General features: G+C 71.6%; 56 protein-coding genes (2 of these 56 cut by a window edge). 36 read left to right on the top strand and 20 right to left on the bottom strand.

The annotated features are described in order from the left end of the window. The 3 genes in view from EUA94_RS09845 to EUA94_RS09835 are tightly spaced (at most 38 nt apart) and all read left to right on the top strand, a layout consistent with a single transcriptional unit that may run on beyond the window. On the top strand, window positions 1–547 hold the final stretch of the coding sequence (locus EUA94_RS09845; protein ID WP_129426699.1) for an acyl-CoA carboxylase subunit beta. The gene continues 1,076 nt to the left of window position 1, outside the view; 547 of the gene's 1,623 nt are visible here — the last part of the coding sequence; the start codon falls outside the window, past its left edge; the stop codon is at window positions 545–547. Further along, window positions 544–771, top strand: coding sequence for an acyl-CoA carboxylase subunit epsilon (locus EUA94_RS09840; RefSeq protein WP_129426698.1), 228 nt, complete (start codon window positions 544–546; stop codon window positions 769–771). Before EUA94_RS09845 ends, EUA94_RS09840 begins: the two co-directional genes overlap by 4 nt. A 38-nt stretch (window positions 772–809) precedes the next feature. After that, window positions 810–2,501, top strand: a complete 1,692-nt coding sequence (locus tag EUA94_RS09835) for a DUF885 domain-containing protein (protein WP_242494774.1) — start codon at window positions 810–812, stop codon at window positions 2,499–2,501. Between the two features lie 6 nt (window positions 2,502–2,507). Here EUA94_RS09835 and EUA94_RS09830 read toward each other — a convergent pair whose 3' ends face one another. Both EUA94_RS09830 and EUA94_RS09825 read right to left on the bottom strand, forming a co-directional pair. Then, window positions 2,508–3,209, bottom strand: coding sequence for a response regulator (locus EUA94_RS09830; RefSeq protein WP_129426697.1), 702 nt, complete (start codon window positions 3,207–3,209; stop codon window positions 2,508–2,510). Further along, on the bottom strand, window positions 3,206–4,873 hold the full coding sequence (locus tag EUA94_RS09825; protein ID WP_129426696.1) for a sensor histidine kinase: 1,668 nt from the start codon (window positions 4,871–4,873) through the stop codon (window positions 3,206–3,208). The genes EUA94_RS09830 and EUA94_RS09825 overlap by 4 nt, the downstream gene beginning before the upstream one ends. 74 nt (window positions 4,874–4,947) lie before the next feature. Between EUA94_RS09825 and EUA94_RS09820 the strand changes: the two genes are divergently transcribed. The 7 genes from EUA94_RS09820 (at window position 4,948) to EUA94_RS09790 (ending at window position 10,255) form a co-directional block, all read left to right on the top strand. Further along, window positions 4,948–5,979, top strand: coding sequence for a Bug family tripartite tricarboxylate transporter substrate binding protein (locus EUA94_RS09820; protein WP_129426695.1), 1,032 nt, complete (start codon window positions 4,948–4,950; stop codon window positions 5,977–5,979). A gap of 78 nt (window positions 5,980–6,057) precedes the next feature. Continuing rightward, window positions 6,058–6,585: a tripartite tricarboxylate transporter TctB family protein gene (locus EUA94_RS09815; RefSeq protein WP_129426694.1), complete on the top strand. Its 528-nt coding sequence runs from the start codon at window positions 6,058–6,060 to the stop codon at window positions 6,583–6,585. A gap of 1 nt (window position 6,586) precedes the next feature. Beyond that, window positions 6,587–8,098 (top strand): tripartite tricarboxylate transporter permease, encoded by a 1,512-nt coding sequence (locus EUA94_RS09810; protein WP_129426693.1) that lies wholly within the window; start codon window positions 6,587–6,589, stop codon window positions 8,096–8,098. After that, window positions 8,095–8,484 (top strand): universal stress protein, encoded by a 390-nt coding sequence (locus tag EUA94_RS09805; protein ID WP_129426692.1) that lies wholly within the window; start codon window positions 8,095–8,097, stop codon window positions 8,482–8,484. The genes EUA94_RS09810 and EUA94_RS09805 overlap by 4 nt, the downstream gene beginning before the upstream one ends. A 56-nt stretch (window positions 8,485–8,540) precedes the next feature. Continuing rightward, entirely contained in the window at window positions 8,541–9,137 is a 597-nt protein-coding gene (locus EUA94_RS09800) for a Maf family protein (protein WP_129426691.1), read from the top strand. 18 nt (window positions 9,138–9,155) lie between these two features. Then, complete coding sequence (locus tag EUA94_RS09795; RefSeq protein WP_242494773.1) at window positions 9,156–9,797, top strand: CDP-alcohol phosphatidyltransferase family protein; 642 nt, start codon at window positions 9,156–9,158, stop codon at window positions 9,795–9,797. After that, window positions 9,797–10,255 carry a VTT domain-containing protein gene (locus EUA94_RS09790; protein WP_129426690.1) on the top strand — a complete coding sequence of 153 codons (459 nt, stop codon included), beginning with the start codon at window positions 9,797–9,799 and terminating at the stop codon, window positions 10,253–10,255. Before EUA94_RS09795 ends, EUA94_RS09790 begins: the two co-directional genes overlap by 1 nt. Window positions 10,256–10,261: 6 nt before the next feature. On the opposite strand, the gene EUA94_RS09785 is transcribed toward EUA94_RS09790, so the two are convergent. The 4 genes from EUA94_RS09785 to EUA94_RS09770 are packed head-to-tail and all read right to left on the bottom strand — an operon-like array spanning window position 10,262 to window position 14,403. Next, on the bottom strand, window positions 10,262–11,455 hold the full coding sequence (locus tag EUA94_RS09785) for an ABC transporter permease (protein WP_129426689.1): 1,194 nt from the start codon (window positions 11,453–11,455) through the stop codon (window positions 10,262–10,264). Then, entirely contained in the window at window positions 11,452–12,333 is an 882-nt protein-coding gene (locus EUA94_RS09780) for an ABC transporter ATP-binding protein (protein ID WP_129426688.1), read from the bottom strand. The genes EUA94_RS09785 and EUA94_RS09780 overlap by 4 nt, the downstream gene beginning before the upstream one ends. Before the next feature lie 52 nt (window positions 12,334–12,385). After that, window positions 12,386–13,072 (bottom strand): response regulator, encoded by a 687-nt coding sequence (locus EUA94_RS09775; protein ID WP_129426687.1) that lies wholly within the window; start codon window positions 13,070–13,072, stop codon window positions 12,386–12,388. Then, window positions 13,069–14,403 (bottom strand): sensor histidine kinase, encoded by a 1,335-nt coding sequence (locus tag EUA94_RS09770; protein WP_129426686.1) that lies wholly within the window; start codon window positions 14,401–14,403, stop codon window positions 13,069–13,071. The genes EUA94_RS09775 and EUA94_RS09770 overlap by 4 nt, the downstream gene beginning before the upstream one ends. A gap of 84 nt (window positions 14,404–14,487) precedes the next feature. Between EUA94_RS09770 and EUA94_RS09765 the strand changes: the two genes are divergently transcribed. Then, window positions 14,488–15,186 carry a hypothetical protein gene (locus tag EUA94_RS09765; RefSeq protein ID WP_129426685.1) on the top strand — a complete coding sequence of 233 codons (699 nt, stop codon included), beginning with the start codon at window positions 14,488–14,490 and terminating at the stop codon, window positions 15,184–15,186. Window positions 15,187–15,195: 9 nt separating this feature from the next. Here EUA94_RS09765 and EUA94_RS09760 read toward each other — a convergent pair whose 3' ends face one another. Further along, window positions 15,196–16,392 (bottom strand): acyl-CoA dehydrogenase family protein, encoded by a 1,197-nt coding sequence (locus EUA94_RS09760; protein WP_129426684.1) that lies wholly within the window; start codon window positions 16,390–16,392, stop codon window positions 15,196–15,198. 440 nt (window positions 16,393–16,832) lie between these two features. Between EUA94_RS09760 and EUA94_RS09750 the strand changes: the two genes are divergently transcribed. The 10 genes from EUA94_RS09750 (at window position 16,833) to EUA94_RS09705 (ending at window position 29,829) form a co-directional block, all read left to right on the top strand. Beyond that, window positions 16,833–17,801 carry an alkaline phosphatase gene (locus EUA94_RS09750; RefSeq protein ID WP_277986099.1) on the top strand — a complete coding sequence of 323 codons (969 nt, stop codon included), beginning with the start codon at window positions 16,833–16,835 and terminating at the stop codon, window positions 17,799–17,801. 87 nt (window positions 17,802–17,888) lie between these two features. Beyond that, window positions 17,889–18,914 carry an iron ABC transporter substrate-binding protein gene (locus EUA94_RS09745; RefSeq protein ID WP_129426681.1) on the top strand — a complete coding sequence of 342 codons (1,026 nt, stop codon included), beginning with the start codon at window positions 17,889–17,891 and terminating at the stop codon, window positions 18,912–18,914. 110 nt (window positions 18,915–19,024) lie between these two features. Further along, the gene (locus EUA94_RS09740; RefSeq protein WP_207210487.1) at window positions 19,025–20,464 is read left to right on the top strand and encodes an ABC transporter permease; all 1,440 of its coding nucleotides are present in this window, start codon (window positions 19,025–19,027) and stop codon (window positions 20,462–20,464) included. Then, entirely contained in the window at window positions 20,461–21,531 is a 1,071-nt protein-coding gene (locus tag EUA94_RS09735; protein ID WP_129426680.1) for an ABC transporter ATP-binding protein, read from the top strand. Before EUA94_RS09740 ends, EUA94_RS09735 begins: the two co-directional genes overlap by 4 nt. Next, window positions 21,528–24,077, top strand: a complete 2,550-nt coding sequence (locus tag EUA94_RS09730) for an AMP-binding protein (protein ID WP_129426679.1) — start codon at window positions 21,528–21,530, stop codon at window positions 24,075–24,077. The genes EUA94_RS09735 and EUA94_RS09730 overlap by 4 nt, the downstream gene beginning before the upstream one ends. A gap of 53 nt (window positions 24,078–24,130) precedes the next feature. Further along, window positions 24,131–25,918 carry an acetyl/propionyl/methylcrotonyl-CoA carboxylase subunit alpha gene (locus EUA94_RS09725; RefSeq protein ID WP_242494772.1) on the top strand — a complete coding sequence of 596 codons (1,788 nt, stop codon included), beginning with the start codon at window positions 24,131–24,133 and terminating at the stop codon, window positions 25,916–25,918. Between the two features lie 145 nt (window positions 25,919–26,063). Further along, window positions 26,064–26,693: a TetR/AcrR family transcriptional regulator gene (locus tag EUA94_RS09720; RefSeq protein WP_129426678.1), complete on the top strand. Its 630-nt coding sequence runs from the start codon at window positions 26,064–26,066 to the stop codon at window positions 26,691–26,693. After that, window positions 26,690–28,378, top strand: a complete 1,689-nt coding sequence (locus tag EUA94_RS09715; protein WP_129426677.1) for an FAD-binding dehydrogenase — start codon at window positions 26,690–26,692, stop codon at window positions 28,376–28,378. The genes EUA94_RS09720 and EUA94_RS09715 overlap by 4 nt, the downstream gene beginning before the upstream one ends. A gap of 75 nt (window positions 28,379–28,453) precedes the next feature. Next, complete coding sequence (locus EUA94_RS09710; protein ID WP_129426676.1) at window positions 28,454–29,455, top strand: RNA polymerase subunit sigma-70; 1,002 nt, start codon at window positions 28,454–28,456, stop codon at window positions 29,453–29,455. Beyond that, window positions 29,452–29,829 (top strand): DUF6069 family protein, encoded by a 378-nt coding sequence (locus tag EUA94_RS09705; protein WP_129426675.1) that lies wholly within the window; start codon window positions 29,452–29,454, stop codon window positions 29,827–29,829. Before EUA94_RS09710 ends, EUA94_RS09705 begins: the two co-directional genes overlap by 4 nt. A gap of 3 nt (window positions 29,830–29,832) precedes the next feature. On the opposite strand, the gene EUA94_RS09700 is transcribed toward EUA94_RS09705, so the two are convergent. Continuing rightward, window positions 29,833–30,531 carry a TetR/AcrR family transcriptional regulator gene (locus tag EUA94_RS09700; protein ID WP_129426674.1) on the bottom strand — a complete coding sequence of 233 codons (699 nt, stop codon included), beginning with the start codon at window positions 30,529–30,531 and terminating at the stop codon, window positions 29,833–29,835. Between the two features lie 134 nt (window positions 30,532–30,665). On the opposite strand from EUA94_RS09700, the gene EUA94_RS09695 reads away from it, so the two are divergent. Further along, complete coding sequence (locus tag EUA94_RS09695) at window positions 30,666–31,607, top strand: NAD-dependent epimerase/dehydratase family protein (RefSeq protein WP_129426673.1); 942 nt, start codon at window positions 30,666–30,668, stop codon at window positions 31,605–31,607. A gap of 54 nt (window positions 31,608–31,661) precedes the next feature. Further along, window positions 31,662–35,048: a pyruvate carboxylase gene (locus EUA94_RS09690; RefSeq protein WP_129426672.1), complete on the top strand. Its 3,387-nt coding sequence runs from the start codon at window positions 31,662–31,664 to the stop codon at window positions 35,046–35,048. Here the strand turns inward: EUA94_RS09690 and EUA94_RS22610 are convergent. From EUA94_RS22610 to EUA94_RS09665, 5 genes are all read right to left on the bottom strand, one after another. After that, window positions 35,045–35,224 carry an NUDIX hydrolase gene (locus EUA94_RS22610; protein WP_242494771.1) on the bottom strand — a complete coding sequence of 60 codons (180 nt, stop codon included), beginning with the start codon at window positions 35,222–35,224 and terminating at the stop codon, window positions 35,045–35,047. The genes EUA94_RS09690 and EUA94_RS22610 overlap by 4 nt on opposite strands. Window positions 35,225–35,366: 142 nt before the next feature. Beyond that, window positions 35,367–36,242: an alpha/beta fold hydrolase gene (locus EUA94_RS09680; RefSeq protein ID WP_165356851.1), complete on the bottom strand. Its 876-nt coding sequence runs from the start codon at window positions 36,240–36,242 to the stop codon at window positions 35,367–35,369. Window positions 36,243–36,267: 25 nt separating this feature from the next. Beyond that, a complete protein-coding gene (locus tag EUA94_RS09675) occupies window positions 36,268–36,711 on the bottom strand; it encodes a PA2169 family four-helix-bundle protein (protein WP_129426670.1) in 444 nt (147 codons plus the stop codon). A 92-nt stretch (window positions 36,712–36,803) separates the two neighbouring features. Then, window positions 36,804–37,739, bottom strand: a complete 936-nt coding sequence (locus EUA94_RS09670) for an SGNH/GDSL hydrolase family protein (protein ID WP_129426669.1) — start codon at window positions 37,737–37,739, stop codon at window positions 36,804–36,806. Then, the gene (locus tag EUA94_RS09665; protein WP_129426668.1) at window positions 37,736–38,974 is read right to left on the bottom strand and encodes a SpoIID/LytB domain-containing protein; all 1,239 of its coding nucleotides are present in this window, start codon (window positions 38,972–38,974) and stop codon (window positions 37,736–37,738) included. Before EUA94_RS09665 ends, EUA94_RS09670 begins: the two co-directional genes overlap by 4 nt. Window positions 38,975–39,078: 104 nt before the next feature. On the opposite strand from EUA94_RS09665, the gene EUA94_RS22125 reads away from it, so the two are divergent. Genes EUA94_RS22125 through EUA94_RS09650 form a run of 3 tightly spaced genes read left to right on the top strand, consistent with a single transcriptional unit; the run spans window position 39,079 to window position 41,500 of the window. After that, window positions 39,079–39,879 (top strand): hypothetical protein, encoded by an 801-nt coding sequence (locus EUA94_RS22125; RefSeq protein WP_165356850.1) that lies wholly within the window; start codon window positions 39,079–39,081, stop codon window positions 39,877–39,879. 40 nt (window positions 39,880–39,919) lie between these two features. Next, window positions 39,920–40,576 carry a hypothetical protein gene (locus tag EUA94_RS09655; RefSeq protein ID WP_129426667.1) on the top strand — a complete coding sequence of 219 codons (657 nt, stop codon included), beginning with the start codon at window positions 39,920–39,922 and terminating at the stop codon, window positions 40,574–40,576. Between the two features lie 33 nt (window positions 40,577–40,609). Next, complete coding sequence (locus tag EUA94_RS09650) at window positions 40,610–41,500, top strand: DNA-formamidopyrimidine glycosylase family protein (RefSeq protein ID WP_129426666.1); 891 nt, start codon at window positions 40,610–40,612, stop codon at window positions 41,498–41,500. Here the strand turns inward: EUA94_RS09650 and EUA94_RS09645 are convergent. Next, complete coding sequence (locus tag EUA94_RS09645; protein WP_129426665.1) at window positions 41,436–42,827, bottom strand: NAD(P)H-quinone dehydrogenase; 1,392 nt, start codon at window positions 42,825–42,827, stop codon at window positions 41,436–41,438. The genes EUA94_RS09650 and EUA94_RS09645 overlap by 65 nt on opposite strands. Next, the gene (gene lpdA / locus EUA94_RS09640) at window positions 42,827–44,242 is read right to left on the bottom strand and encodes a dihydrolipoyl dehydrogenase (protein ID WP_129426664.1); all 1,416 of its coding nucleotides are present in this window, start codon (window positions 44,240–44,242) and stop codon (window positions 42,827–42,829) included. Before lpdA ends, EUA94_RS09645 begins: the two co-directional genes overlap by 1 nt. A 66-nt stretch (window positions 44,243–44,308) precedes the next feature. Here lpdA and EUA94_RS09635 point away from each other — a divergent pair, with 66 nt between their 5' ends. Genes EUA94_RS09635 through EUA94_RS09615 form a run of 5 tightly spaced genes read left to right on the top strand, consistent with a single transcriptional unit; the run spans window position 44,309 to window position 47,875 of the window. Next, window positions 44,309–44,761, top strand: coding sequence for a gamma-glutamylcyclotransferase (locus tag EUA94_RS09635; RefSeq protein ID WP_129426663.1), 453 nt, complete (start codon window positions 44,309–44,311; stop codon window positions 44,759–44,761). A gap of 32 nt (window positions 44,762–44,793) precedes the next feature. Further along, complete coding sequence (locus EUA94_RS09630) at window positions 44,794–45,609, top strand: purine-nucleoside phosphorylase (RefSeq protein ID WP_129426662.1); 816 nt, start codon at window positions 44,794–44,796, stop codon at window positions 45,607–45,609. Beyond that, window positions 45,609–46,415 (top strand): NAD-dependent epimerase/dehydratase family protein, encoded by an 807-nt coding sequence (locus EUA94_RS09625; RefSeq protein ID WP_129426661.1) that lies wholly within the window; start codon window positions 45,609–45,611, stop codon window positions 46,413–46,415. The genes EUA94_RS09630 and EUA94_RS09625 overlap by 1 nt, the downstream gene beginning before the upstream one ends. A 43-nt stretch (window positions 46,416–46,458) precedes the next feature. Continuing rightward, complete coding sequence (locus EUA94_RS09620; RefSeq protein WP_129426660.1) at window positions 46,459–46,833, top strand: MerR family transcriptional regulator; 375 nt, start codon at window positions 46,459–46,461, stop codon at window positions 46,831–46,833. Window positions 46,834–46,867: 34 nt separating this feature from the next. Beyond that, complete coding sequence (locus tag EUA94_RS09615; RefSeq protein ID WP_129426659.1) at window positions 46,868–47,875, top strand: aldo/keto reductase; 1,008 nt, start codon at window positions 46,868–46,870, stop codon at window positions 47,873–47,875. Between the two features lie 32 nt (window positions 47,876–47,907). Here EUA94_RS09615 and EUA94_RS09610 read toward each other — a convergent pair whose 3' ends face one another. Then, window positions 47,908–49,218: a DUF2252 domain-containing protein gene (locus EUA94_RS09610; RefSeq protein WP_129426658.1), complete on the bottom strand. Its 1,311-nt coding sequence runs from the start codon at window positions 49,216–49,218 to the stop codon at window positions 47,908–47,910. Between the two features lie 44 nt (window positions 49,219–49,262). On the opposite strand from EUA94_RS09610, the gene tpx reads away from it, so the two are divergent. Then, complete coding sequence (gene tpx, locus EUA94_RS09605) at window positions 49,263–49,760, top strand: thiol peroxidase (protein WP_129426657.1); 498 nt, start codon at window positions 49,263–49,265, stop codon at window positions 49,758–49,760. 7 nt (window positions 49,761–49,767) lie between these two features. Here the strand turns inward: tpx and EUA94_RS09600 are convergent, their stop codons facing one another. Together EUA94_RS09600 and EUA94_RS09595 are read right to left on the bottom strand one after the other, a co-directional pair. After that, entirely contained in the window at window positions 49,768–50,412 is a 645-nt protein-coding gene (locus EUA94_RS09600) for an MOSC domain-containing protein (RefSeq protein WP_129426656.1), read from the bottom strand. 18 nt (window positions 50,413–50,430) lie between these two features. Next, complete coding sequence (locus EUA94_RS09595; protein WP_129426655.1) at window positions 50,431–50,802, bottom strand: VOC family protein; 372 nt, start codon at window positions 50,800–50,802, stop codon at window positions 50,431–50,433. Window positions 50,803–50,853: 51 nt separating this feature from the next. Here EUA94_RS09595 and EUA94_RS09590 point away from each other — a divergent pair, with 51 nt between their 5' ends. After that, entirely contained in the window at window positions 50,854–52,506 is a 1,653-nt protein-coding gene (locus EUA94_RS09590) for a phospho-sugar mutase (protein WP_129426654.1), read from the top strand. A 9-nt stretch (window positions 52,507–52,515) separates the two neighbouring features. Here EUA94_RS09590 and EUA94_RS09585 read toward each other — a convergent pair whose 3' ends face one another. Continuing rightward, complete coding sequence (locus tag EUA94_RS09585) at window positions 52,516–53,457, bottom strand: NAD(P)-dependent alcohol dehydrogenase (protein WP_129426653.1); 942 nt, start codon at window positions 53,455–53,457, stop codon at window positions 52,516–52,518. Between the two features lie 91 nt (window positions 53,458–53,548). On the opposite strand from EUA94_RS09585, the gene EUA94_RS09580 reads away from it, so the two are divergent. Continuing rightward, on the top strand, window positions 53,549–54,202 hold the full coding sequence (locus EUA94_RS09580; protein WP_242494770.1) for a TetR/AcrR family transcriptional regulator: 654 nt from the start codon (window positions 53,549–53,551) through the stop codon (window positions 54,200–54,202). A 4-nt stretch (window positions 54,203–54,206) separates the two neighbouring features. On the opposite strand, the gene EUA94_RS09575 is transcribed toward EUA94_RS09580, so the two are convergent. Then, complete coding sequence (locus tag EUA94_RS09575; RefSeq protein WP_129426652.1) at window positions 54,207–54,830, bottom strand: hypothetical protein; 624 nt, start codon at window positions 54,828–54,830, stop codon at window positions 54,207–54,209. A gap of 78 nt (window positions 54,831–54,908) precedes the next feature. Between EUA94_RS09575 and deoC the strand changes: the two genes are divergently transcribed. Beyond that, on the top strand, window positions 54,909–55,886 hold the full coding sequence (gene deoC, locus EUA94_RS09570; RefSeq protein ID WP_207210486.1) for a deoxyribose-phosphate aldolase: 978 nt from the start codon (window positions 54,909–54,911) through the stop codon (window positions 55,884–55,886). 7 nt (window positions 55,887–55,893) lie between these two features. Further along, on the top strand, window positions 55,894–56,527 hold the 5' end (the start) of the coding sequence (locus tag EUA94_RS09565) for an aldehyde dehydrogenase family protein (RefSeq protein ID WP_207210485.1). The gene runs 806 nt beyond the window's last position; the window shows 634 of its 1,440 coding nt (coding positions 1–634); the start codon lies at window positions 55,894–55,896; the stop codon falls past the right edge of the window.

Here is a 56,527-nt window from a genome sequence, read left to right as displayed (position 1 = left end):
CTCGGAGAAGGCCGCGCGGTTCGTACGGTTCTGCGACGCCTTCAACATCCCCGTCCTGACCTTCGTCGACGTGCCGGGCTTCCTGCCGGGCACCGACCAGGAGTGGCAGGGCATCATCCGCCGCGGCGCGAAGCTGATCTACGCGTACGCCGAAGCGACCGTCCCGCTCATCACCGTCATCACCCGTAAGGCGTACGGCGGCGCGTACGACGTGATGGGCTCCAAGCACCTCGGCGCCGACATCAACGTCGCCTGGCCCACCGCCCAGATCGCCGTCATGGGCGCGCAGGGCGCGGCCAACATCGTGCACCGCAAGACCCTCAAGGCCGTCGAGGACGAGGGCGGCGACGTCGAGGCCAGGCGGGCCGAGCTCATCGACGAGTACGAGACCACGCTCGCCAACCCCTACATCGCGGCCGAGCGGGGCTACGTCGACGCGGTCATCGCACCCCACGAGACGCGCATCGAGATCGTCCGCTCGCTCCGGCTGCTCCGCTCCAAGCGGGAGACCCTCCCGGCCAAGAAGCACGGGAACATCCCGCTGTGAGTGGGCCCGAGCAACCACTGCTCAAGGTCATCAACGCCGACGCCACCCCCGAGGAGGTCGCGGCCCTGGTCGCGGTCTTCTCCGCCCTCGGCTCGAGCAACGACGACGCCCCGGAGCGACCGCGCCCGGCGTGGAGCAACCCGGCCCGCAGCGTCCGCCACACCAGTGGTGCCGCGCACCGCCACGGCGACGGCGGCTGGCGCGCGAGCGGCCTCCCGCGCTGACCTACGACAGGTCACTTCTGAGAGTTAGGGTCGATCGCGTGACTCGGACCCGCACGATCGATGCCCTGTGCGACGCGTACGTCGATGACTACTGCGCCCTCGACCCGCTGACCGCGACCTCGATGGGGGTGGCCGGCCACGAGCGCGAGATGACCGACTACTCCCCCGCCGGCTTCGACGCGCGCGAGGCGCTGGCCCGGTCTGTCGTGGCGGCGGTCGAGGCAGCCACGTCGGTCGACGACCGCGAGGCTGCGGCCAAGGACGCCTTCCTCGAGCGCACGCGCCTCGAGATCGAGCTCGATGAGGCGGGCGTCAGCCGCTCGCGCATGTCGGTGCTGTGGAGCCCGCTCCACCAGATCCGCGGCGTGTTCGACCTGATGCCGACCGCGGGCGAGGAGGCCGTCGCCGCCGTCGCCGCCCGGCTGGAGGCCGTCCCCGGCGCCCTCGAGGGACTGCGCGTCACCCTCTCCGACGAGGCCCGCAAGGGGCACGTCGTCGCGGCCCGGCAGTACACCGAGGTGGCCGAGCAGGTACGCCGCTGGACGGGGCAGACCGGCGAGGCGGGCGACTTCTACCTCGGTCTCGTCGATCGGCTCGACGGCGGCGACCCGACCCACCTGCGCGCGCTCGCGGGTGCCGCGAGCGCCGCCACCGCGTCGTTCGGCCTGTTCCTCAGCGATGAGCTCGAGCCGCAGGGCACGGACAAGGAGGGCGTCGGTCGCGAGGTGTACGCGCTGGCGAGCCGCTACTTCCTCGGTGCCGAGGTCGACCTCGACGAGACGTACGCCTGGGGCTGGACCGAGCTGCAGCGGCTGTCCGACCTCATGGACGCCACCGCCGACCGGATCGTGCCCGGTGCGGACGTCGACGCTGCCGTCGCCCACCTCGACGCCGCCCCAGACCGGGTCGTGCACGGGCGCCAAGCGTTCCGCGACTGGATGCAGCAGCTGGCCGACCGCACCATCGAGGCGATGGCGGGCGTGCACTTCGACATCCCCGACCCGATCCGCCGCATCGAGTGCATGCTCGCGCCCACCAACGACGGCGGCATCTACTACACCGGCCCGTCCGAGGACTTCGAGCGCCCGGGGCGCATGTGGTGGTCGGTGCCCGACGGCATCGAGGACTTCCACCCGTGGCGCGAGGTCACCACTGTCTTCCACGAGGGCGTGCCCGGCCACCACCTCCAGGTCGCCCAGACCGCCTACCGCAGCGACACCCTCAACCGCTGGCAGCGGCTGATGTGCTGGTGCAGCGGGCACGGCGAGGGCTGGGCGCTCTACGCCGAGCGGCTGATGGAGGAGCTCGGCTTCCTCGACGACCCGGCCGACCTGCTCGGCATGCTCGACGGCCAGTCGCTGCGGGCCACGCGCGTCATCGTCGACATCGGCATGCACCTCGAGCTGACCATCCCCGAGGACAACCGGCTCGGGGCCGGCGGCACGGCCTTCCATCCGGGCGAGACCTGGACACCCGAGCTGGGCCTGGAGTTCATACGGCTGCACTGCCGGATGGACGACGAGTTCATCCAGTTCGAGGTCAAACGCTACCTCGGCCTGCCCGGCCAGGCGCCGTCGTACAAGGTTGGCGAGCGCATCTGGCTCGAAGCCCGCGCCGAGGTGCAGGAGCGGCAATCCGACGCCTTCGACCTCAAGGCCTTCCACCGCGAGGCGCTCGACCTGGGCTCGCTCGGCCTCGACCCGCTTCGTGCCGCGCTGTCGCGGCTGTGAAGGCGATCAAGTAGTCGGATCAGGGTGCACTGGCAACGTCGTTGCCGAACTCCGGTAGCGCCGTTCCGGCCGCCCTGCGCCGTACTGCAACCGGACCTGCGCCTCCCCGGTCGTCACGAAGTGCTCGAGGTAGCGGCGCGCGCTCACCCGCGAGAGACCGAGTTCCTCGCCCGCCTCCGCAGCCGAGAGCTCGGCGCCCCCGTTGAGAGCGCCAAGGACCAATCGCGCTGTCTCGGAGCTGAGCCCCTTGGGCAGGCGCGTCGGCGGTCGTGACGTCTGGCTGGTGGTGCCGAAGAGCCGGTCGATGGTGTCTTGGTCTGTCGAGCCTGGCGTCAGCTCACGCAGGGCCGCCGCAACCTGGGTCATGCGAGCGGCGAGGTCGACGTAGTCGAAGGGCTTGACGAGGTATTGCATCGCCCCGCCGTGCAGCGCCGTGCGTACGGTGTCGGCGTCGCGCTCTGCGGTCACCATCACCACCCCGGTTTCGTGGCCACCGGCGCGAAGGCGTGACAGCACCTCCAGACCACTGATGTCGGGCAGGTGCACGTCGAGCAGGACCAGGTCGGGTTGCAGCTCCTCGATCAATGCCAGCGCCTCTGCTCCGGTGTGGGCGCTGCCGACCACTTCGAAGCCGGCGGTCTGCGCGACGAACCGCTGATGGATGCTGGCCACCATGAAGTCGTCGTCGACGACGAGAACGCTGATCACGTGGACACCCTGGACGAGTACGGCAGCCGTACGGAGAATACAGCGCCCTTCCCTTGGTGCACCTCGATGCTCCCGCCTCGTTGCGCGCAGATCAGTTGCACCAGCGGCAGTCCGATGCCCCGGCCGCCAGGGACGTCGGGCTTGGTGGAGAAACCCCGGACGAAGATTGCCTCGCGGAGCTCTTCAGGGACGCCGGGACCGTTGTCGGCCACCTCGATGTGGAGGTAGGAGAGGCCTGCCTGGAGCGACACCGTCACCTCGGCCCCCTCCACGCCGCGGCAGGCGTCCAGGGCGTTCTCGATCAGGTTGCCCAGCACGGTCGTCAGGTCGGCGGAGTCGCCCGGTGCCAGCGCAGGCAGCGCCGAGTCCTCGGTCAGCTCCAGGCAGACGCCGTGCTCGTCGGCCACGCTCGACTTGGCAAGCAGCAATGCTGCCACCGCGAGGTCCTTGACCCGGGCGGTCACGAAGTCCGAGGTCTCGGCCCGTCGACGGGCCAAGGTGCCCACCAACGAGCGCAGCTCGGCGTACTCCTCGAGCTGGACCAGACCCGAGATGGTGTGGAGGTGGTTGCTGAACTCGTGCGTCTGGGCTCGCAGGGTGTCGGTGATGGAGAGGTTGGAGGAGAGCTGGCTCTGCAGTGAGACCAGCTCGGTGCGGTCGCGCATCGTGGTGACGGTGCCGATGCCCCGGCCCCGGCTCGAGGCCGAGCGCCGATTGAAGACGAGCACGCGGTCTGCGACCACCGCCACAGCGTCCTCGTCCACCGCGGCGGAGCCGTCGAGCAGCGAGACCACCTCCTTGCCCAGCGCCAACCTTGCCACCGGCTGTCCGAGGGCGTCGGCGTCGAGATCGAGCAGCCGCAGTGCGGCGTCGTTGACCATCGTGATGCGTCCGTCGGTGCCGACGGCGAGCACACCCTCACGGATGCTGTGCAGGAGCGCCTCACGGTGGTCGGCGAGCCGCGAGATCTCAGAGGCACCCAGGCCCCGGGTGCGTCGCCTCACAACCCGCGAGATGACGTAGGTGCCGAGGACTCCCAGCAGGGCGCCCACGCCAAGGAAGACGGCGAGGTCGGCCGCGCTGTCAGTCAGCCGCTGCCACGCCGAGGGGTAGTTCTGCTCGACCAGAACCAGCCCCACCAGGTCTCCCTCGCCGCTGTCGTCGTCGGAGAGGACGGGCGCGTGAGCGGCCACGACCGTTTGTGCGTCGACCTCGCGCAGTCCGGACCAACCACGGCCCCCCTGGGCACCGCTACCGTCGAGGTCGGCATGAGTGCCCACCCGCAGTGGATCGGAGCTGACCAACACCTCGCCGTCCGGTGTGGTGATGTCGATCTCGCTAGCGCTGGAGAGGCTCAGTGCGGACTCGACGGCCGGCGCGAGCTGGTTGACGGTGTCGCTCGCGGCCGTTCTCGTCGACGGGTCGGCGACCTCCTCCAGCTTGGTGCGCACCTGCGAGGAGTTGGCGACGTACTCGGCGACCGACCGCACTTGCGCCCCGGCCTGCTGCTCGAACGTCACGCCCGACTGCCGGAGGGAGATGACGGCGACCAAGGCAAGCACCCCGAGGATGACCGCGAGCTGCAGCACGAGCACCTGACCCGCCAGGCTCGGATCGCGACGTCGACCGGAGGTGACGAAGACCACAACGACCACAACCTCCATTGCGTCCGCAAGCGTGACGAGCGCCACAGCCGGCAGACATGATCCCACGGAACTCACCGAGGAGGTGCCCCAGGATGTCCATCACCCTGAATCCACGCCGCACGCGGCCCACCCGACGTGGCCTGCGCAAGGTCCTAGTCACCATCAGCGTCGTCTCGCTGGCCACACTCACCGCATGCGGTGTCACCTCTGACGGCGGTGACGCAGGCGGCGACCTCTCCGACCAGCGTCTCCGCATGATGATCCCCAACGCAGCCGGCGGCGGGTACGACCTCACCGGCCGCGCTGCCGTCAAGGTGATGGAGGACGAGAACCTGGCCGACCGCTTCGAGGTCAGCAATGTCGAGGGGGCCAGCGGCACCGTCGCGATGCAGCGTCTGCTCAACGAGGAGGGCTCCGACGACCTGTTGATGACCATGGGACTCGGCGTCATCGGAGCCGTCTACACCAACCAGTCCGACGCGACCGTCGACAAAGCAATTCCGATCGCCCGCCTGATCGAGGAGCAGGAGGCGATCCTCGTCCCCGCCGACTCCCCCTTCACCACGGTCAACGACTTCGTCGAGGCATGGAAGGCCGACCCCGACAAGCTCATCATCGGCGGCGGCTCGGCCCCCGGCGGCCCCGACCATCTCTTCCCGATGCAGCTGGCCGACGCCGTCGGTGTCACCCCCAGCGACGTCGCCTACGTCGAGTACGACGGCGGCGGCCCCCTGACCACCGCGCTGCTGGGCTCCAAGATCGACGTCGGTATGTCCGGACTTGGCGAGTTCGCGGGCCAGATCGAGGACGGTTCGCTTCGGGTCCTGGCCGTCTCGGGCGCCGAGCGGCTCGACACCGCCGACGCCCCCACCCTCACCGAGGAAGGCATCGACCTGGTCTTCACCAACTGGCGCGGCGTGCTGGCCCCTCCCGGCATCGACGATGCCACCGTCGATGCCTACATCGCAGCCTTCGAGGAGATGCACGACACGCAGGCCTGGAAGGACGTGTTGGAGGAGAACGGCTGGAGCGACAACTTCGCGACCGGCGACGAGTTCGACGAGTTCCTCACCGAACAGAACGACCGCGTCCGCACCACCCTCACCGACCTGGGTCTGGCCTAGCCGAAATACACATGGTGACATCGGGCGACCCCGCCGCGGGCCGCCCGATGTCACCGGCCGACCGAGGAGGTCCCCGCCATGACTGAACAGAATCAGCAGCCTGAGGCAACGACGGCCACACGACCCTTCGTCGACACGGCGCAGTACGGCATGGCGGCATTGCTCGCCGTGGCCGGCAGCTACATCGTGTTCAACGGCACCCAGATGCGCACCAGCGCGTCGAAGGACTTCCTTCCCCCGTCCACCTTCGCCTACGTCGTCGGCGCGGCCCTGCTCGTCCTCTCGGTGCTGCTCGCCATTGCCACTGCCCGCGGCGACACCCCGGACGCCGCGGACGGCGAGGACGTCGACCTCAGCAGCGGCAGCGACGTGCGCACGCTGGTGCTGCTCGTCGCTGTGCTGTGCGTCAACGTCTTCCTCATCGAGCCGCTCGGATGGCCCGTCACCGGCGCCATTCTCTTCACCGGCGCCGCATGGGTGCTCGGGAGCCGTCACTGGGTGCGCGACATCGCGATCGGCGTCGCGCTCTCCTTCGGCACTTTCTACGCCTTCTACCTCGGCCTGGGCGTCCCTCTACCGGTCGGCATCCTGAACGGAGCCCTGTGACATGGACCTACTCCTGGACGGCTTCGCCACCGCCCTGTCCCCCACCAACCTCCTCTTCGCCGTCCTCGGCGTACTGCTCGGAACCGCTGTCGGCGTACTCCCGGGAATCGGACCGGCGATGACCGTCGCCCTGCTGCTGCCGGTCACCTACAGCGTCCCTGCCGAAAGTGCGCTGATCATGTTTGCCGGCATCTACTACGGCGGTATGTACGGCGGCTCGACGACCTCGATCCTGCTGAACACCCCCGGTGAGTCCTCCTCGGTCATCACCGCCCTTGAGGGCAACAAGATGGCCAAGACCGGCAGGGCCGCACAGGCGCTTGCCACTGCGGCGATCGGGTCCTTCGTGGCAGGCACGATCGGCACCGTCCTGCTGATCCTGCTGGCCCCCACGGTCGGCCCGCTCGTGGTCACGCTGGGTGCCCCGTCGTACTTCGCCATCATGCTGCTCGCTCTGGTGTCGGTCACCGTCGTCCTCGGCTCCTCCAAGCTGCGGGGCTTCATCGCGCTCTTTCTCGGCCTGGCCATCGGCCTGGTCGGCATGTCGAGCGGACAACCCCGCATGACTTTCGGCTTCGCCGAGCTCTCCGACGGCATCGAGATCGTCGTGGTCGCGGTCGCAATCTTCGCCCTGGGCGAGGCACTGTGGGTCGCGGCACACCTGCGCCGGACTCCGCTGGAAATCATCCCTGTCGGCAGGCCATGGATGAGCCGTTCCGACTGGAGCCGATCCTGGAAGCCCTGGCTTCGCGGCACGGCACTCGGCTTTCCGTTCGGTGCACTCCCCGCCGGTGGAGCCGAGTTGCCGACCTTCCTCAGCTACGTCACCGAGCGACGGCTCTCCAAGCATCCCGAGGAGTTCGGAAAGGGTGCGATCGAGGGTGTCGCCGGTCCCGAAGCGGCCAACAACGCTTCCGCAGCCGGCACGCTGCTGCCGATGCTCGCGCTGGGTCTTCCGACGACGGCGACCGCGGCGGTCATCCTGGTCGCCTTCGAGAGCTATGGCCTGCAGCCTGGACCGCAATTCATGACGCAGAACGAGCAACTCGTGTGGGCGCTGCTGGCGAGCCTCTTCGTGGCCAACACGTTGCTGCTGGTGCTGAATCTGCCCTTGGCCCCCGTCTGGGCCAAGCTGCTGCGGATCCCCCGGCCTTACCTCTACGCCGGGATCCTGTTCTTCGCCACGTTGGGGGCCTACTCCGCCAGCACCTCCCCCTTCGACCTCGGGCTACTCCTGGTGCTTGGAGTTCTCGGCTTCGCGATGCGCCGCTTCGCGATCCCGGTGCTGCCCCTGATCATCGGCGTCATCCTCGGCCCCCGGCTGGAGGAGGAGCTCTCCGAGGCGCTCGACATCTCTCGCGGCGACTACTCCACGCTGTGGGGCGAGCCCGCGGCCATCATCTGCTACCTCGTAATGACGCTCATAGTCGCCAGCCTCGTCGCTGCCCGAATCCGCAGCCTGCGTCGAGCCCCCCGTACGTCGGACACTGAGAAGGACGAGGTCCACACGTGAGCATCGTTATCGCCTACAGCCCCGACATCTACGGCCGGGCCGCGCTGGAGCACGGGCTCGCTGAGGCCCTGCTGCGGCAGACCACGCTTGTCGTTGTCAACGTGACCCGTGGTGACAGCCTGGTCGACAGCCACTACGCCCACGAGGACGAGGTTCAGCAGGTCCTGGACCGGCTGGACGCCGCGGGTGTGGATGCGAAGGTTCGGCGCGACGTCGTGCCCGACATCGCGGACGCTGTGCTGTCTGTTGCCGAGGAGGAGGACGCCACCTTGATCGTGGTCGGCGTCCGGCACCGCAGTCCGGTGGGCAAGATGCTGTTGGGCAGCGTGGCGCAGCGAGTCATCCTGGACGCCCGCTGCCCGGTGCTGGCCGTGAAGCCCTCCTGAGCACCCGCCGCCCGGCTGAGTCAGGCCGTGTACGGGTGCTGTGCGAGGGTTCTGCGGTGCCACGCCTCGTCCTCGCGTCCGCCTCGCCCGCCCGTCGTACGACGTTGCGCTCCGCCGGGATCGACCCGATCGTCGTCGTCAGCGGCGTCGACGAGTCGCAGCTGGGCGACCTGCCACCGGCCGAGCTCGCCCTCCAGCTCGCCGAGCTCAAGTGCGCCGCCGTCGTCGGGCGCGACGAGGTCCCGGCGGACGCCCTGGTGCTGGGCTGCGACTCGGTGCTCGAGCTCGACGGCGAGGCCCTCGGCAAGCCCCACGACGCCGAGGAGGCGGCTCGCCGCTGGCATGCCATGCGTGGCCGCAGCGGCGTGCTCCACAGCGGCCACTGCCTGCGTGACGTCACGACCGGCCGGGTCGCCGCCGCCACCGCGTCGACGACGGTCCACTTCGCCGACGTGAGCGACGCCGAGATCGACGCGTACGTCGCCACCGGCGAGCCGCTCGAGGTCGCCGGGGCGTTCACGATCGACGGCCTCGGCGGCGCTTTCGTCACCGGGATCGAGGGCGACCACCACAACGTGGTCGGCGTGAGCCTGCCCCTGCTGCGCGAGCTGGTGCTCGAACTCGGGCACGGATGGCCGGACCTGTGGGTCTGACCCGCTAGCATCCCGAGCGTGGGGAGCGGGGTTCTTGGCGGGATACAGGCGCAGCCTGTCGCCGACCCCGAAGGCCGCTACGGCGTACGCGAGGAGCGGCTCCTGACCGGCGCGACCGTCATCACGGCTGTCCGCACCATCGCCTCGGCAGTGCTGGCAGCCGTCGCCGTCCACGAGGAGAGCCTCGAGCTCCTGGTGGTCGCGCTCGTCGTCTACTGGGTCGGCGACATGCTCGACGGGTTCTACGCCCGCGTCCGCGACTGCGAGACCCGCATCGGCGCCGTGCTCGACATCATGTGCGACCGGTTCAACGCGGCCGCCTTCTACCTCGGCCTCGCGTGGCTCCAGCCCGACCTGTCGCCGGCGATCTTCGTCTACCTCGCCGAGTTCATGGTGATCGACTGCTTCCTCTCGATCGCCTTCCTGGCGTGGCCGGTGCGCAGCCCCAACTACTTCTTCGTGATCGACCGGCCGATCTGGCTGTGGAACTGGTCGAAGCCGGCGAAGGCGGTCAACAGCGCGCTCTTCGCCGTGCTCCTGCTCGTCACCGGCTGGATGTGGGTCGGGCTGGTCATCGCCTCGGCCCTGCTCGTGCTCAAGTGCGTCTCGCTGCACCGGTTGGTGAAGATCGGGATCCCCGTCCCCGGGTCCGTGGACTGATGCTCCTCTGGAGCGTCCTGGGCGCCTCGATCGGCTCGGCCCTGCTGCCGTTGATCAACATCGAGGCGATCCTCGCCGTGTCGGTGAGCCAGGCGCCCGGGCACATGTGGGGCCTCGTCATCGCGGCGACGGTCGGCCAGATGCTCGGCAAGATCATCTGGTACTGGGGCGGCATGCACCTCGACCGGGCCCCGTGGGTCAACCGGCAGCTGCAGAAGCCGAAGGCCAAGGCATCCCTCGACAAGTGGCACGAGCGCGCCGAGGGGCGCCCCTGGTTCACGGCGGGGCTGCTCTTCGTGTCCGCGGCGATCGGCTTCCCGCCGTACGCCGTCACCGCGGTGCTGGCCGGCACGCTCCGGGTGCCGTTCGGGATCTTCCTGGTGACCGGGCTGCTCGGCCGTGGGCTGCGGTTCTGGGCCGTGGTCAGCGGGACGTCGTCGCTGATCCACCTCTTCTGAGCGGCGTCACTCCGCGGCGGACCACGCCTGGCGCAGGCCCACCCGGCCACCGGTCTGGAGCAGCGCGCGGCGGTAGAGGCGCTCCCCCACTGCCACGGTGACGGCGGCGAACACGGCCAGCAGCCCGAGCGCGACCAGCGGCTCCCACCACTCCACGCCACCGGCGAGGATCCGCTTCGGCATCACGACGGCGGAGACCGGCGGGATGAACGACGCGATGACCTGGCTGCGGCCGTCGAGCGAAAGCCCGCCGAAGAACATGACGAGCATGAGCATCGTCAGCGGCGTCGACGTCGCCTGCAGGTCCTCGGTGCGCGAGGCCAGCGAGCCGGCCACCGCCCAGAGGCAGGCGAGCGCGATGAAGCCGGCGAGGAAGAAGCCGATGAACCAGGCCGTCGGTCCGGACAGAGCCGGGACGTACGACTTGTACGACGTGAACGACAACCCGACGAGGCCGACCACGAGGTAGACCAGCAGCTGGATCAGCGCCAGCGCCGTGTTGCCGAGCACCTTGCCGGCGAGCAGGTGCCGCAGCGGGATCGCGGCGGCGATGATCTCCACGATCCGGCTCTGCTTCTCCTCGATCACCGACGAGGCCAGCTGCATGCCGAAGATCAGGGCCGCGAAGTAGAACAGGAACACGAAGACGAACCCGACCGCCTCCGCCACGGCGGCCTTCTCGGCGTCGCCGCGCAGGAAGGCGGTGGACACGGCACTGCCGGCCTCGAGCTGCTCGACCGTGGTGCCGGCGCCCGCGGCGTTGTCCGCGAGAACCTGCTGGCGTACGACGGTGCGCGCGACGTCGGTCAGCGCGTCCTGCTCGCTCGACTCCGACGTCAGCTCCCAGCCGCCGTCCACCGGGTGCAGCCAGGCGTCGACCTCGTCCTCGTGGAGCGCGGCCTCGGCGGCGGCGTCGTCGTCGAGCTCGACCAGCGTGACCTTCACCTGGTCGTCGACCTCGGGCGCACCGTCGACGATCGCTGACGCCATGGCGACGGCGTCGGGGGTGGCGCCGAGGGTGACCGTCTCGGTCTTCTCGTCCTGCCAGGCGCTGAACCCGATGAAGCCGACCAGCAGCACGACCATCAGCACGGTGCCGAGGAGGAAGGACTTGTCGGTGATGCGGGACACGACCTCGCGGCGCGTGACCAGCACCCAGGCGGGCTCGGTGCCCTCGGTGCGGTCGGAGTGGGTGCTCATGCTGTGGCCTCCCGGTAGATCTCGCTGAGCGCCGGGCGGACCCGGACGAACTCGTGGACGTCGCCGCGGCGCGTGGCCTCGGCGATCAGGTGCTGCTCGGCACCGTCGGTGTGGACCTCGACCAGAGCTGTCGTGCCGTCGAGGTCGAGGACGTCGAGGCCGCTCTGGTCACGCACCCAACCGGCATCGCCGCCGAGGACGAGTCGGAAGCGCGGCACCCCCGCGCCGCGCAGCTCCGACACCGTCCCGGCGGCGACCCGGCGTCCGTGGGCCAGCACGACCAGGCGGTCGCACAGGCGCTCGACCAGGTCGAGCTGGTGGCTGGAGAAGAGGACCGGGATCCCGTCGCGGGTGTACTCCCGCAACAGGTCGACCATCGAGTCCACGGCCAGCGGGTCGAGGCCGGAGAACGGCTCGTCGAGGACCAGCGCGGCCGGCTTCGGCAGCACGGAGGCGATGATCTGCACCCGCTGCTGATTACCGAGCGAGAGCTTCTCGAGGTGGTCCTTGGTCCGCTCCCCCAGCCCGAACCTCTCGAGCAGCTCCTGCACCTGGCGGCGGGCCTCGACCCTGCTCATGCCCTTGAGCTGGGCGACGTACACGAGCTGGTCGAGGATCGGCTGCTTCGGGTAGAGCCCGCGCTCCTCCGGCATGTAGCCGAAGGTGCGCCGGTCCAGCCGGGTGATGGGGCTGCCCTGCCAGTGCACCTCGCCCTCGTCGATGCCCAGCACGCCCATGACCATCCGCATGGTCGTGGTCTTGCCCGCGCCGTTGGCGCCCACGAAGCCGGTCATCTGACCGGCCGGCACCTCGAACGACACGCGGTCGACGGCGGTGTCGGCACCGAACCGCCTGGTCAGCTCCCGGATCTCCAGCATGTGACCGACGCTAGGCGGCTCGCGCCTTGAGCGGATCCGTCGCGCCGGTGATTCACTCCTCCGTCGGGAGGATGAGGCCGGCCTCGTAGGCGAAGATCACGGCCTGCACGCGGTCGCGCAGGTGCAGCTTGGCGAGCACGTTGGACACGTGGGTCTTGACCGTCGCCTCGCCGAGCACGAGCTCCGCAGCGACCTCGGCGTTGGAGAGGCCGCGGCCGAGCAGGACCAGCACCTCCCGCTCGCGGGCGGTGAGGTGTGCGAGAGCGGCGGGCTCCGGGCGGTCCGCGCGGGCCTCGCTCCCCGCGGACATCCGGCCGATGACGCGACGGGTCACCTCGGGGGCCAGGAGCGCGTGGCCGCGTCCGGCGGCGCGTACGGCGTCGAGGAGCTGCTCCGGGCCGGCGTTCTTCAGCAGGAAGCCGCTGGCGCCTGCCTGCAGGGCGTCGAAGAGGTAGTCGTCGCGGTCGAAGGTGGTGACGATGACGACGCGCCCGAGGTCGTCGGCGACGAGGTGGCGGGTGGCCTCGATGCCGTCCATGCGGGGCATCTGGACGTCCATCAGCACGACGTCGGGTCGGGTGGCACGCGCCTGCTCGATCGCCTGGAGGCCGTCGGCGGCCTCGCCCACGACCTCGATGTCGTCCTCGACCGAGAGCACCATGGCGAAGCCGGAGCGCACCATGGCGTGGTCGTCGACCAGCAGCACCCGCAGCGGCTTCAGCTCCGACGGGTCCGTCATGCGCCCGCCCCGAGCGGGTAGCGCACGCGCACCCGGTAGCCACCGGTCACCCGGGGCCCGATGTCGACCTGTCCGTCGTGGGTGGCCGCGCGCTCGCGGATCCCGAGCTGGCCCAGTCCGCTGCCGGAGGTGCCACGGCGCGAGCGTCCGTTGTCGACGACCTCGACCTCGGCGTAGCCACCTGGCTGCGACTCGTCGACGCGGACCACGACCGACACGGTGTCGGCGGTCGAGTGGCGACGGACGTTGGTGAGGGCCTCCTGGACGGTGCGGAACACCGCGAGCCCGATGCCTCGCGGCAGGCGCGCGGCCGCGCCGTCCTGCTCCTCGACGACGGCGAGGTTCACGACCAGGCCCTGACCGTCGACCTCGGCCACGAGGCCCGGGAGGTCGCTGACCCCGGCGTCGGTCGTACGCGTGCCGCTCTCCTCCGCGCCCTCGCCACCGCCCTCGCGGAGCGTGCCGAGCAGGCGGCGCATCTGGGTGACCGCGTCGCGCGAGGCCTCCTCGACGTGGGAGAGGGCCGTACGCGCGGCGTCGGGATCGCGGTCGAGGACGCGTCGTGCCGCACCCGCCTGGATGCCCATCGCGGACACACCGTGCGCAACCACGTCGTGCAGGTCGCGGGCGATGCGGAGGCGCTCGTCCACGACCGCCTGCTCACGCAGCCGGCCCGCCTGGGCGGCGATGGTGACCGCCTGGGCCTGGAGCCGGTCGCGCTGTCGGGCCGCACGCCACGAGACCCCGCCGCCGGCGATCGCGCCACCGAAGTAGATGACGTTGATCAGCAGGGTGATCGCGATCGCCGCCGGGATCGGCGGGAAGATCCCGGTGCGCCCGGTGAATTCCTCGTCGTCGAGCCACTCCTGCACCGTCGAGCCCAGCGCGAACTGCCAAGTGATCCAGGCGAACATGAAGAGCACGATCGTGCCCACGACGATTGCCATCGCGCGCCGGTCGCGCGCCCACGCGACGCCACTCAGGAGGGCCACGAAGTAGACGATCTGCAGCGACACCTGCCCCATCACCTCGGGCATGGTGACGCCCGCCACGAACATGTGCACGGCGGCGAGGCTCGCGACCGCCAGCGGCCACCTCCGACGGCCGAGCAGGAGGACCGCCCCCGACGAGACCGCCAGCCACTGGACCCATGCCGGCCCGTCGGTGTGCTCGAGGCCGCCGGAGCTGCGCACCAGCTCGAGGGCGAGCAGGCTGACCGCCTCGACGCTGGCGGCGAGCACGACGTCCTGCCGCCCGATCGCGGGCCGCGGGCGCTCCCACGTGTCGTCCACGCCGAACCACTCCAGCAGGCGTGCGGTCGGACGGGGCATGCTGGCGAGGGTAGATGCCTTCGGCTCTCCCCGGATCCGTCGGGAGGCGGAGATGCGGAGTCAGCGCCGCTCTACTCTCGGGGCATGGCTCCTTCGGCCCTCACGCACGACGACCTGGAGTGGGCGCTCGACGTCCTGGCGCGGCGTCGGCAGGCGCTCGTCCCGCACGCGCCGGCGTTCTGGCGACCAGCACCCGACGCGCTCGACCGTCACCGGGACCACCTCGACCACCTCCTGTCCGCCGGGGCTCGTGGCTTCCGCACAGCGGGCTCGGTCCTCCTCGCCGCTCCGCGGGGCGACGGCTGGCTGGTCGACGACGCGGCGGTCGAGGGGGCCGCACCGGCGTCCGAGTGGCAGCACCTCTGGGACGCGTTCGCCGACGCCTGTCCGGGAGACGCCGTACGGCTGGTGTGCCCGACGTACGACGCCGAGCGGGCCGAGCACGCGACCCGGGTCGGCCTCAACGTGGCCGAGTCGTGGTGGTTGCGCGAGCTGCCAGGCTCCGGTGGAGGGCAGTCCGGCATCGACGTGGCGTTGCCCGGAGCCGATGCCGTCACCGTCGGAGCACCGCCGGTCTACGCGCCTCCGGGCCCGATCCTGTTCCTGCCGACAGTGAAGGACGTCGCCGCCCTACCGGCCGCTCTCACCCGGGCGCCCGAGCTGGGCTGCGTAGCGATCGTGGTCGCCCAGCGAGCAGGCCACCAGGACCTGGCGGACGACCTGTCGGCCTGCGGCTTCCGCCGGCACTGCGACTACTACGAGGGTCGGATCGCTCCGACCTGAGCCGGCAGGTCACTCGACCGGAAGGCCGAGCCCCCGCGCGATGAGCATCCGCTGGACCTCGGAGGTGCCCTCGCCGATCTCGAGGACCTTGGCGTCGCGGTAGAACCGGACGACCGGGTACTCCTCCATGAAGCCGTAGCCGCCGAAGACCTGGGTCGCGATCCGGGTCGCCGTCACGGCGGACTCCGTGGCGTAGAGCTTGGCGACGGCGGCGGCCTGCTTGAACGCGCCCATGGAGACGTTCGAGCCGGCGTCCATCGCGTCCTTCATCGCCGCGGCCTTGTAGGTCAGCAGGCGCGAGGCGTCGAGCATGACCTGGAGGTCGGAGATCTGGAAGGCGAGCCCCTGCTTGCGACCGATCGGGCCGCCGAAGGTCTGGCGCTCGCCGGCGTACTGCAATGACATGTCGAGGCAGGCCTGGATGCAGCCGACCGCGAGGGCGGCGATCGCGACGCGACCGTCGTCGAGGGTGGCGAGGAACTGCGCGTAGCCGCGACCCCGCTCGCCGAGCAGGTTCGCCTCGGGCACGCGCGCGTCGGCGAAGGACAGCGGGTGGGTGTCGGAGGCGTGCCAGCCGAGCTTGTCGTACGCCTTCTCGGCGACGAAGCCGGGAGTACCGGACGGGATGATGATGGTCGACAGCTCGGGCCGGCCGTCCCCCCGGTCGCCGGTGCGCGCGGTGACGGTGACCAACGAAGTGATCGACGAGCCGGAGTTGGTGATGAACTGCTTCGAGCCGTTGACGACCCACTCGCCGCCTTCGAGGACGGCCTTCGTCTTCGTCGCGCCCGCGTCGGAGCCGGCGCCCGGCTCGGTCAGCCCGAAGCCGGCGACCTTGTCACCGGCGACCAGGTCGGGCAACCACGACTGCTTCTGCTCATCGGTGCCGTAGGTGAGGATCGGGTTGATGCCGAGGCCGACAGCAGCCTCCAGCGTGATCCCCATCGACTGGTCGACGCGACCGATCTCCTCGATCGCCAGGCAGAGCGAGGTGAACCCGCCGTCCTCGCCGGCCATCCCGGCGCCGCCGAACTCCTCCGGAGCGGTGAGGCCCATCAGCCCGAGGGCGCCCATCTTCTGGACGACATCCGTCGGGAAGTGGTGGTCACGGTCCCACTGCGCGGCGTGGGGCGCGATCTCGGCCTCCGCGAAGTCACGGACGCTGCGACGGAACTGCTCGTGCTCAGGGGACAGCTCGAAGGTCATGCGTCGCACTCTAGCGGGCGGGGTTAATGATCGCTAACCCCCTCGATCACACCGCGCCGTAGGCTGCCGACCCCTGCAGCCGACGGAAGGACCGCCGTGAACCGCCGCACCCTCCTGGTGGCAGGCACCGCGCTCGTCGCCGGAGCAGCCGGAGCCACGATCGGCGCCGTCGTCCCGGACGACGCCCCCGCGCGCCCCGCCACCAGCGACCCGGTGGTGGCGGCACAGCAGAGCGTCATCCTTCTCATCGGCGACGGCATGGACGACTCGATGATCACCGCCGCGCGCAACTACGCGGTCGGCGCCGCGGGCAGGCTCGCGCTGGACGAGCTGCCCTCCACCGGCGCCATGACGACGTACGGCCTCCTGCCCGGCGCCGGGCCCGAGTTCCGATCGCCTACGTCGGGCGCATCTCGCAGGGGCCGTCGAACGCCCAGGACGTGCCCGGCGAGGACCACGAGACGGTCCTGGAGATGTACGCCCGGCTCGGCCGGCGTACGGGCAACGTCACGACGGCCGACATCACCGATGCGACGCCCGCGGCCGCGGCGGCCCACGTCAACGCCCGCTCGTGCCAGGACCCCTCCACGATGGCCGCGTGCCCGAGCGCGCGGAAGTCGGCCGGCGGCAGGGGGTTGATCGCCGAGCAGCTCGTGGACAACGAGGTCGACGTCCTGCTCGGCGGGGGCAGGGAGCGCTGGGACCGGTTGCTGGAGGACGGCTCCCAGACCCTGCTCGACTACGCCACCTCGACGTACGGCTACCGGACCGTCGGCACGGCTGCGGACCTCGACGCCGTCAACGACCTGTCCGACGGACCACTCCTCGGGCTCTTTGCCCCCAACCACCTGACCCGCGCGTACGCGCCGCTCGTCGCCGCACGGGGCGGGGCGACCGCGCCGGAAGGGTCGTGCACGGCGCAGGACCGCGGCACCGAGCCCACGCTGCAGCAGATGACCGCCACGGCGATCGAGCTGCTCGACAACCCGGACGGGTTCTTCCTCCAGGTCGAGGGCGCCAGCGTCGACAAAGCGGAGCATGAGCGTGACATCTGCGGCGCGATCGGCGAGCTCGAGGAGCTCGACCTGGCCGTCAGGGTCGCCCTCGACTACCAGCGCACCCACCCCGACACCCTGGTCATCGTCACCGGCGACCACGCCCACTCGACCCAGATCGTGGCCAACGACGAGGGCGGCCGGCGGACCGCCACCGTGGTCACGGCCGACGGCGTGCCGATGACCGTGGCCTACTCCTCGGCCGAGGGCGGCGACCCCCAGCGCTCCAGCCACACGGGGACGCAGATCCGCGTCGCGGCAGTCGGCCCGCAGGCCGATCGGGTCACGGGCGTCATCGACCAGACGGACCTCTTCGCCCTCATGACCAGCGGCCTCGACGCCGGCGGCGAGTGACCCCGCGGATGTGACGTACGCAATTACCCGGCCCCCGGCGCACCGGTCTAGAGTTAGGCGAGCCTAAGCAAAGTAAGGACGCCCCCTGTGACGACTTCCCCCCGCCGTGCCGCACGCCTGAGCGTGACCCTGGCCGCGACGCTGCTGACCGCCTCGACCCTGACGGGCTGCGGTGTCTTCGGCTCGCCCGACCTGGTGATCTACAACGCCCAGCACGCGGAGCTGCTCGACGAGATCATCCCGCTGTTCGAGGAGGAGTCCGGCCTCGACGTCGAGCTGCGCAGCGGCAAGGACCTGGAGTTCGCCAACCAGATCGTCGAGGAGGGTGAGGACTCCCCCGCCGACGTGTTCCTCACCGAGAACTCGCCCGCGATGAGCATCGTCGACAACGCCGGGCTCTTCGCCGAGCTGCCCGAGTCCGCCACCGCGTCCATCCCGGAGCAGTACGTCGCCGCCGACCGCGCGTGGACCGGCTTCCTGGCCCGCTCCACCGTCGCGATGTACAACACCGACTCGATGACCGAGGCCGACATGCCCGGCTCGATCCTCGACTTCGCGCTCCCCGAGTGGAAGGGCCGCGTCGCGTTCTCCCCCACCGGCGCGGACTTCCAGGCGATCGTCTCCGCCGTCCTCGAGCTCGAGGGCGAGGAGGCCACCGCCGCCTGGCTGCAGGGCCTCAAGGACAACGGCGTCATCGTGCAGAACAACCTCGTCGTCATGCAGTCGGTGGACTCCGGCGAGGTCGACGCCGGCATCGCCTACCACTACTACTGGTACCGCGACCGCGAGGAGAACGGCACCGACTCCGACAGCTCGGCGCTGCACTTCTTCGGCAACCAGGACCCCGGTGCGTTCCTCAGCATCTCGGGCGCCGGCATCCTCGCCAGCAGCGAGCACCAGGCCGCCGCGGAGGAGTTCGTCACCTGGCTCACCGGCACCGAGGCGCAGCAGGCGATGGCCGAGTCGTACGCCCTGGAGTACCCGCTCAACCCCGACGCAACGCTCAACCCCGACGTGAAGCCGTTCGACGAGCTCGAGCCGCCGGAGGTCGACGTGGCCAGCCTCAACGGCCCGCAGGTCACCGACCTGATGACCGCGGCAGGGCTGCTCTGACCACGGCCTCGGCCACCACCGGGCGACGTACGCCGCCCCTGCTGCTCGCAGCCGGGGCGGCCGTCGCCGTCCTGGCGCTGGTCCCCCTCGCCTACGTCGCCACCTACGTCGTGGTCATCGGCCCCGTCGAGCTGTGGCAGCTGCTGGCCCGTCCCCGGATCGGCGAGCTGCTGCGCAACACCGTCACCCTGGCCGCGGCCTGCATGGCGGCGACCGCCGCTCTCGGCGTCGCCCTCGCGGTGCTGGTCGAGCGCACCGACCTGCCGGCGCGCCGCCTCTGGCACGGCCTGCTGGTCGCGCCGCTCGCCGTGCCGGCGTTCGTCAACGGCTACGCCTGGGTCTCCCTCGACCGCAGCGTGCACGGCTTCGCCGGTGCGTTCGGCGTGGTCACGCTGTCCTACTACCCCCTCGTCTACCTCCCCGTCGTCGCGATGCTGCGCCGCCTCGACCCGGCGCTGGAGGAGTCCGCGTGGTCGCTGGGGCACTCGCGTGCCCGCACCCTGCGCACGGTCGTGCTCCCGCAGCTGCGCCCCGCGCTCCTCGGTGGAGCGCTGCTCGTCGGCCTGCACCTGCTCGCGGAGTTCGGCGCCCTGTCGCTGCTGCGGTTCCCGACGTTCACGACGGCCATCTACGACCAGTACGGCTCGACCTTCAACGGTGCTGCCGCTACCGCGATGGCCGGCGTCCTCGTCGTGCTCTGCCTCTTCCTGCTCCTCGCGGAGCTCCGCCTGCGCGGCGACCGGCGCTACGCCCGGGTCGGCCGCGGCGCCGCCCGCGAGTCCGTTCCGCTCGCGCTCGGCCCGTGGCGCTGGCCGCTGGTCGCGACGACGGGTGCCGTGGTCCTGCTCGCTGTCGGCGTCCCGGCGTTCTCGCTCGTGCGGTGGCTCGTGATCGGCACCTCGACCCAGTTCCCACTGGCCGACCTGGCCCAGGCGCTCGTCACCACCGTCCTCCTCGCGCTCGCCGGCGCGGTGGTCACGACGCTGGCCGCCGTGCCGGTCGTCTGGCTCGCCGTCCGCCACCGGGGCTGGGCCTCGACGCTCATCGAGCGGAGCTCGTACGTCGCCAACGCGCTGCCGGGCATCGTGGTGGGCCTGGCACTCGTCGTGGCGTCGCTGCGCCTGGTGCCGGTCGTCTACCAGACCGCCACCCTCCTCGTCGCGGCGTACGCCATCCTCTTCCTGCCGCGCGCTGTGGTGACGGTGCGCGCCGGCCTCGAGCAGGCGCCCGTGGGGCTCGACGACGTCGCACACAGCCTCGGCGTCGGGCCGCTCGCCACCGCCCGCCGGGTCACCCTGCCGCTCATCGCTCCCAGCCTCGGGGCCGGCGCGGCCCTGGTCTTCCTGGCGATCTCCACCGAGCTGACGGCCACCCTCATGCTCTCGCCGATCGGCACCAGCACCCTCGCCACCGAGTTCTGGTCGGCCTCCTCCGAGCTCCGCTACGGCGCCGCGGCGCCGTACGCCCTGCTGCTCGTGCTCGTCTCCATCCCCGCGACCGTGCTGCTGATGCGCACCGACAGCTCCACCGATCGAAGGGGGACTCCATGAGCTCGCTCACCGTCACCGGCGTGACCAAGTCGTTCCCCTCGACCGGTCGCGGGCACGCGGCGACCCGCGCGGTGGACGACGTCACGCTCCACGTGCCGCACGGCTCGTTCACCACCGTCCTCGGCCCCTCGGGCTGCGGCAAGACGACGCTGCTCCGGCTCATCGCCGGCTTCCTCGTGCCCGACTCCGGGAGCATCGCCTTCGGCGACACCGTCGTGGCCGGCGACGGCGTACGCCCGATGCCGCCGCAGACGCGCCGCGTGGGCTACGTCCCGCAGGAGGGCGCGCTCTTCCCGCACCTCGACGTGGCCGCCAACATCGCGTTCGGGCTGGGCCGCGAGGCCCGCGAGTCGCGCGGCGACGACCGCGTTGCCGAGATGCTCGACCTGGTCGAGCTCCCCGCCGACTTCCGCGACCGCCGACCCGACGAGCTCTCCGGCGGCCAGCAGCAACGCGTGGCGCTGGCGCGCTCGCTCGCACCGCAGCCCGCGGTCGTGCTGCTCGACGAGCCGTTCTCCTCCCTCGACGCCGGCCTGCGCGGTACGACCGCACGGGCCGTACGCCGCGCCCTCCAGGCCAGCAACACCACCGGCGTCCTCGTCACGCACGACCAGAACGAGGCGCTCTCGCTGGCCGACGAGGTGGCGGTCATGCGCGCCGGACGGCTCGTCCAGTCGGCCCCACCCAGCCAGGTCTACCTGTCCCCCAGCGACCCCCAGGTCGCGGAGTTCGTCGGCCGCGCGGTCGTCCTGCCCGGCACCGCGAACGCCGCCCACGCCACCTGCGCCCTCGGACAGGTCGTGCTCACCGAGCCGACCGAGGGCGAGGTCGCGCTGATGATCCGACCCGAGCAGGTCTACGTCGACCTCGTGCACGCCGAGGGGGTCCGCGGGACGGTCGAGGAGGTCAGCTACTACGGCCACGACTGCGCCGTGCAGGTGCGGCTCGACGACGGGACGTCCGTCCTGTCGCGGATGTCGGGCGTCCTCCACCCCGTTGCAGGCGACACCGTCCACCTGCGGGTGACCGGGCTGGTCCGCGCCTACCGACCCGCCGGGTCGCCGTGACGACCACCTCCACCTCACCGGCCGTCCGCGACACCGGCCGCACGGCGCCGGTCCTCGCCCACGCGGCGTACGGCGACGCGCAGGCCGTCGTCGCGGGCGACGTCGAGCTCAGCCACGCCGCCCTGGCCCAGCTGGTCGCCGATCGCGCTCGCACCTGGGGACCGGAGCGACGGCTGGTCCTGGTCGAGGGCGCCAACGACCTCGACTCGCTCGTCGCCTACCTCGCCGCCCTCCAGCACGGGCACGTGGCGCTGGTCGTCCCCGACGCCCGCAGCGTCCAGCGCAACGCGATCGTCGCGGCCTACGACCCCGACATCGTCTGTGTCGCCGGCGCCCGCGACGACGTACGCCGTGACGCGTCCGCGCACGACCTCCACCCCGACCTCGCACTGCTGCTCAGCACGTCCGGCACGACGGGATCGCCCAAGCTGGTGCGGCTCTCGCGCACCAACGTCGCCAGCAACGCCGCCGCCATCGCCGACTACCTCGCACTCACGCCGGCCGACCGCGCGATCACCGCGCTGCCGCTGCACTACTGCTACGGCCTCTCGGTGCTGCACTCGCACCTCGTCGCCGGCGCGAGCATCGTGCTGACCGGGCTGAGCGTCGTCGACGAGTGCTTCTGGGACCTCGTCACCCGCACCGGCGTCACCACCCTCGCCGGCGTACCGCACACGTTCGACCTGCTGGCGACCAGCGGCTTCGAGGGCCGCGACCTGCCGAGCCTGCGCCAGGTGACCCAGGCCGGTGGCCGCCTCGACCCCGACGCCGTACGCCGCTGGAGCCGCTTCGGTCGCGGTCGCGGCTGGGACCTCGTGGTCATGTACGGCGCGAGCGAGGCGACCGCGCGGATGGCGTACCTGCCGCCGCACCTCACCCAGGACCACCCCGCGACGATCGGCGTAGCCATTCCGGGGGGACGGCTACGCCTCGACGAGGGTGTGGACGAGAGGGCCGGAGTGGGCGAGCTCGTCTACTCCGGCCCGAACGTCATGCTCGGCTACGCCGAGTCGTCGGCTCACCTCGCCCTCGGGCGCGAGGTCGACGAGCTCCGCACCGGTGACCTCGCCCGGGAGACCGACGGGCTGTTCGAGGTCGTCGGCCGGCTGAACCGCCACGGCAAGGTGTTCGGCCTCCGCCTCGACCTCGACGGGCTCGAGCGCCACCTCCGGGCCGAGGTCGACCGGCGCGCCCGTGTCGTGGCGACCGACCGGGCCGTCCACGTCTTCCTCACCTCCGGTCGCGGCAGCGCGTCCGCTCGCGCACTCACCGCCAGCCACTGCGGCGTCCCTCCGCACGCGGTGGAGGTCACCGTCCTGCCGCACGTCCCGATGACGAGCACCGGCAAGGCCGACTACGCCGCGCTGACCGTCCTCGCTGCCGAGGCCGAGCAGGAGCCCACGACCGCGGAGACCGGCTCGGTCCGCGCGCACTTCACCCAAGTCCTGGGCCGCCCGGATGCCGACGAGGGCGACTCCTTCGTCGACCTCGGCGGCGACTCCCTGTCCTACGTCGAGCTCGCCACCCGGCTCGCCGACACCTTCGGCGGCGCCGTGCCCACCGGCTGGCACACACGCAGCATCGGCGAGCTCGAGCGGCTTGCCGCGGCGGTCGGCAACCGCGGCACCGACAGCGGGCGACGCGGCTGGGCGCGCCTCGACACGACGGTCGCACTGCGCGCGCTCGCGATCCTCTTCGTCGTCGCCAGCCACGTCGACCTCGTGGCGCTCGAGGGCGGCGCCCACCTGCTGCTCGCCCTCGCCGGCTACAACTTCGCCCGCTTCCAGCTCGCCGCCGCCGGTGGCGCTCGTACGCGGCTGCGCCACGGTCTCTCCGGGCTTGCCCAGCTCATCGTCCCGTCCGTGCTCTGGGTCGGCGCGGTCGCGGTGGTGCTAGGCAGCTACGACGTCACCACCGCGCTGTTCGTGCGCGAGCTCCTCAACAGCTCCGAGTGGGACGACCAGTGGCAGCTCTGGTTCCTGGAGTCGCTGGTGTGGCTCACGGCCGCCGCGCTCGCCCTCACCTGCCTGCCCGTGCTGCACCGCCTCGAGCGGCGTACGCCGTTCCGGTTCGCGCTGGTCGTGCTGGCCGTGACCGCCGCGGCCCGGTTCGCCGACGTCGGCCTGCGGGCCGGCCCGACCCAGCGCTACACCACGCTCGTGGTCGCCTTCGTCTTCGTGCTCGGCTGGCTCGGCGCGCAGGCCGACACGACCCGGCGCCGCGTGGTCGTCTCGGCGCTCGCGGCGGCGCTCACGATCGGCTTCTTCGGCCAGGTCCACCGCGAGGTCATCGTCCTGGGCGGCTTCCTGCTGATGCTCTGGCTCCCGCACGTCACCGTTCCCGCGTGGGTCGCCCGGGCCGCCGGCGTGCTCGCCGGCGCCAGCCTCTTCATCTACCTGACCCACTGGCAGGTCTACCCGCCGCTGGAGGACTCCGGGCACCAGTGGCTCGCCCTCGGCGCCTCGCTCGCGGTCGGCATCGCCTACGGCCACGTCGTACGCCCGCTGCGCAAGGCTGTCGGACGCGCCGTGCTCGGCTCGCGGTAGGCTGCCCAGCGGTACTTTTCCCGGCCCCCGTGCCGCCGACCCAGGAGTTCCGCGTGAGCTTGAAGAAGGTCCTCATCGCCAACCGCGGCGAGATCGCCGTCCGCGTCGTCCGCGCCTGCAAGGATGCCGGCATCGGCTCGGTCGCGGTGTACGCCGACCCGGACCGCGACGCCCTCTTCGTCCGCCTCGCCGACGAGGCGCACTCGCTCGGCGGCGCGACTCCCGCCGAGTCGTACCTCGACATCGCGAAGATCATCGCGATCGCCGAGAAGTCTGGTGCGGACTCGATCCACCCGGGTTACGGCTTCCTCGCCGAGAACGCCGACTTCGCCCAGGCCGTCATCGACGCCGGGCTGATCTGGATCGGTCCCCCGCCGGCGGCGATCGAGGCGCTGGGCGACAAGGCGAAGGCCAAGCACATCGCCGACCGCGCCAACGCGCCCCTCGCGCCCGGCACCAAGGACCCCGTCAAGGACGCCGACGAGGTCGTCGCGTTCGCCGGGGCCAACGGCCTGCCCGTCGCGATCAAGGCGGTCTTCGGCGGCGGCGGTCGCGGCCTCAAGGTCGCCCGCACGCTCGAGGAGATCCCCGACGCGTACGAGTCCGCGGTCCGTGAGGCCATCTCGGCGTTCGGTCGCGGCGAGTGCCTGGTCGAGAAGTTCCTCGACAAGCCGCGCCACGTCGAGACCCAGTGCCTGGCCGACCAGCACGGCAACGTCGTCGTGGTCTCGACCCGCGACTGCTCGCTGCAGCGCCGCAACCAGAAGCTCGTCGAGGAGGCGCCCGCGCCGTTCCTCACCGAGAAGCAGGTCAGCGAGCTCTACGAGTCGTCCAAGCGCATCCTCACCGAGGCCGGCTACTACGGCGCCGGCACCTGCGAGTTTCTCGTCGCCCAGGACGGCACGATCTCCTTCCTCGAGGTCAACACCCGCCTCCAGGTCGAGCACTGCGTGTCCGAGGAGGTCACCGGCATCGACCTGGTCCGCGAGATGTTCCGCATCGCGGCCGGCGAGGAGCTGGGCTACGGCGATCCCGAGATCCGCGGCCACTCCATCGAGTACCGCATCAACGCCGAGGACGGCGGCCGCAACTTCATGCCCGCCCCCGGCACCCTGTCGGCCTGGTCGCCGCCGAGCGGCCCCGGCGTACGCCTCGACGGTGGCTACGAGAACGGCGAGACCATCCCCGGCTCGTTCGACTCGCTCATCGCCAAGCTCATCGTCACCGGCGCCACGCGCACCCAGGCCCTCGAGCGCTCGCGCCGTGCCCTCGACGAGTTCATCGTCGACGGCATGCCGACCGTCATCCCGTTCCACCGCGCCGTGGTGCGCGACCCGGCCTACGTCGGTGCGTCGACGCCGACCGGCGACGGCGAGTTCACGGTCTACACCCAGTGGATCGAGACGGAGTTCGACAACCAGATCGAGCCGTACGCCGGCGACTCGGCCGAGGCCCCTGAGTCAGGGTGGGGGCCGGGCGAGCGGCAGAAGGTCACCGTCGAGGTCGGTGGACGCCGGCTCGAGGTCGTCCTCCCCGCCGGGCTCGGCGGGCTGTCGGGCGGAGGCTCCGGCGGCGGCGTTAAGAAGGCCAAGCGGTCCGCCAAGAAGGCCGGGGCGGCCGCCTCAGGCGACGCCGTCACCTCGCCCATGCAGGGCACGATCGTCAAGGTCTCCGTCGAGGAAGGCGCCACGGTCGCCGAGGGCGACGTCATCGTCGTCATGGAGGCGATGAAGATGGAGCAGCCCCTCAAGGCCCACAAGGCCGGCACCGTCACCGGCCTCCAGGCCGAGGTCGGCGCCACCGTCACCAACGGCGCGGTGATCTGCGAGATCAAGGACTGACCCTGACGCCGTCGGAGTCCCCGCTCAAGCGGTGACTCCCGCGCGGATGGGCCGTTGCAACGGCCTACCGGCGACGGACTCACCGCTGAAGCGGGGACTCATACCATAGATAGCAACCGCTCGCTTTCTATGTCACACTCGTCCGGTGACCATCCCCGCCCCACCCCGACGCACCCAGGCGCAGCGCCGCGAGGGCACGATCGGCGCGCTGCTCGACGCGACGGTGAACTGCCTGGCCGAGCGTGGGTACGCCGCCACCTCGACCGCCGCCGTGTGCGCGGAGGCAGGCGTCAGCCAGGGCGCGCTGTTCCGCCACTTCCCCACCCGCCAGGCGCTGCTCGTGGCCACCGCCGAACACGTGGCCACGCGCAACGTCGAGACGTTCCGCGCGACCGTCGCGGCCGAGGTCGACACGGTCGACGACGTGGTGGCGGTGCTCGGCCACCTGCGGGCGGCCGTGCTCTCCCCCGCCAACCAGACCTGGCGCGAGCTGCTCGTCGCCGCGCGGGCCGACGCCGACCTGCGCGCAGCGCTGCTCCCGGCGCGCGAGTCGCTGCAGGCCCAGCTGCTCGCCACCGCGGGCGACCTGTGGGGTCCGCGCCTCCCTGCCGACGACCTCGCCGCCGTGCTCAGCATCGTCGTCAACATGCTCGACGGGCTGGCGTTCTCCGCCCTCGACCCCGACCCGACGGCCGCCCCCGGCCGCACCGTCGAGCGCGCGCTGCGCCTGCTCGCCGAGATGATCGTCAGCCACTACCCGCAGGAGCAGTCATGAACGACTTCACCCCCGACGTGATCGTCGTCGGCGCCGGCCTCGCCGGCCTCGTCGCCACCCACGAGCTGGCCCGAGCCGGCAAGCGGGTGCTGGTCCTCGACCAGGAGAACCGCGACAACCTCGGCGGGCAGGCGTGGTGGTCGCTCGGCGGGCTGCTGTTCGTCGACAGTCCCGAGCAGCGCCGGATGGGCATCAAGGACTCCCCCGAGCTCGCCTGGCAGGACTGGCAGGGCTCAGCGCAGTTCGACCGGCTCGGCGACGGGACGGATGGCCCCGGGCGCGGCGAGGACTTCTGGCCGCGGCAGTGGGCCAGGGCGTACGTCGACTTCGCCCACGCGGAGAAGCGCGCCTACCTCCACGACCTGGGTCTCACGTCGCTGCCGTTCGTCGGCTGGGCCGAGCGCGGAGACGGTCGGGCCACCGGCCACGGCAACTCCGTGCCCCGCTTCCACCTGACGTGGGGCACCGGACCCGAGGTGGTCCGCATCTTCAGCGAGCCAGTGGAGCGGGCCGAGGCGCAGGGGCTCGTACGCCTCGCGTTCCGCCACCAGGTCGACGAGCTGGTCGTGGAGGACGGCGCGGTGGTCGGCGTGCGCGGCACCGTGCTGGTCGACGACGACTCCGCCCGCGGGGTGAAGTCCAGCCGCGAGGCCGCGGGTGGGTTCGAGCACCGGGCCCCCGCGGTCGTCGTCACCTCCGGCGGCATCGGCCACAACCACGAGCTGATGCGCCGCAACTGGCCGACCGAGCGCGTCGGTGCGGCGCCCGAGCACATGATCTCCGGCGTCCCCGCGCACGTCGACGGCCGCATGCAGGGCATCGCCGAGGAGGCGGGCGCGTCCATGGTCAACAAGGACCGGATGTGGGCCTACGTCGAGGGCATCCACAACTGGGACCCGGTGTGGCCCGACCACGCGATCCGGATCCTCCCGGGGCCGTCGTCGATGTGGTTCGACGCCACCGGTCGCCGGCTCGAGGGGATGTCGGGGGTGCCCGGCGCCGACTCGATCGGGGCGATGAAGCAGATCCTCGCCGCTGGTCACGACTACTCGTGGTTCGTCCTCACGCAGTCGATGATCGAGAAGGAGTTCGCCCTGTCGGGCTCCGAGCAGAACCCCGACATCACCGGCAAGGACCTGAAGTTCCTCGCGAAGACCCGCCTCGCCAAGGGCGCACCCGGCCCGGTCGAGGACTTCAAGGAGCACGGCGTGGACTTCGTCGTCGCCGACGACCTCGACGAGCTGGTCGTCGGGATGAACGAGCTGGCCCGGGGCCCGAAACTCGACGTCGAGGCGCTGCGCCACCAGATCGAGGCCCGCGACCGCGAGGTCGACAACTCGTTCAGCAAGGACATCCAGGTGATGGCGATCCACAACGCCCGCCGCAGCCGCACCGACCGGCTGATCCGCGTCGCCAAGCCGCACAAGGTCCTCGACCCGGCCCACGGCCCGCTCATCGCCGTACGCCTCAACATCCTGTCCCGCAAGACGCTCGGCGGGCTGGAGACCGACCTCGACGGCCAGTGCGTGGCCGCCGACGGTTCCCGCGTGCCCGGCCTGTACGCCGCGGGCGAGGTCGCCGGCTTCGGCGGTGGCGGGGTCCACGGCTACAACGCGCTCGAGGGCACGTTCCTCGGCGGCTGCATCTTCTCGGGCCGGGCCGTCGGGAGGGCGCTCGCCCGCTGACCCGCGGCGTGATGAGTTCTGCGGCCCTCCGCGGTCATACGTGCAAGAAGACGACACCACGACGGAGGATGTGCGATGAGTGCAGTGCTGAGCAGGGAGAAGGAGCCGGGCGTGAGCGAGCTGGGTGCGACGGACGAGGCCGGGTTCACGGCGCTCGCCGAGCGGCACCGCCGCGAGCTCCACGTCCACTGCTACCGGATGCTCGGGTCGTTCCAGGACGCCGAGGACGCCGTGCAGGACACGTTCCTCCGCGCCTGGCGGCGCCGGGAGACCTTCGAGGGGCGCTCGACGTTCCGCGCGTGGCTCTACCGGATCGCTACCAACGCCTGCCTCGACATGCTCGCGAAGCGGCGCCCGGAGCCCGCGACCGGCGGCGAGGTGCTGTGGCTGCAGCCCTACCCCGACCGGCTCCTCGACGAGCTGACGGCCGATGACGCCGACGAGCCGGAGGCGGCCGCCCTCGCACGGGAGACCATCGAGCTGGCGTACGTCGTCGCGGTGCAGCACCTCGCTCCCCGCCCACGCGCCGCACTCATCCTGCGCGACGTCGTCGGCTGGCCCGCGAAGGACGTCGCCGACCTGCTCGGCGACTCCGTCAACTCGGTCAACAGCGCGCTCCAGCGGGCCCGCGCCGGCATGCGCGAGCACCTGCCCGCCGAGCGCCAGGAGTGGACCGGTGGCGACGACGACGCCGACAACCGCGAGCTCGTACGACGGTTCACCGAGGCCAGCGTGGCCACCGACATCGACACGATCGCCACCATGCTCCGCGACGACGTGCGGTTCGCGATGCCGCCGGTCCAGGGCCTGACGATCGGCCGCGACGCCGTCCTGGCGGACTGGATCGAGGGCGGCTACCCCGAGATGACCGGCCTGCGCGGCGTCCCGATCTCGGTGAACCGGCAGCCGGCGGTCGGCTACTACGTGTGGCACGAGCAGGAGTCGGCGTACCTGCCGCTGGCCCTCGACGTGCTGCGCGTGAGCGACAGGTCGATCACCGAGGTCACGATCTTCGGCCCCGAGCAGTTCCCGCACCTCGGCCTGCCGGCACGCCTCCCCGAGGACGGTGCCCGGTGATCCGGCTCGCGCGCACCGGGCTCCTCGCCATCCTCGCTGCGATGGTTGCCACCGGCGTCGTCGCCGCGGTGGCCCGTGCCTCGGGCGTCGACCTCGTGGTGGACGGCGGCGAGCTCCCGGTGTCGGGGGTCGCCTTCGTGACCGGCGTCTTCTCGCTCGTCGGCGTGGTGCTCGCGGCCGCGCTCCTGCGCTGGGCCGGGCGGCCGGCCGACCTGTTCGTGCGGATCGCCGTGGGCCTGACGGCCCTGTCCCTGGTCCCGCCGCTGCTCTGGGGGGAGGAAGCAGCGACCACAGCGACGCTGATCGTCCTGCACCTCGTGGCCGCGGCAGTCATGGTCCCCGCCCTGACACGGAGCCTGCGCGTGCCGGCCTGACGGTCAGCCCAGTCCCACAGCCTCCGCGAGCGCCTCGAGGTGGTGCTCGAAGAGGTCGCCGGGCTGGCTGAAGGTGTCCGGGCCGTACTGGCCGAACACCTCCCAGGTCACGCACCCGAAGAGGGCGGCCCACGCGAACATCCCGCGGGCGACCAGCGCGTCCGGCACGGTCACGCCCATCTCCCGCCGGATGCGCGCGACGTCTCGTGAGAGACGGCGGGGGGTCACCGGGGCCTCGGACACCGTGATCGCCCCGGCGTCCCAGGCGTCCTGCAACACCTCGACCAGCCGGGCGGCCACCCGGATGCCGGGGCCGGTCGTCCGCTCGGCGGGAGCCTCGTAGCCCGGCACCGGGCTGCCGAAGAGCAGGGCGTACGTCGCCGGCTCGGCCAGTGCCCACGCGCGCACGGCCCGACCGATGGCAGCCATCCGACCGGCATGGTCACCCGTATCGACCCGCTCCAGGGCGGAGTCGACGGCGTCGCCGAGCTCGTCGTAGCCGTCGATCACGAGGAGCGTGAGCAGCTCGTCGCGGCTCGCGACGTAGCGGTAGACCGCGGACGAGACCACGCCCAGGTCCCGCGCGACCGCGCGCAGCGACAAGGCTGCCGCGCCCTCGGTGGCCAGGTGCTCGCGACCGATGCGGACGACGTCGCGCATCGTCTGCTCGCGTGCCCGGGCGCGTGGCGTGCTCGTGTCCATGGGTTGATCCTGTCACATGTGCGAGCACATGTATCGAACGAGAGCACTGCTCTTGCATTTGCGCATGCAGCGATGCATCATGGACGAAACGAGAGCACTGCTCTCGCATCCATCCACCACCAGAGGAACCCACCATGAGCACCGTCCACGTCGTCACCGGAGCCGGCCCCGTCGGCTCGACCGTCGCCCAGCAGCTCGCCGACGCAGGCGAGCAGGTCCGCCTGCTCACCCGATCGGGGAGCGGCCCCGTCCACCCGTCGATCGAGCGCCGCCGCGTGGACGTCTCGCAGCCCGACGCGCTCGCCGAGGCCTTCGCCGGCGCGGTCGCCGTCCACCACTGCATCCACGGCTCGGCGTACGACGCGAGGGTCTGGCGCGCCGAGCTGCCGCTGGCCGAGCGTGTCGTGCTCGAGGCCGCCGGACGCGTCGGTGCGGTCGTGGTCTTCCCCGAGAGCCTCTACTCCTACGGTCCGGTCGACGCCGTGATCACCGAGGAGACACCGCGCACGGCGACCGGCGGCAAGCTCGGCGTACGCACCGAGCTGCTGGCCCAGCGCGAGACGTCCCCCACCGCGACGGTCAGCGTGGCGGCCTCGGACTTCTACGGGCCGCTGGTGCTCAACGCCCACGCCGGCGAGCGCCTGGTGCCGACGGTGCTCGCCGGGCGCACGATGCGCGTCCTGGCCAGCCTGGACCAGCCGCACTCCTTCACCTACGTCCCCGACCTGGCGGCCGCGATGATCACCGCCGCCGGTCGCGAGGACCTCTGGAACTCGTTCCTCCACGCACCCACCGCGCCAGCCGTCACCCAGCGCCAGCTGGTGGAGCTGGTCGCAGTGGCGGGCAGCGTCCCGACCCCGCGTACGTCGGCGATCCCCGTGCCGGTGCTGCGCGGGATGGGACTCGTCTCCCGCGAGATGCGCGAGCTGGCCGAGACGTCGTACATGTTCTCCCGGCCGTTCGTGATGGACTCGTCCGCCAGCGAGCGGCTGCTGGGCCTCGCGCCGACCCCGCTGACCGACGGCATGGCCCCGACGGTCGCCTGGTGGCGGAGCCGGGAGCGGGCCGCGGCCTGACCGGCGTACGGACGAGTAACCCACGTCACACGCGTCACTCGATAGCGTGCGCCCATGTTCTCCAAGGTCCTCATCGCCAACCGTGGTGAGATCGCAGTCAGGGCGCTCCGAGCCGCGCGCGAGATCGGCTCGAAGACCGTCGCCGTCTTCCCGTACGAGGACCGCTGGTCCGAGCACCGGATGAAGGCCGAGGAGGCCTACGAGATCGGCGAGGTCGGACACCCGGTCCGGGCCTACCTCGATCCCGACGCGATCGTCGCGGTCGCCGTGCAGTGCGGTGCCGACGCGGTCTACCCCGGCTACGGCTTCCTGTCGGAGAACCCCGCCCTGGCCGAGGCGTGCGCCGCCGCCGGGATCACCTTCATCGGCCCCAGCGCCGAGGTGCTCACCCTCACCGGCAACAAGGCCCGCGCGATCGCCGCAGCCAAGGCCGCCGGGGTGCCGGTGCTCCAGTCGGTGGACCCGTCGACCGACGTCGAGGCGCTGCTCCTCGCGGCGGAGTCGATCGATGCGCCCCTGTTCGTCAAGGCGGTCGCCGGCGGCGGCGGCCGCGGGATGCGGAAGGTGGACGACCGGGCCGACCTGCGCGAGGCGATCGAGACCTGCATGCGCGAGGCCGAGGGCGCCTTCGGCGACCCCACCGTCTTCATCGAGCAGGCCGTGGTCGACCCGCGCCACATCGAGGTGCAGATCCTCTCCGACGGCACCGGCTCCGAGGGCGGCGTGATCCACCTGCACGAGCGCGACTGCTCGGTGCAGCGCCGCCACCAGAAGGTCGTCGAGATCGCCCCGGCACCGGGCCTCGACCCCGAGATCCGGGACCGGATGTGCGCCGACGCGGTGCGCTTCGCCCGCGAGATCGGCTACAAGAACGCCGGCACCGTCGAGTTCCTCCTCGACCCCCACGGGCGCTACGTCTTCATCGAGATGAACCCGCGCATCCAGGTCGAGCACACCGTGACCGAGGAGGTCACCTCGGTCGACCTCGTGCAGTCGCAGATGCTGATCGCGGCCGGCGCCACGCTCGCCGACCTCGGCCTCACCCAGGACGTGGTGCACCCGCGCGGCTTCGCGCTCCAGTGCCGCATCACGACGGAGGACCCGTCCAACGGCTTCCGCCCCGACACCGGGAAGATCACGACCTACCGCTCCCCCGGCGGTCCGGGCGTCCGCCTCGACGGCGGCACGACGTACGCCGGTGCGGAGATCAGCCCCCACTTCGACTCGATGCTGGCCAAGCTCACCTGTCGCGGCCGCACCTTCGAGTCGGCCGTGCAGAAGGCGCGTCGCGCGCTGCTGGAGTTCCGCATCCGCGGGGTCTCCACCAACGTCGCCTTCCTCCAGGCCGTGCTGGCCGACCCCGACTTCGCCGCCGGCGGCGTGACCACCTCGTTCATCGAGGACCACCCCCAGCTGCTCAAGGCCCAGGTCGGCGGCGACCGTGCCTCGCGCCTGCTGACCTACCTCGCCGACGTCACGGTGAACCAGCCGCACGGCGCGGCGCCCGTCACGGTGTCGCCGACCAGCAAGCTGCCGACGCTCGACCGCTCGAAGCCCGTGCCCGCCGGCACCCGCCAGCTGCTGCGCGAGGTCGGGCCCGAGGAGTTCGCCCGCCGGCTGCGCGCCCAGGACCGGGTCGCGGTCACCGACACGACCTTCCGCGACGCGCACCAGTCGCTCCTCGCGACCCGCGTACGCTCCCGCGACCTGCTCGCCGCCGCTGACCACGTCGCGCGCACCACGCCGGAGCTGTGGTCGGTCGAGTGCTGGGGCGGGGCGACGTACGACGTCGCGTTGCGCTTCCTCGCCGAGGACCCGTGGGAGCGGCTGGCCGCGCTGCGCGAGGCGATCCCCAACATCGGGCTGCAGATGCTGCTGCGCGGACGCAACACCGTCGGCTACACGCCGTACCCGACCGAGGTCACCGAGGCCTTCGTGCACGAGGCCGCCGAGACCGGCATCGACGTCTTCCGCATCTTCGACGCGCTCAACGACGTCTCGCAGATGCGCCCCGCCATCGACGCGGTGCGCGCCACCGGGACGTCCGTGGCCGAGGTGGCGCTCTGCTACACCGGCGACCTCTCGTCCCCCGGCGAGCGGCTCTACACGCTCGACTACTACCTCCGCCTCGCCGAGCAGATCGTCGACGCAGGCGCCCACGTGCTGGCGATCAAGGACATGGCCGGCCTCCTGCGCGCACCCGCGGCGCGCACCCTGGTCACCGCGCTGCGCGAGCGCTTCGACCTCCCCGTCCACCTCCACACCCATGACACCCCTGGCGGCCAGCTCGCGACGCTGGTCGCCGCGATCGATGCCGGCGTCGACGCCGTCGACGCGGCCTGCGCGGCGATGGCGGGCACCACGTCGCAGCCGGCCCTCTCGGCGCTGGTCTCGGCCACCGACCACTCCGCGCGCGAGACCGGTCTCTCGCTCGCCGCCGTCAACGCGCTCGAGCCCTACTGGGAGGCCACCCGTCGGGTCTACGCGCCCTTCGAGTCCGGCCTGCCGGCCCCGACCGGTCGGGTCTACCGCCACGAGATCCCCGGCGGCCAGCTCTCCAACCTGCGCCAGCAGGCGATCGCGCTCGGCCTCGGCGAGAAGTTCGAGCAGGTGGAGGACATGTACGCCGCCGCCAACGACATCCTCGGCAACGTCGTCAAGGTGACCCCCTCGTCCAAGGTCGTCGGCGACCTGGCCCTCGCGCTCGTCGCGGCCGGGGCCGACCCGGCAGCCTTCGAGGCCGACCCGGCGTCGTACGACGTCCCCGACTCGGTCGTCGGCTTCCTCAACGGCGAGCTCGGTGACCCGCCCGGCGGCTGGCCCGAGCCGTTCCGCACCAAGGCGCTGGCCGGGCGTACGTGGAAGCAGCCGGCCGCCAGCCTGACTCCCGAGCAGCAGGCGGGGCTGGCCTCCGACCGGCGGACGACGCTCAACGAGCTGCTGTTCCCCGGACCCACCGCCGCCTTCGTCGAGTCGCGGGCGCTCCACGGCGACCTGTCCGTGCTGCCGACCATCGACTACCTCTACGGCCTGCGCCGCGGCGGCGAGCACCCCGTGGAGCTGCGCGAGGGCAAGACGGTGCTCTACGGACTCGAGGCGATCAGCGAGCCCGACGAGCGCGGCTTCCGCAACGTGATGGCCACGATCGACGGCCAGCTCCGCCCGGTGCAGGTGCGCGACCGCAGCGTCGCCGCCGACGTCGCCTCGGCCGAGAAGGCAGACCCGAAGGCCACCGGCCACGTCGCGGCGCCGTACGACGGTGCAGTGACCGTGACCGTCGCCGAGGGCGACGCGGTCGAGGCCGGGCAGACCGTCGCGACCATCGAGGCGATGAAGATGGAGGCCTCGATCACGGCCCCCGTCGCCGGCACGGTCAGCCGCCTCGCGATCCGCTCCACCCAGGGTGTCGAGGGCGGCGACCTGGTGCTGGTGATCGGTTAGCGGCCTCGCATGGCCTCCACCAGCGCCGCGCGTACGCCCTCGTGCGCCGGCGGAGGCAGCTCGTCGAGGTCGAACCAGCCGAGGTCGTCGTGCTCCTCGGGAGCGACGTTGGTCGGGGTGCCCGCCCACTCCGGGACCAGCCAGGCGCTCAGGATCGCCGGCCTCCATGACGCCACCCGCCAGGTCCCAGACGTCGGGGTAGGCCCGCTTGTCCGGTCTCCGGTGCACCAGCAGGACCCGTCCGTCGCGGACCAGCGCGCCGACCACGACTCTCACCATGGGCGGATCACAGCACACGCGTCCGACAACGGCGGCGGACTACACCCGGCAACGCACCCGTACGCCACGGAACACCTCGCGACAGCCGGGGAGCGGGGTGCCCGCCTCCGCCGCCGTCCACGTCGCCACCACCGCGCGCGCGACCAGTCGCGGCGCGTCCTCGTGCATCGCGTGGCCGGAGCCGAGGCCGATCGCGTGCACGCCGTCGGTCGTCGCCCGGGCGAGCCGGTCGTGGGTGACCCACCAGGCCTCGATCCAGGGCTCGTCGAGGTCCTGGCTCAGCACCGTGACCGGGAGGTCGCCGAGGTCGAGGCCGGCGAGCTGGCGCACGAGGGCGTCCCGGTCCACGTCGCGGCCTCCCTCCGACCAGTCGATGTCGGGGTTGTCCAGGGTCGCGTCGGTGAACTGCTCACGGACCGAGGGGTCCTCCAGCACGAGGCCGGCGAGGTCGTCAGGGAAGTCCGCGGCGTACGCCTGCGCGACCAGACCGCCGTACGACCAGCCGAGGAGGACGTACGGCGGCTCGATGTCCTCGGCCTCCAGCGTGGCGCGCAGGTCGGCGGCCGCGGAGCCGGGCGACGGGTCCGGCGCCGCGTCATCGAGTGGCGCGCTGTCACCGATGCCGGCCCGGTCGTAGAAGCACGTACGCGCGGTCCCGGCGAGCTCGTCCTGCAGGTCGCTGAACGCGTCGCCCGACGTGCCGAGGCCGGCGACCAGCACCACGGTCGGACCAGCCTCACCGTCGCACTCGACGTGGAGGTCGGCCACCGGGGCAGCGGGGTCGACCGCGGGCTCGGCCGTCCTCTCGGAGGTGGACGAGCTCGGCGACGCGACAGCGGGGTCCTCGCCCGAAGACCCCGCTGCGCAGCCCGAGAGCACGACGCACGTGGCGATCAACGCGGGCAGGGGACGCACCTGCCCAGTGTGCTCCTCGAGCGGACTACCCGGCAGCCTGGAGGGCCTTCACCTCGTCGCGAGCCGCGACGACCGCCGCGTGCTGGCGCGTGACCACGTCACGGAAGCCGGCGCTGAGGTCGAGCTCGAGGGCCTTCTCGTACTCGGAGACCGCGTGGTCCTCACCGGTCGCGGCGGCCGCGAGCACGGCACCCGCGTCGTCGCCGGTGAGGGCGTCCTTGAGCGAGATCCAGCCGCGGTGCACGGCAGCGGCGACCGAACCGCTCTCGTCGACGTCGTCGCCGTACGCGTGGCCCAGGTCGACGATCTCGTGGGCGAATCCCGCACGCTGCGTCGACAGGCGCGTCAGCGCCTCGGCCCACTCGGGGTGCTCACTGTCGCGCAGCTTGTCGGCCGAGTCGGCGAAACCGCGCTCGCCGTCCTTGAGCGTCTCGACCAGTTCCTTGGCGGCCTTCTTGTCGTCAGACATGTTCGCGCTCCTTCGTCAGTGGGTGTCCTCCCAGCGTCGCCCAGGCGTTGACGCGCCGGACCACCCATGGGGATGACGCCCACCCGAAGGGGTCAGGACTGGTTGAGCACCACGACGTCGGGGTCCGGCTCGGCGTACTCCGTGACCTCGGGGTCATCCCCGGTCACCTGGCGGAACACCTCGGTGGCCACCGCGCGCATGCCGTTGATCTTCGGGTGGAAGGGTGCTGCGACGCCGGCCCGGAAGCGCGGCCCGTTGACCCAGGCCCGGCCCTTGGCGCAGACGTCGTGGCCCTTCGACACCGCCTCCATGTCGACGTACGACGCCCCGGCCGCCTCGGCGCCCTTGCGGAGCGAGGCGTTGAGCAGCCCGGCGACGTCGGTGACGGGCCCGAGCACCTCGGCCGAGGCGCCGACGGCCGCGCAGGTGCCCTCGGTGGGGAGGATGTCGGGGTAGCCGACGACGTAGACCTGCGCGTCGGGGGCAACCTTGGTGATGCGACGCACCGCCTGCTCGATCCGACCGGCGACCTTGCGGGCGTCGGTGTCCAGCTGGTCGACGGGGCAGACGGAGACACCAGGCTCCTGGCAGGTGATGAGGGAGTCATAGATCCCGAAGTCGTTGCCGCCGATGCCGATCGTCACGAGGTCCGTGTCGGCGGACACGGCATCGATCTGCGGCGTGGTGGTGCCGCCGTTGAACATCGTCATCGGGGCGTAGAGGTCGGCCGTCGTGGCCGCAGAGCAGGTGACGTCGGTGTAGCTCGCGACGTCGAGCCAGTCGGCGAGGAAGGCGGGGTAGTTGTCCTTCGAGCGCGCGCAGCCCTCCGGGTCCGTGCGCATCGTTCCGATGAACGGACCGGCCGAGAAGGAGTCACCCATCGCGACGTAGTCGATCGTGGTGGTCACCTCGGTGTCGACGACGACGTCGGGCAGCGCACCTTGACCTGCGTCGTCGCTGCTCGCGCCGTCGGCACTGCAGCCGGAGGCGGCAAGGGCCACCGCGGCGAGCAGGAGGGCAGGCCTCACTCGCGCGCCTGCCCCTTCTGCCGTGGCGTGACGGAGAAGGTGAACCAGTCGGAGTTGAGCCCGAAGTAGTCGCGCACCGTGTCGCCGTTGACCCGCGCGGTGCCGGTCGAGCCGATGAAGGCCATGTCGACCACCCGGCCGCCGTAGTCGCCGTTGCCGTCGCGAGTGGTGACCTCGATGCTCACCAGGTCGCCGATCGCGGGCCAGTGCGCCTCCACCTGGGTGTCGTCGATCGGCTTCGTCCACGTCGCGTACGACGGGTTGGCGACGCCGTCGTACGGGTCGGGCTGGGCCACGAGGTAGGGCATCGAGCCGGCGGCGGAGAAGCCGCCGTTGCTCGCGGAGAACTGGGTGAAGGCGGGCCGGCCGTCGTAGAACAGCCCCTGCTTGGCGGTCGCCTTGATTGCCTCGTCGGCGGCCGGGTGCTCGTCGTCGGCGCCGCCATAGACCTGGCACTGGCTCGTGTCGCACAGGTCGTAGTGGGCGGCCGACGGGTGCGAGCGCTCGAACGCCGCATAGGTGCGGGCCGCGACCGACTGCGCACTCACCGCGTCGGGTTCCCACAGGGCCGGGACCTCGCGCGGCAGGACCCCGCGCAGGTAGGACTCCATGCTGACGCGGTTGACGGTCTCCCGTTTCGGGCTCTGGCGAGCGGCGACCGACTGGAGCGTGCCGCGGTAGTCGCGACGCCCGCTCGGCGTCACGAGGGTGAGGAGTCCGGTGACCGAGGAGAACTCCGCCTCGCCGGGCACCTTCTTCCAGGTGCGCCAGGCGCCCCCCTTGGTGAACTGGACGGTGGTGTCGCTGCCGGCGGCCATGAGCCGCCACTTCTTCGCCGCGAGCGGCGGGAGCCGCCAGGTGCGCTGGCGGCCCAGGCTGGTGACCTTGAGGCCGCGCTGGGCGACCACCTGCACGTCGCGGCCGGTGTCGGCCGTGATCAGCACGCGCACCTTGCCGCCGATCCGGCCCCACGTGGTGCCGGGGTAGTAGAACTCGTCGATCTGCTGCCAGGTGAGCCCCTGCTGGGCCGCGCCGAGGGCGCCGTACTGCGAGAGCCCCTTGCCGTGGCCGAAGCCGTGGCCGGTGACCGTGATGGCCGTGCTGCCGGGCGTGGCCCAGGTCTCGACCTTCCTGCGTGGCTCGGCGCCCGAGGCGGCCGTGGCAGGCAGCACGGGCAGGAGCAGGGCGCTCGCCAGCGCGGCGAGCAGGAGGCGGGCAGGACGTGTACGGAGCATGGCGTGACTTCTCCCCCGAGAATCGACGAACAGAACCATTGAGGTTACCTGCCCGGTCTGCACCGGGTCTCCCCGAACCCGCGGGGCGGTGGGACGATGGCCGGATGATCGGCCGACGTCGGCGCGACAGGAGCCAGGCTCGGCTCGCGGAGCTCGACGCGTTCCGCCACGTCCGCCGGGCCGCGAGCGAGGACGTCACCGTCTTCGGCGAGGAGCTCTCCGCCCTCCACTTCGAGACGCTCGCGACCGACCTCGACGACCAGATGCGCCTCGACTACGGACACGCTCTCGACGCCTACGAGTCCGCCAAGCTGCGTCTGGGGAAGGCGACGGTGGCGATCGATGTCACCGAGGTCACGCGCACGCTGGCGGACGGCAGGTTCGCCCACGCCTGCGTGCTCGCCGCTCGCGACGGCGTCGACCGGCCCGCCCGTCGCCCTCCGTGCTTCTTCGATCCCGGTCACGGACCCGCGAGCCGGGACGTGTCGTGGGCGCCGCTCGGCGGGATCCCGCGCGACATCCCGGTGTGCTTCCGAGACGCCGAGCGCCTGGCCGCGGGCGAGGCGCCGCGAGCCCGGATGGTGCGTCTCGGCAACCGCTACGTCCCGTGGTACGCGTCGGGGCCGGCCTACTCCGCGTGGGCCAGCGGCTGGTACGCCGACCTGATCCTCGACGGGCGCGCTGAGGCCGACCGCATCACCATGACGTACGCAGGTGTCACCATCGCCGGCTCGGAGAGCCTGCTCGCCGGAGCCGAGTGGTCCGATCCCGGCGCCTGGAGCGACGGCGGCATGATCGGCGGCCACGACTACTCGGGCTGGGACGGCCACGGTGGCGGCGGCGACTTCGGTGGTGGCGACTTCGGCGGCGGGGACGGCGGCGGTGGCGGAGGCGACAGCGGCTGAGTCGGACGTGGGTCCGCCCTCGATCTGGCAGTCTGTGCCCATGTTCGGGGGACGCAGACGACGTCGTGAGGAAGAGCTCGCCGCCAAGGACCGCTGGCGCGTCGCGCGCAAGCTGATGGACGAGGACGTCACCGTCCTCGGCGAGCAGGTCGCCGAGCTCCACCTCGACACCCTGGGCGACGACCTCGACCCGGCCGCGCACGACCACTACCGCCGCGCCCTGGAGAACTACGACCAGGCCAAACAGCTCCTCGTCACCAGCGAGACCGCCGAGGACGTGGTCGCCGTCGAGCAGGTCGTCGCCGACGCCCGCTACCACCGCGCCGCCGTCATCGCGGTCATCGCCGGCGAGCCCCTGCCCGAGCGACGCGAGCCCTGCTTCTTCAATCCCCAGCACGGACCCTCGAGGGACGATGTCGAGTGGGCCCCACCTGGCGGAACCGCCCGCACCATCGCGGTCTGCGCGGCCGACGCCCGCGCCCTCGCGGCCGGCGACGAGCCCCTGATCCGGATGGTCCGCATCGGCGACCGCTGGGTCCCCTGGCACCAGGCCGGCAGCATCACCGGCGCCATCGACGCCGGCGCCCAGCTGGCCAGGTCGTCGAGCCACGGCGTCCACGGCCAGCAGAACCTCGCGCAGGCCTACCTCAACCAGGCGATGGGCGGCTACGACGGCACCGGCGGCGGCTTCAACTGATCCGCTGTCCCACCCGCCTGTGACACTGGGTGGGTGCCCGAGGGAGACAGCGTCTGGAAGCTCGCCCGCCGCCTGGACCGGCAGCTCACCGGCCACACGGTCACCCGCTCCGACTTCCGTACGCCTCGCCTCGCCACCCGCGACGTCGCCGGCCGTGCGGTGCTGGGCCACGACACCCACGGCAAGCACCTGCTCACCCGGCTCGGCGCGGTCGGTTCGTCGCCACCGGCGACGCTCCACAGCCACCTGCGGATGGACGGCTCGTGGTCGACGCTCGGACCCGGCAAGCGGCTCCCGGCCAAGCTCCAGCCGCACGTACGCCTGGTGTGGACCCTCGACGACGACCGGGTCGTCCACGGCATCCGCCTCCACGACCTCGACCTCGTGCCCACCGACCGCGAGCACGACCTGGTCGGGCACCTCGGTCCCGACCCGTTGCGCGACGACTGGGACGCCGGCGAGGCCGTACGCCGGCTGGCCGCCGAGCCGGAGCGACCGTTCGTCACCGCGCTCCTCGACCAGCGATCGGTCGCCGGGTTCGGCAACCTCTGGGCCAACGAGCTCGCCTTCCTGACCGGCGTCAGCCCGTGGACGCCCATCCGCGGTGTGGACGTCGAGCGACTCGTCGAGCGCGCCGCGACGATGCTGCGGCACTCCGCGACCGTCGACGGCGCCTACCAGGTCACGACCGGGTCGCCGGTCCGCGGCGACGACCACTGGGTGACCGGCCGGCAGAGGCAGGGATGCCGACGGTGTCGCGGACCGATCAGCGTGGTCGCCGAGGTGCCGGGTGACACCGCCAACCGGCGTACGTGGTGGTGCCCCGCCTGCCAGCCCGGCCCGGGCCCGGAGGGCCGGGTCAGACCCGGTGCAGCCGCCGTGCGGCCTCGGCGATCGAGCCGCTCAGCGACGGGTAGACGGTGAACGCGTGCGCCAGCTGGTCGGCCGTGAGCGACTCGGCCACCGCGATCGACACGGGGTGGATCAGCTCGGAGGCGCGCGGCCCGACGACCACTCCCCCGACGACGATGCCGGTTCCGGGGCGGCAGAAGAGCTTCACGAAGCCGTCCCGCACGCCCTGCATCTTGGCGCGGGCGTTGCCGGCCAGGGGCAGCATCACGACCTCGGCCACGATCTCGCCGGCGTCGACGGCCTGCTGCGACCAGCCGACGGTGGCGATCTCCGGTGAGGTGAAGACGTTGGACGAGACCTTCTTGAGGTCCAGGGGCGAGACCGCGTCACCGAGGAAGTGCCACATCGCGATGCGGCCCTGCATCGCCGCGACCGAGGCCAGCATCAGCACGCCGGTGCAGTCGCCCGCGGCGTAGATGCCGCGCGCGGACGTACGCGAGACCCGGTCGACGGTGATGAAACCGCCATCGCCGGTGGCCACGCCAGCGTCCTCGAGCCCGAGGTCGGCGGTGTTGGGGACCGAGCCGAGCGCGAGGATGCAGTGGCTGCCCGAGACCGTACGTCCGTCCGTCAGCGTCACCGTCACCGTGTCGCCGTCGCGGGTCACCGACTGCATCCGGGACTCTGCGAGCACGTGCATGCCGCGTCGCGTGGCCACGTCCTCGAGCACCGCGGAGGCGTCGGCGTCCTCGCCGGGCAGCACCCGGTCGCGGCTGCTGACCAGGGTCACGTCGATGCCGAGGGCGAGGTAGGCGCTGGCGAACTCGGCCCCGGTCACGCCCGAGCCCACCACGATGAGCTTCTCCGGCACCTCGGTCAGGTCGTAGACCTGCTCCCATGTGAGGATCCGCTCGCCGTCGGGTTGGGCGCTCGGCAGGGTGCGGGGAGCCGCGCCGGTCGCGACGATGATCGCGTCCGCCTGCAGCGTCTCCTCGCCCGACTCGGTGGTGGCCACGACGGTGAGGTCGGGCCCGAGCCGGCCACGACCCGTCACGACGCGTACGCCGTCGCGGTCCAGGCGGGCCGCGATGTCGGACGACTGGTCGGCGGCGAGCTGCTTCACGCGGGCGTTGACCCGCGCCAGGTCGACCGAGATCGACGTGGCCGCGTCGCCCTGGTGGTCGTGGAAGTTGACCCCGAGCTCCTGCGCGGTGCCCATGTCGGTCATCAGCTCGGCCGTGGCGATCAGCGTCTTGCTCGGCACGCAGTCGGTGAGGACCGCGGACCCGCCCACACCGTCGGTGTCGACGATCGTGACCTCGGCGCCGAGCTGTGCGGCCACGTGGGCCGCCTCGTAGCCGCCGGGTCCTCCGCCGATGATGACGATGTGGTCGGCCATCAGAAGTTGATCATGTGGCCGGCGATCCCGTGGACGGCCTCCTTGACGGCCTCACCCAGGGTCGGGTGCGCGAAGACGTTGCGGGACACCTCGTCGGCGGTGAGGTCCCACTGCTGAGCCATGGTCAGCACCGGCAGCAGCTCGGTGACGTTGGGGCCGATCATGTGCGCGCCGATGATCTCGTTGTGCTCGGCGTCGGCGACGACCTTGACGAAGCCGATCGGCTCGCCGAGGCCCATCGCCTTGCCGTTGGCGCTGAACGGGAAGGACGCCGTCTTGACGTCGTAGCCCTTCTCCTTGGCCTGGGCCTCGCTGTAGCCGAACGACGCGATCTGCGGGTTGCAGTAGGTCGCGCGCGGGACGAAGTCGAAGGCCACCGGCATCGTCTCGGCGCCGTTGATGGTCTCCGCGGCGACGATGCCCATCGCCTCGGCGACGTGGGCGAGCATCATCTTCCCGGTGCAGTCGCCGATGGCGTAGACGTTGTCGACGTTGGTGCGGCCGAAGTCGTCGATCTCGATCGCGCCGCGCTCGGAGACGCTGACGCCGGTGTTCTCCAGGCCGAAGCCCTTCACGCGCGGGGCGAAGCCGAAGGCGGCGAGGAACTTGCCGGCTTCGAGGACCTGCTCGCTCTGCCCATCAGAACTGGCACCCGCGGCGGGGGCGACGGTGACCTTGACGCCGGAGCCGGTGTCCTCGACCTTCTTGACCGCGGTCGAGGTCAGCACCTTCACGCCGAGCTTCTTGTAGTGCTTGGCGAGCTCCTTGGAGATGTCGGCGTCCTCGGTCGGGACCATCCGGTCGAGGAACTCCACGATCGTGACGTCGACGCCGAAGTTGGCCATGACGTACGCGAACTCGACACCGATCGCGCCGGAGCCGCCGATGATGATCGACTCGGGGAGCTGGTCGTTGAGGATCTGCTCCTCGTAGGTGACGACGTTCTCGCTCAGCTCGACGCCGGGGACCAGTCGCACCGTCGCACCGGCGGCGATGATGAGGTTGTCGAAGGTGTACGACGCCTTGGTGCCGTCCTTGTCGACGTCGATCCCGGTCGGACCGGTGAGGGTGCCCCAGCCGTCGATCTCGGTGATCTTGTTCTTCTTCATCAGGAAGTGGACGCCCTTGACGATGCCGGCGCTCACGTCGCGGCTGCGCTTGTGGGTCGGGCCGAACGCCATGGTGGCGTCGCCCTCGATGCCGAACTTCGCCTTCTCGTGCTGGAGCGTGTGCGCCAGCTCGGCGTTCTTCAACAGAGCCTTGGAGGGGATGCAGCCGACGTTGAGACAGACACCTCCCCAGTACTTCTCCTCCACCACGGCCACCTTCTGGCCGAGCTGGGCTGCGCGGATCGCGGCGACGTAGCCACCGGGGCCAGCGCCGAGGACGAGGGTGTCGAAGTGCGTGTCGGTCACGCCCCCAGCCTAGTTGTCCGCCGCGCGAGGGGAACAGCGGGACCGCGGCTCGGTAGCCTGTCGCTCGTGACGCTCTATGCCGCCTACGGGACGAACCTCGATCCCGCCCGGATGAGCGAGCGCTGCCCGCACTCGATCCTCGAGTCGACCGGCTGGCTGACCGGGTGGCGGCTGACCTTCGGTGGCGAGGAGCACGGCTGGGACGGGGCGCTGTCCACGATCGTCCAGGACCCGTTCGAGCAGGTCTTCGTGGCGGTGTACGACGTCACGCCCGAGGACGAGCGCGAGCTCGACGGCTGGGAGGCCGCCGACAGCGGGCTCTACCGCAAGACCAAGGTGCGGGTGCAGACGATGACCGGGCCGATGCTCGTCTGGGCCTACGTGCTCGACGCGTACGAGGGCGGGCTGCCGTCGGCGTCCTACCTCGGCGTGCTCGCCGACGCCGCCGAGGCGGCGGGTGCTCCCGAGGACTACGTCCACGCCCTGCGGCGGCGCTCGTGCCGCTCCACCGGCCTCTGACCTGTCCCGCCGTTGGCCCTAGAGTGCCGCCCATGAGCGACCAGAACCCGTACGACGCCGCCCAGGCCGCAGCCGCGAAGCTCGCCGAGCTGACCGGCGTCGAGCGCCACGACATCGCCCTCGTCCTCGGGTCGGGCTGGCTCCCGGCCGTCGACGCGCTCGGCGAGGCCACGGCCGAGATCGACACGACCGACCTGCCGGGCTTCAGCGCCGCGGCGGTCGTCGGCCACAGCGGCAAGATCCGTTCCATCCGCTGTGCTGTTTCCGGGGGAAGCGACCGCAACCTCCTGGTCTTCCTCTCGCGCACCCACTTCTACGAGGGCAAGGGCGTCGCAGCTGTCGTCCACCCGATCCGTACGGCGGCCGCCGCCGGCTGCTCGACGATCGTGCTGACCAACGGGTGCGGCGGCCTCAAGCAGGGCTGGCAGCCCGGCCAGCCGGTGCTGATCTCCGACCACATCAACCTCACCGGCACGAGCCCGATCGTGGGCGCCAACTTCGTCGACCTCACCGACCTCTACAGCCCGCGCCTGCGCGCGCTGTGCCAGGAGATCGACCCGAGCCTCGACGAGGGCGTCTACGTCCAGTTTCCCGGCCCCCACTACGAGACGCCCGCCGAGGTCCGGATGGCCGGCGTCATGGGCGGCCACCTGGTCGGCATGAGCACGACCCTCGAGGCCATCGCGGCCCGCGAGGCGGGCATGGAGATCCTCGGCATCAGCCTGGTCACCAACCTCGCCGCCGGCCTGAGCGGCGAGCCGCTCGACCACTCCGAGGTGCTCGAGGCGGGCAAGGCCGCCGCCAGCCGGATGGGCGGCCTGCTCAGCCAGGTCGTCGCACGCGTCTGATGCGCGTCCTCGTCACCGGTGCCGCCGGCAGCCTCGGCCGGGTGGTGACCGTCGGCCTGACCGACCTGGGCCACGAGGTCGTCGGGCTGGACCTGGTGCCGGCTCCCGAGGGGGCGCTGCTGCCCTGGCACGAGGCCGACTGCACCGACGCCGATGCCGTTGCTGCGGTGTTCGCCGCTCTGTCCACCGGGGGCAGGCTCGACGCCGTCGTGCACCTCGCGGGGTTGCCCGAGGAGGCCTCGTTGCCCGACGCGCTCGAGTCGCACGTGATCACCACTGCTGCGCTGCTCGACGCGATGGTCGCCCACCGGGTGCCGCGCATCGTGTACGCCTCCTCCAACCACGCGGTCGGCCGCACCCCGCGCGCCGACGGCGAGCTCACTGAGCAGGCTCAGCCCCGGCCGGACACCTACTACGGCGTGGCCAAGGTCGCGGCCGAGGCCCTGCTGCGGCTCTTCGCCGACCGGCACGCCATCGATGCGGTCTGCTGCCGGATCGGCTCGTTCCTCGAGCAGCCCGCCAGCATGCGCGGCCTCTCGACATGGCTCTCCCACGGCGACGGCGTACGCATGGTCGAGGCGGCGCTCACCGCCCCCTCCCCCGGCTACGCCGTGCTCTACGGCATCAGCGCCAACACCCGCGCCTGGTGGGACCTCGAGCCCGGCCGCCGACTGGGCTACGAGCCGCAGGACGACGCCGAGGACTTCGCCGACCGGGTCCAGCCCGGTCCCGACGACGAGGCGGAGGCCGAGCACGTCGGCGGCCCCTACGCGCTCGCCCGGTTCCACCGCCCGGCGCTCGCCTGACGAGGCTTGACTTGGAGCGCACTCCAAGGCGGACACTGGCCGGGTGACGAGCCTGAGCATCGCCGAGGCGGCCGAGCAGACCGGCCTGACGGCCCACACCCTGCGCTACTACGAGCGTGATGGGCTGATGCTGCGTTCCGTCGAGCGCGCCTCGTCGGGCCACCGCCGCTACACCGACGACGACCTGCGCTGGATCCAGATGGTGACCCGGTTGCGGGCCACGGGCATGCCGATCCGCGACGTACGCCGCTATGCCGCGCTCGTGCGAGACGGCGAGGGCAACGAGGCCGAGCGCCTGGAGCTGCTGCTCGCGCACCGCGAGCTCGTCGAGCGCCAGCTGGCCGAGGTCTCCTCCCACCTGCGCGCCATCGACCACAAGATCGCGCTCTACGAGCACACGGTCGCACCGGGCGCTTGACTTGGAGCGCGCTCGAAGGCGAAGGGTGGGGCACATGACCACACCAGACATCGGACAGCGCACCCTCGGCACGGCCTCCCCGCTCGCCGTGAGCACCCTCGGCCTCGGCTGCATGGGGATGTCGGAGTTCTACGGCACGCCCGACGAGCAGGGCGGCACGGACACCATCCACCGCGCGCTCGACCTCGGCGTCACGTTCCTCGACACCGCCGACATGTACGGCCCCTTCACCAACGAGCAGCTCGTCGGCCGGGCGATCAAGGACCGTCGCGACGAGGTCCAGCTCGCCACCAAGTTCGGCAACGAGCGGCTCCCCGACGGCACCCGGGTCGGCGTCAACGGCAGCCCCGGCTACGTCCGCTCCGCCTGCGACGCCTCCCTCCAGCGGCTCGGCGTCGACCACATCGACCTCTACTACCAGCACCGCGTCGACAAGTCGGTCCCGATCGAGGAGACCGTCGGCGCCATGAAGGAGCTCGTCGAGGTCGGCAAGGTCCGCCACCTCGGGCTGTCGGAGGCCTCCGCGGCCAACATCCGCAAGGCCCACAGCGTCCACCCGATCACCGCCCTCCAGACCGAGTACTCCCTCTTCACCCGCGACCTCGAGGACGAGATCCTCCCGGTGCTGCGCGAGCTCGGGATCGGCCTGGTGCCGTACTCCCCGCTCGGACGCGGCCTGCTCACCGGTGCGATCAGCTCGGACAGTGGCGCCGACGGCGAGCGCGACTTCCGGCGCTCGCAGTACTTCCCCCGCTTCCAGGGCGAGGCGCTCGACGCCAACCTCGTCCTCGTCGACAAGGTCCGCGAGATCGCCGCGGCGAAGGACTGCACCCCCGGCCAGCTCGCGCTCGCGTGGGTGCTCGCCCAGGGCGAGGACGTCGTTCCCATCCCCGGCACCAAGCGCGTGAAGTACCTCGAGGAGAACGTCGGCGCCGTCGCCGTGCGGCTCGACGCCGACGACCTCGCCGCGCTCGAGCAGGCCGTGCCGCGCGACGCCGTCGCCGGCGACCGCTACGGCGACATGTCGCACATCGACGCCTGATCTCGCGCCCTCCGGCGGGGTCAGGACGGTGCCTACGTGGCTGCGATCCCGACCTGACCCTCACGGAAGGCGTCGACGAACAGCGCGTGGTCCTCGCGCACGCGGACGGCGTACGCGATGCCCCAGTCGCACAGCCAGGTGATGAACTCGTTGCGTCGCCCCTCGAGGGACTTCGCGATCGCCGCCTCGACGTCGAAGTCGACGAGGTCCTGCTGGCTGTCCTCGTCGGAGGCGCAGTGGATCTTCGCGGTGGCGCGCCCGAGCAGGTCCACGACCGAGCGCATGTCCTCGGGCTCGTTGATCTCGCTCCAGTCGAGGTCCACCTCGTAAGGCGAGATCTCCGAGACCACGTAGCCGACCCCGTCGATGCTCGTGTGCCCGAGCAACGGGTCGGTGTGCACCTGCAGCGCGCGCTGGCTGACGACCGTACGGTGCCCCTCGTGGTCGAAGTAGGCATCGACCTCGCCGGTGTCGACGAAGCGGCTCAGCGCCGGGATGTTGGCTTGCTTCATGCTGAGCACCACGTCGTTGTCCAGGGCCTGGCTGTAGCCCTCGACCAGCACGTTGTACGCCGGCAGGCCGGCGCTGCCGATCCCGAAGCCGGACATACCGACGACGTCCCGCAGCTCGTAGAAGAGGTCGCGGTCGAAGCGCTTGGACTCCGGGATCGTGTCGAGGTAGGCGCGGAACGCGGCGACCACCTTGGCGCGCTCCTCACGCTTGAGGCGGCGGGCGCCACCGCCCTCGGCGAAGCGGCGTACGCCCTTCGTCAAGACCGTCATGTCGTCCAGCAGGTCGGCGCGGCGCATGGATCGCGCCTCGACCAGCGCCGTCAGCACCGGGCCCTCGGCGCGGTCCAGCCGGATCTCGAAGTCGTCGTCGTTGTCGGAGGCGACGTAGTGGTTGACCTGGGCGAGGTAGGACCGCACGTAGCGGGCGATCAGCTTGCGGATCGCGTCCTCCGGCAGCGCCTTCTGCCACGCCACGAGCGCGAGGCTTGCCGCGAAGCGCTGGAGGTCCCACGTGAAGTGGCCGACGTACGCCTCGTCGAAGTCGTTGATGTCGAAGACCAGCCGACCGTCGGAGTTGAGGTAGGTGCCGAAGTTCTCCACGTGCAGGTCGCCGTGGATCCAGATCCGCTCGGCGCCGTGGTCGGCCCAGGCCTCCTTCTCCCCCGTCACGTCGTGGAAGAACAGGCAGGCCGAGCCGCGGTAGAACGCATGCGGGTCGGCCGCCATCTTGCGGTACTTCGCGCGGAAGGCGGCCGGATCAGCGCGCATCAGCGGGGCGAACGCGTCGCGCAGCACGTCGACGATCACGGTGGTCCGGTTCTGTGAGGCCATGGGCCGACTCTAGGCGTGCCCGCCATCCGGATAGGTTTGACCGCATGGCAACCACACAACTCGGAGACACCACCGTCAGCACCGTCGGCGAGCTGCCCGCGGTCGGCTCGCAGGCACCCGGCTGGGACCTGGTGGGACTGAAGTTCCAGCAGGTGACCGACGCCGACGCGGCGGGCAAGCGCGTGGTGCTCAACATCTTCCCCAGCATCGACACTGGCGTGTGCCAGGCGAGCGTGCGCAAGTTCAACGAGCTCGCCGCCGGCCTCGACAACACCGCCGTCGTCAACGTCTCGGTCGACCTGCCGCTGGCACAGGCGCGCTTCTGCGGCGCCGAGGGCATCGACGCCGTCGAGGTCGGCTCGGCGTTCCGGTCCTCGTTCGGCCAGGACTACGGCGTCGCGATGGCCGACGGCGGCTGGCAGGGCATGCTCGCCCGCGCCGTCGTGGTGCTGGACGCCGACCACAAGGTGCTCTACACGCAGGTGACCGACGCGATCGGCGTCGAGCCCGACTACGACGCCGCGGTGGCCGCGCTCTCCTGACCGCCGGTCACACCCGCGAGGCGAGCCAGTCGTGCTCGACCTGCGGGAGGACCTCGGCCCGGAGGAACTCCCGGGCGAGGTCCTTGTCCCCCATGGCGGCCCGGAAGAACATCGGCACCGTGAGCCCGTGCCCGGGCCGGTGCTTGACCTCGACCGGGTCGCCGGGCGCGATCACGCCCGGCTCGCGGACCGCGAGGTAGGCACCGGTGCGGCCGCGCTCGGTGAACCGCTTCACCCACCGGGGCTCGGCCATGTGCTTGGCGAAGGTCGCGCACGGCACCCGCGGTCCGCAGACCTCGAGCAGGGTCTCCCCGACCCGCCACTGCTCACCGACCTCGGCCGCGTCGACGTCGAGTCCGCTGGTGGTGAGGTTCTCCCCGAACATCCCGTCGGCCAGCGCCCGCTGGAGCTCGTCACCCCACCAGTCGAGCTCCTCGCGCGCGACGGCGTACACCGCCTGCGTCTCGCCGCCGTGGTGCTTGCGGCTCCCGATGTGGTCGTCGACCACACCGCTGCCGAGGCCGCCACGCTTGGGGCCGGGGTCCCGCACCTCGATCCGGTCGACCGGCCGCTTGCGGATGCCGGTGGGGCGCTTCAGGCCGGGGATGGTCTCGGCGAGGCCGGCATTGACGGAGAGGACGACGGCTGGCACCCGCACACGCTAGCCCGGTCAGGAGTCGCCGGTGTGGCAGACGGCCTCGACGTTGTTGCCCTCGGTGTCGCGGACGAAGGCGCCGTAGTAGCCCGGGTGGTACTCCGGCCAGAGCCGCGGCTCGTGCAGCGACTCCGCCCCGGCAGCCAGCGCCTCGGCGTGCCAGGCGCGTACGGTCGCCGCGTCGGGGGCGCTGAAGGCCACGTGCACCTCCCGGTTGGGACCGACGTCGTCGAAGGTGCTGATCCAGAAGTCGGGGCCCTCGGTGCCGTAGCCGATGGCGACGCCGACGTCCATGACCCGGCGATGACCCAGCACGCCGAGGACCCGGTCGTAGAAGGCCGCCGCTCGCGGCAGGTCGGTGCAGTTGATGCCCAGGTGGTCGATCATGGTCAGATCCTGCCAGCGCCGACCGACAATGGACCGGGATAGCGTGCGGCCATGACCGCCGAGACCGAGCTGATCGAGCAGGCCCGCGCCTGGGCCGCCCAGGACCCCGACGAGCAGACGCGTGCCGAGCTGGACGCGATCGTCGCGGCCGCCGAGCGCGGCGAGGAGACCGACCTGGCCGACCGCTTCGCCGGCACGCTCGAGTTCGGCACGGCCGGTCTGCGCGGTGCGCTGGGCGCGGGCCCCAACCGGATGAACCGGGTCGTGGTCACCCGCGCGGCGGCCGGGCTGGCGGCGTACCTCAAGGACACCGGCCACGCCGGCGGATCCGTCGTCATCGGCTTCGACGCCCGCCACAACTCCGACGTCTTCGCCCGCGACACCGCCGAGATCATGACCGGCGCCGGCCTCAAGGCGCTCGTGATGCCACGTACGCTGCCGACGCCCCTGCTGGCGTACGCCATCCGCGAGCTCGGCTGCGCGGCCGGCGTGATGGTCACCGCCAGCCACAACCCGCCGCAGGACAACGGCTACAAGGTCTACCTCGGCGACGGCAGCCAGATCGTGCCGCCCGCCGACAGCGAGATCGCCGACCGGATCGCCGCCGTGGGCGACGTCGCCGACCTGCCGCGCGGCGACGCCGGCAAGGTCGTCAGCGAGGAAATCGTCGACCGCTACCTCGACACGGTCGCCGGACTCGCGGGTGACGGCCCGCGCCACCTCACGATCGTCTACACGCCGCTGCACGGCGTCGGGGGCACGACGGTCGCGCAGGTGCTCGAGACCGCCGGGTTCGACGCGCCGTTCATCGTCGAGCAGCAGGAGCACCCCGACCCCGACTTCCCGACCGTCTCCTTCCCCAACCCCGAGGAGCCGGGCGCGATGGACCTCGCGATGGCGCTCGCGGCGGAGAAGCGGGCCGACCTGGTCGTGGCCAACGACCCCGACGCCGACCGGTGTGCAGTCGCCGTGCCCGACGCCCACGGCTGGCGGATGCTGCGCGGCGACGAGGTCGGCGCCCTGCTGGCCAGCCACCTCATCGCCCGCGGGGCCACCGGCACGTACGCCAACTCGATCGTGTCCTCCAGCCTGCTGGGCAAGATGGCCGCAGCCGCCGGGCAGCCGCACGAGGAGACGCTCACCGGCTTCAAGTGGATCGGCCGCGTGGAGGACCTGGCGTTCGGCTACGAGGAGGCGCTCGGCTACTGCTGCGACCCCGAGCACGTGAAGGACAAGGACGGCGTCTCGGCGCTGCTGCTGGTCTGCGAGCTCGCCGCCGCGGCCAAGGCCGAGGGCCGCGGGCTCACCGACCTCCTCGACGACATCGCGCACGAACACGGCCTCCACGCCACCGACCAGCTCTCCGTGCGCTTCGACGACCTGGCCCAGATCCCGGCCACGATGGAGCGCGTACGGGCCACTCCCCCGACCACCCTCGGCGGCCTCGCCGTCGAGAAGGTCGAGGACCTCTCGCAGGGCTCGGCCCAGCTCCCGCCGACTGACGGCCTGCGCTACACCCTGGCCGAGGGCGCCCGCGTGATCGTCCGCCCGAGCGGCACCGAGCCGAAGGTCAAGTGCTACCTCGAGGTGGTGATCCCGGTCGGCACCGACGAGGACGGCGGTGTGGACGCTGCCCGGATCTCGGCTGCCGGCCGCCTCGACGCCATCAAGGCCGACCTCCGGGGCGCGGTCTTCGGGGGCTGAGCCACCGCGTCAGGGCACGAGGACGAGGTTGCCCACCTTGCGCCCGGAGTCGACGAGGCGGTGCGCCTCGACGATGTCGGCGAGGGGCAGCGTGCGGTCGACGACCGCCCGCACCTCGCCGGTAGCGATCCGGTCGAGCCACCAGGCGAAGTTCTCCGGGTCCTCCGAGGAGACGCCCGCACGGACGTTGCCGCGCGCGAGGACGAGGTCGGCGAGTCCGGCCACCAGGAGCACCACGACGCCGTCGGGCGTCAGCAGCCGGCGACCCGAGCGCCGGTCGAGGTTGCCGACGGTGTCCACCACCACGTCGTACGTCTCGGTCAGCTCGGTGACCCGGTGCCGGGCGTGGTCGACGATCTCGTCGGCGCCCAGCGAGCGCACCAGGTCGGCGTTGCGGTCGCTGCACACGCCGGTGACGTGGGCGCCCGCGAGACGGGCGAGCTGGACGGCGGCGGTCCCGACGGCGCCCGAGGCGCCGTTGACCAGCACGCGCTTCCCCGGGCCGACCAGGTCGCGCAGGAAGTGCCGGGCGGTGCTGCCGCCGAAGAGGATCGCGGCGGCCTGCTCGTGGCTGACCTCGGCAGGCTTGGCGCAGTGCCGGTCGGCGCGTACGGCGGCGAGCTCGGCGTGCGCGCCCATGCGGGCGCCGGTCATCCCGCAGACCTCGTCGCCGACGGACACCCCGGTCACGCCCGCGCCCACGGCCTCGACCACGCCGGAGTAGGCCACGCCCAGGACCGCCCGACGCGGACCGCGGAGGCCGAGCGCGAGCCGCCCCGGCACGGCGAATCCCGGTGGGAAGACAGACCCACGGATGCGGGCATCGCCGGAGTTGAGGGTCGTGGCGTGCACGCGCACCAGCAGCTGGCCCGTGCCCGCGACCGGGTCCGGGAGGTCGACCACCGACACCATCTCCGGCGGGCCGTACCGCTCCACGACTGCTGCCTTCACGTCATTCCCTCAATCTGTGCCTTACACCTGTAAGTCAGGATGCCGTCAGAGTAGCCTTACGCCTGTAAGTCCGCCAATCCAGGAGCGCACCGTGTCCAGACCACCTCCCCCTCGACCAGCACTGTCGACGCAGCGCGTCATCGACGCGGCCAGCCGGGTGGCCGACGCGTCGGGGCTGGCCGGGGTGAGCATGCGCAGCGTGGGCCGCGAGCTCGAGGTGGAGGCGATGTCGCTCTACCACCACGTCGCCAGCAAGGACGCGCTGCTCGACGGGCTGGCCGACTGGGTCTTCGACCGCATCGACGCGCCCTCGGCCTCAGGCCCTTGGCGCTCCGAGATGGAGCGGCGCGCGCACTCCGCGCGTACGGTCCTGGCCGCGCACCCGTGGGGCCTCGGCCTCATCGAGTCGCGCCGCACCCCCGGTCCCGCGACGCTGCGCCACCACGACGCCGTCATCGGCTGCCTGCGCGCGTCGGGCTTCACCGTCGCGCTGGCCGCGCACGCCTTCTCGGTGCTCGACGCCTACACGTACGGCTTCGTGCTCACCGAGGTGAACCTGCCGTTCCAGCCCGGCGAGTCCGCCGAGGACTTCGTCGAGGACCTCGGCCCGATCACGGACCTGTACCCGCACCTGGCCGAGATGGTCGCGGAGCAGATCGTCGGGCGCGACTACCAGTACGGCAACGAGTTCGACCACGGCCTCGTGCTGATCCTCGACGGGCTCGAGGCGAGGTTCGCCGGCTGAGCCGTCAGAGGAAGAACGACACGACGAGCAGCACCACGGCGGCCGCGATCAGCCCGACCGGCAGCCAGTCGCGCTGGCGGCGTACGGCGTCGGGCAGGGCGAGCTGCTCAGTCGAGCCGGGCCGGACGCCGGCCCTCGAGCGCGCCGTGTCGACCAGGTCGTGGAGCCGGTTCTCCACGAAGTCCGCGTAGTGCATGCCCTCGGTGGGGGCCAGCGCTGCGCCGGTGTCCGTGCCGCCCGGACGGTGGCGCGACTGGAGGGTCTTGCGCCACGTGCGCCCCACCACGGTGGAGACGAAGCGCCGGTCGGCGGCCCGCACGGCCAGCACCTGGCGTACGGCCATCTCCTCGACGGCGGCGAGCCGGATGTGGACGGTGTCGGCGAGGTTGCGCATCACCAGGTGCTCGCGGGTCGCCCACAGCGCCGGGCGCAGCATCGCCGCCCAGGCCAGGACCCCCACCAGCAGACCGGCCGCCAACACCCACGGCGGGAAACCGTCGTCGAGGTAGGCCAGCCCGGCCACCACGACGGCACCGGCCAGGACCACGGTCAGCCAGCCGGTCACCCGCCCGCTGGTCGGGTGGAACTGCTCCACCACTTCGTGGTCGGGGTGGTCGTGGTGTGCCATGTCGTCCTCACCGATTTGGGCAGGCTTTGACCCTCTGGGGATTGTCGGGCTCATCTCGGCCAACTCTATGCTGGGTCGGTGACACCCACTCCCAGCTCCACGGCGAGCGCCGGGTCGACGCACTGGATGTACGACGACATCGTGCGCTCGGACTCCTCGCTCCGCCGATTCCTCCACGGCCTCCCCGGGGTCGACCAGGTCGGGTGCGAGGCACGCGCCGCCGGCCTCGGCACCCGGTCGATCAAGACGACCGCGAAGGCGTACGCCATCGACCTCGCGATCCGGATGGTCGACCTCACCACGCTCGAGGGTGCCGACACCCACGGCAAGGTCAAGGCGCTCGCCTCCAAGGCGAAGCGTCCCGACCCGGCCGACCCGTCGTGCCCCGCGACCGCGGCCGTCTGCGTCTACCCCGACATGGTCGCGACCGCGAAGCAGACCCTCGGCGACAGCGGTGTCCACGTCGCAGCCGTCGCCACCGCGTTCCCCAGCGGCCGTGCGGCGATGGACATCAAGCTCGCCGACACGCGTGACGCCGTCGAGGCCGGCGCCGACGAGATCGACATGGTCATCGACCGTGGCGCCTTCCTCTCGGGCCGCTACCTCGACGTGTACGACGAGATCGTCCAGGTCAAGGAGGCGTGTGGCGACGCGCACCTCAAGGTGATCTTCGAGACCGGCGAGCTGCAGACCTACGACAACGTCCGGCGCGCGAGCTGGCTCGCGATGATGGCCGGCGGCCACTTCATCAAGACCTCCACCGGCAAGGTGCAGCCGGCGGCGACCCTGCCGGTCACGCTGATCATGCTCGAGGCCGTCCGCGACTTCCGCGACCAGACCGGCCAGATGGTCGGCGTCAAGCCGGCCGGTGGCATCAAGACCACCAAGGACGCCATCAAGTACCTCGTGATGGTCAACGAGATCGCCGGTCCCGACTGGCTCGACCCCGACTGGTTCCGCTTCGGTGCGTCCACGCTGCTCAACGACCTGCTGATGCAGCGGACCAAGATGACGACCGGTCGCTACTCCGGTCCCGACTACTTCACGCTGGACTGAGGCACAGATGAGCAACATCTTCGAGTACGCCCCCGCACCCGAGTCGCGCGCGATCGTCGACATCAAGCCGTCCTACGGCCTGTTCATCGACGGCGAGTTCGTCGACGGCACCGGCAAGGCGTTCAAGACGATCAACCCCGCGACCGAGGAGGTGCTCGCCGAGGTCGCCGAGGCCAGCGACGCCGATGTCGACGCTGCCGTCAAGGCCGCCCGCCGGGCGTACACCCGGGTCTGGTCGCGGATGTCGGGCGCCGAGCGCGCCAAGTACCTCTACCGCATCGCCCGGATCATCCAGGAGCGCGGCCGCGAGCTGGCCGTCCTGGAGTCGATCGACAACGGCAAGCCGATCAAGGAGTCGCGCGACGTCGACATCCCGGTCGTCGCGGCGCACTTCTTCTACTACGCGGGCTGGGCCGACAAGCTCGAGCACTCGGGCTACGGCTCGACGCCGCTGGGCGTGGCCGGCCAGATCATCCCGTGGAACTTCCCGCTGCTGATGCTGGCGTGGAAGATCGCCCCGGCCCTGGCCTGCGGCAACACGGTCGTCCTCAAGCCGGCCGAGACCACCCCGCTGACCGCGCTGCTCTTCGCCGAGATCTGCCAGCAGGCCGACCTCCCGCCGGGCGTCGTCAACATCGTCA

Origin of the sequence: Nocardioides zhouii (assembly GCF_004137345.1) — a bacterium.
GTDB classification, from domain to species: domain Bacteria; phylum Actinomycetota; class Actinomycetes; order Propionibacteriales; family Nocardioidaceae; genus Nocardioides; species Nocardioides zhouii.
The sequence above is the reverse complement of the archived record's forward strand: the minus strand, read 5'-3'. Positions and strand labels throughout refer to the sequence as shown.

Excerpts from the sequence above, each read along its gene's own strand:
- EUA94_RS09825 (WP_129426696.1), bottom strand. The coding sequence starts at position 4,873 with ATGGAGGTTGTGGTCGTTGTGGTCTTCGTCACCTCCGGTCGACGTCGC.
- EUA94_RS09820 (WP_129426695.1), top strand. The coding sequence starts at position 4,948 with ATGTCCATCACCCTGAATCCACGCCGCACGCGGCCCACCCGACGTGGC.
- EUA94_RS09815 (WP_129426694.1), top strand. The coding sequence starts at position 6,058 with ATGACTGAACAGAATCAGCAGCCTGAGGCAACGACGGCCACACGACCC.
- EUA94_RS09810 (WP_129426693.1), top strand. The coding sequence starts at position 6,587 with ATGGACCTACTCCTGGACGGCTTCGCCACCGCCCTGTCCCCCACCAAC.
- EUA94_RS09790 (WP_129426690.1), top strand. The coding sequence starts at position 9,797 with ATGCTCCTCTGGAGCGTCCTGGGCGCCTCGATCGGCTCGGCCCTGCTG.
- EUA94_RS09785 (WP_129426689.1), bottom strand. The coding sequence starts at position 11,455 with ATGAGCACCCACTCCGACCGCACCGAGGGCACCGAGCCCGCCTGGGTG.
- EUA94_RS09780 (WP_129426688.1), bottom strand. The coding sequence starts at position 12,333 with ATGCTGGAGATCCGGGAGCTGACCAGGCGGTTCGGTGCCGACACCGCC.
- EUA94_RS09775 (WP_129426687.1), bottom strand. The coding sequence starts at position 13,072 with ATGACGGACCCGTCGGAGCTGAAGCCGCTGCGGGTGCTGCTGGTCGAC.
- EUA94_RS09770 (WP_129426686.1), bottom strand. The coding sequence starts at position 14,403 with ATGCCCCGTCCGACCGCACGCCTGCTGGAGTGGTTCGGCGTGGACGAC.
- EUA94_RS09765 (WP_129426685.1), top strand. The coding sequence starts at position 14,488 with ATGGCTCCTTCGGCCCTCACGCACGACGACCTGGAGTGGGCGCTCGAC.
- EUA94_RS09760 (WP_129426684.1), bottom strand. The coding sequence starts at position 16,392 with ATGACCTTCGAGCTGTCCCCTGAGCACGAGCAGTTCCGTCGCAGCGTC.
- EUA94_RS09735 (WP_129426680.1), top strand. The coding sequence starts at position 20,461 with ATGAGCTCGCTCACCGTCACCGGCGTGACCAAGTCGTTCCCCTCGACC.
- EUA94_RS09715 (WP_129426677.1), top strand. The coding sequence starts at position 26,690 with ATGAACGACTTCACCCCCGACGTGATCGTCGTCGGCGCCGGCCTCGCC.
- EUA94_RS09710 (WP_129426676.1), top strand. The coding sequence starts at position 28,454 with ATGAGTGCAGTGCTGAGCAGGGAGAAGGAGCCGGGCGTGAGCGAGCTG.
- EUA94_RS09700 (WP_129426674.1), bottom strand. The coding sequence starts at position 30,531 with ATGGACACGAGCACGCCACGCGCCCGGGCACGCGAGCAGACGATGCGC.
- EUA94_RS09695 (WP_129426673.1), top strand. The coding sequence starts at position 30,666 with ATGAGCACCGTCCACGTCGTCACCGGAGCCGGCCCCGTCGGCTCGACC.
- EUA94_RS09690 (WP_129426672.1), top strand. The coding sequence starts at position 31,662 with ATGTTCTCCAAGGTCCTCATCGCCAACCGTGGTGAGATCGCAGTCAGG.
- EUA94_RS09675 (WP_129426670.1), bottom strand. The coding sequence starts at position 36,711 with ATGTCTGACGACAAGAAGGCCGCCAAGGAACTGGTCGAGACGCTCAAG.
- EUA94_RS09665 (WP_129426668.1), bottom strand. The coding sequence starts at position 38,974 with ATGCTCCGTACACGTCCTGCCCGCCTCCTGCTCGCCGCGCTGGCGAGC.
- EUA94_RS22125 (WP_165356850.1), top strand. The coding sequence starts at position 39,079 with ATGATCGGCCGACGTCGGCGCGACAGGAGCCAGGCTCGGCTCGCGGAG.
- EUA94_RS09655 (WP_129426667.1), top strand. The coding sequence starts at position 39,920 with ATGTTCGGGGGACGCAGACGACGTCGTGAGGAAGAGCTCGCCGCCAAG.
- EUA94_RS09645 (WP_129426665.1), bottom strand. The coding sequence starts at position 42,827 with ATGGCCGACCACATCGTCATCATCGGCGGAGGACCCGGCGGCTACGAG.
- EUA94_RS09630 (WP_129426662.1), top strand. The coding sequence starts at position 44,794 with ATGAGCGACCAGAACCCGTACGACGCCGCCCAGGCCGCAGCCGCGAAG.
- EUA94_RS09625 (WP_129426661.1), top strand. The coding sequence starts at position 45,609 with ATGCGCGTCCTCGTCACCGGTGCCGCCGGCAGCCTCGGCCGGGTGGTG.
- EUA94_RS09615 (WP_129426659.1), top strand. The coding sequence starts at position 46,868 with ATGACCACACCAGACATCGGACAGCGCACCCTCGGCACGGCCTCCCCG.
- EUA94_RS09610 (WP_129426658.1), bottom strand. The coding sequence starts at position 49,218 with ATGGCCTCACAGAACCGGACCACCGTGATCGTCGACGTGCTGCGCGAC.
- tpx (WP_129426657.1), top strand. The coding sequence starts at position 49,263 with ATGGCAACCACACAACTCGGAGACACCACCGTCAGCACCGTCGGCGAG.
- EUA94_RS09595 (WP_129426655.1), bottom strand. The coding sequence starts at position 50,802 with ATGATCGACCACCTGGGCATCAACTGCACCGACCTGCCGCGAGCGGCG.
- EUA94_RS09590 (WP_129426654.1), top strand. The coding sequence starts at position 50,854 with ATGACCGCCGAGACCGAGCTGATCGAGCAGGCCCGCGCCTGGGCCGCC.
- EUA94_RS09575 (WP_129426652.1), bottom strand. The coding sequence starts at position 54,830 with ATGGCACACCACGACCACCCCGACCACGAAGTGGTGGAGCAGTTCCAC.